Annotated in this window: 61 protein-coding genes, 1 tRNA gene and 7 pseudogenes; 38 read left to right on the top strand and 31 right to left on the bottom strand. The window is 58.2% G+C overall.

Going from position 1 to position 52,703, the window contains the following annotated elements; genetic code table 11:
• Positions 1-632: 632 nt before the first annotated feature.
• Positions 633-1,595, bottom strand: coding sequence for a bifunctional GNAT family N-acetyltransferase/nucleoside diphosphate kinase regulator (locus Q8O96_RS29655; RefSeq protein WP_305950007.1), 963 nt, complete (start codon positions 1,593-1,595; stop codon positions 633-635).
• Positions 1,596-1,949: 354 nt separating this feature from the next.
• Between Q8O96_RS29655 and Q8O96_RS29650 the strand changes: the two genes are divergently transcribed.
• A complete protein-coding gene (locus Q8O96_RS29650; protein WP_305949974.1) occupies positions 1,950-2,297 on the top strand; it encodes a hypothetical protein in 348 nt (115 codons plus the stop codon).
• A 24-nt stretch (positions 2,298-2,321) separates the two neighbouring features.
• Here the strand turns inward: Q8O96_RS29650 and Q8O96_RS29645 are convergent, their stop codons facing one another.
• The gene (locus Q8O96_RS29645) at positions 2,322-2,663 is read right to left on the bottom strand and encodes a hypothetical protein (protein WP_305949973.1); all 342 of its coding nucleotides are present in this window, start codon (positions 2,661-2,663) and stop codon (positions 2,322-2,324) included.
• Positions 2,664-2,928: 265 nt separating this feature from the next.
• On the opposite strand from Q8O96_RS29645, the gene Q8O96_RS29640 reads away from it, so the two are divergent.
• From Q8O96_RS29640 to Q8O96_RS29630, 3 genes and pseudogenes are all read left to right on the top strand, one after another.
• Complete coding sequence (locus Q8O96_RS29640; protein ID WP_102863139.1) at positions 2,929-3,288, top strand: hypothetical protein; 360 nt, start codon at positions 2,929-2,931, stop codon at positions 3,286-3,288.
• Positions 3,289-3,490: 202 nt separating this feature from the next.
• Complete coding sequence (locus tag Q8O96_RS29635; protein WP_102863140.1) at positions 3,491-3,883, top strand: VOC family protein; 393 nt, start codon at positions 3,491-3,493, stop codon at positions 3,881-3,883.
• Between the two features lie 82 nt (positions 3,884-3,965).
• Positions 3,966-4,196, top strand: a pseudogene (locus tag Q8O96_RS29630) (IS5/IS1182 family transposase); the annotation flags it as partial.
• Between the two features lie 80 nt (positions 4,197-4,276).
• Here Q8O96_RS29630 and Q8O96_RS29625 read toward each other — a convergent pair.
• From Q8O96_RS29625 to Q8O96_RS29615, 3 genes are read right to left on the bottom strand one after another with little or no spacing between them, the layout of a single operon-like run.
• On the bottom strand, positions 4,277-5,320 hold the full coding sequence (locus Q8O96_RS29625) for a hypothetical protein (RefSeq protein ID WP_207166011.1): 1,044 nt from the start codon (positions 5,318-5,320) through the stop codon (positions 4,277-4,279).
• A gap of 36 nt (positions 5,321-5,356) precedes the next feature.
• Complete coding sequence (locus tag Q8O96_RS29620) at positions 5,357-5,743, bottom strand: hypothetical protein (protein ID WP_102863142.1); 387 nt, start codon at positions 5,741-5,743, stop codon at positions 5,357-5,359.
• 11 nt (positions 5,744-5,754) lie between these two features.
• A complete protein-coding gene (locus tag Q8O96_RS29615) occupies positions 5,755-6,315 on the bottom strand; it encodes a hypothetical protein (RefSeq protein ID WP_102863143.1) in 561 nt (186 codons plus the stop codon).
• Between the two features lie 162 nt (positions 6,316-6,477).
• On the opposite strand from Q8O96_RS29615, the gene Q8O96_RS29610 reads away from it, so the two are divergent.
• On the top strand, positions 6,478-6,957 hold the full coding sequence (locus Q8O96_RS29610; protein WP_305949972.1) for a hypothetical protein: 480 nt from the start codon (positions 6,478-6,480) through the stop codon (positions 6,955-6,957).
• A 464-nt stretch (positions 6,958-7,421) separates the two neighbouring features.
• Here Q8O96_RS29610 and Q8O96_RS29605 read toward each other — a convergent pair whose 3' ends face one another.
• Positions 7,422-7,667: a hypothetical protein gene (locus tag Q8O96_RS29605; protein ID WP_250330675.1), complete on the bottom strand. Its 246-nt coding sequence runs from the start codon at positions 7,665-7,667 to the stop codon at positions 7,422-7,424.
• Between the two features lie 199 nt (positions 7,668-7,866).
• Between Q8O96_RS29605 and Q8O96_RS29600 the strand changes: the two genes are divergently transcribed.
• The 3 genes and pseudogenes from Q8O96_RS29600 to Q8O96_RS29590 all read left to right on the top strand — a co-directional run bounded on the left by Q8O96_RS29600 (position 7,867) and on the right by Q8O96_RS29590 (position 9,255).
• Positions 7,867-8,370, top strand: coding sequence for a hypothetical protein (locus tag Q8O96_RS29600; protein ID WP_305949971.1), 504 nt, complete (start codon positions 7,867-7,869; stop codon positions 8,368-8,370).
• A gap of 75 nt (positions 8,371-8,445) precedes the next feature.
• Positions 8,446-8,679 (top strand): YceK/YidQ family lipoprotein, encoded by a 234-nt coding sequence (locus Q8O96_RS29595; RefSeq protein ID WP_102863147.1) that lies wholly within the window; start codon positions 8,446-8,448, stop codon positions 8,677-8,679.
• Between the two features lie 122 nt (positions 8,680-8,801).
• Positions 8,802-9,255: pseudogene (locus Q8O96_RS29590) on the top strand (anti-virulence regulator CigR family protein).
• Positions 9,256-9,325: 70 nt separating this feature from the next.
• On the opposite strand, the gene fabF reads toward Q8O96_RS29590, so the two are convergent.
• The gene (gene fabF / locus Q8O96_RS29585; RefSeq protein ID WP_115580262.1) at positions 9,326-10,594 is read right to left on the bottom strand and encodes a beta-ketoacyl-ACP synthase II; all 1,269 of its coding nucleotides are present in this window, start codon (positions 10,592-10,594) and stop codon (positions 9,326-9,328) included.
• 115 nt (positions 10,595-10,709) lie between these two features.
• Between fabF and Q8O96_RS29580 the strand changes: the two genes are divergently transcribed.
• Positions 10,710-11,195, top strand: coding sequence for a helix-turn-helix domain-containing protein (locus Q8O96_RS29580; RefSeq protein WP_102882575.1), 486 nt, complete (start codon positions 10,710-10,712; stop codon positions 11,193-11,195).
• Here the strand turns inward: Q8O96_RS29580 and Q8O96_RS29575 are convergent.
• The 4 genes from Q8O96_RS29575 to Q8O96_RS29560 all read right to left on the bottom strand — a co-directional run bounded on the left by Q8O96_RS29575 (position 11,182) and on the right by Q8O96_RS29560 (position 14,319).
• The gene (locus tag Q8O96_RS29575; RefSeq protein ID WP_305949970.1) at positions 11,182-12,087 is read right to left on the bottom strand and encodes a hypothetical protein; all 906 of its coding nucleotides are present in this window, start codon (positions 12,085-12,087) and stop codon (positions 11,182-11,184) included. The two genes, Q8O96_RS29580 and Q8O96_RS29575, sit on opposite strands and share 14 nt — an antisense overlap.
• A gap of 190 nt (positions 12,088-12,277) precedes the next feature.
• Positions 12,278-12,991 carry an HAD family hydrolase gene (locus Q8O96_RS29570; protein ID WP_102863152.1) on the bottom strand — a complete coding sequence of 238 codons (714 nt, stop codon included), beginning with the start codon at positions 12,989-12,991 and terminating at the stop codon, positions 12,278-12,280.
• 105 nt (positions 12,992-13,096) lie between these two features.
• Positions 13,097-13,630, bottom strand: a complete 534-nt coding sequence (locus Q8O96_RS29565) for a hypothetical protein (RefSeq protein ID WP_305949969.1) — start codon at positions 13,628-13,630, stop codon at positions 13,097-13,099.
• Between the two features lie 56 nt (positions 13,631-13,686).
• On the bottom strand, positions 13,687-14,319 hold the full coding sequence (locus Q8O96_RS29560) for a TetR/AcrR family transcriptional regulator (protein WP_305949968.1): 633 nt from the start codon (positions 14,317-14,319) through the stop codon (positions 13,687-13,689).
• A 93-nt stretch (positions 14,320-14,412) separates the two neighbouring features.
• Between Q8O96_RS29560 and Q8O96_RS29555 the strand changes: the two genes are divergently transcribed.
• The gene (locus tag Q8O96_RS29555; RefSeq protein WP_305949967.1) at positions 14,413-15,021 is read left to right on the top strand and encodes an NAD(P)H-dependent oxidoreductase; all 609 of its coding nucleotides are present in this window, start codon (positions 14,413-14,415) and stop codon (positions 15,019-15,021) included.
• Positions 15,022-15,595: 574 nt separating this feature from the next.
• Here the strand turns inward: Q8O96_RS29555 and Q8O96_RS29550 are convergent.
• A complete protein-coding gene (locus Q8O96_RS29550) occupies positions 15,596-16,084 on the bottom strand; it encodes an ATP-binding protein (RefSeq protein WP_305949966.1) in 489 nt (162 codons plus the stop codon).
• Positions 16,085-16,451: 367 nt separating this feature from the next.
• Here Q8O96_RS29550 and Q8O96_RS29545 point away from each other — a divergent pair, with 367 nt between their 5' ends.
• The 3 genes from Q8O96_RS29545 to Q8O96_RS29535 all read left to right on the top strand — a co-directional run bounded on the left by Q8O96_RS29545 (position 16,452) and on the right by Q8O96_RS29535 (position 17,656).
• The gene (locus Q8O96_RS29545; protein ID WP_102863157.1) at positions 16,452-16,715 is read left to right on the top strand and encodes a DUF1652 domain-containing protein; all 264 of its coding nucleotides are present in this window, start codon (positions 16,452-16,454) and stop codon (positions 16,713-16,715) included.
• Positions 16,716-16,995: 280 nt separating this feature from the next.
• Positions 16,996-17,202, top strand: coding sequence for a hypothetical protein (locus tag Q8O96_RS29540; protein ID WP_207166005.1), 207 nt, complete (start codon positions 16,996-16,998; stop codon positions 17,200-17,202).
• Positions 17,203-17,569: 367 nt separating this feature from the next.
• Positions 17,570-17,656: transfer RNA gene (locus tag Q8O96_RS29535), tRNA-Leu, on the top strand.
• Between the two features lie 80 nt (positions 17,657-17,736).
• Here Q8O96_RS29535 and Q8O96_RS29530 read toward each other — a convergent pair.
• Positions 17,737-18,129: pseudogene (locus tag Q8O96_RS29530) on the bottom strand (tyrosine-type recombinase/integrase); the annotation flags it as partial.
• A gap of 467 nt (positions 18,130-18,596) precedes the next feature.
• Between Q8O96_RS29530 and Q8O96_RS29525 the strand changes: the two are divergent.
• Positions 18,597-18,914 (top strand): hypothetical protein, encoded by a 318-nt coding sequence (locus tag Q8O96_RS29525; protein ID WP_102863229.1) that lies wholly within the window; start codon positions 18,597-18,599, stop codon positions 18,912-18,914.
• 125 nt (positions 18,915-19,039) lie between these two features.
• Here Q8O96_RS29525 and Q8O96_RS29520 read toward each other — a convergent pair.
• Positions 19,040-19,365: pseudogene (locus Q8O96_RS29520) on the bottom strand (hypothetical protein); the annotation flags it as partial.
• Positions 19,366-19,404: 39 nt separating this feature from the next.
• On the opposite strand from Q8O96_RS29520, the pseudogene Q8O96_RS29515 reads away from it, so the two are divergent.
• From Q8O96_RS29515 to Q8O96_RS29500, 4 genes and pseudogenes are all read left to right on the top strand, one after another.
• A pseudogene (locus Q8O96_RS29515) lies at positions 19,405-19,719 on the top strand (hypothetical protein); the annotation flags it as partial.
• A 175-nt stretch (positions 19,720-19,894) separates the two neighbouring features.
• Positions 19,895-20,191, top strand: a complete 297-nt coding sequence (locus Q8O96_RS29510; protein WP_305949965.1) for a hypothetical protein — start codon at positions 19,895-19,897, stop codon at positions 20,189-20,191.
• 92 nt (positions 20,192-20,283) lie between these two features.
• Positions 20,284-20,935, top strand: a pseudogene (locus tag Q8O96_RS29505) (hypothetical protein).
• A pseudogene (locus Q8O96_RS29500) lies at positions 20,932-21,311 on the top strand (phage tail terminator-like protein). The pseudogenes Q8O96_RS29505 and Q8O96_RS29500 overlap by 4 nt, the downstream one beginning before the upstream one ends.
• A gap of 90 nt (positions 21,312-21,401) precedes the next feature.
• On the opposite strand, the gene Q8O96_RS29495 reads toward Q8O96_RS29500, so the two are convergent.
• Positions 21,402-22,181, bottom strand: coding sequence for an SGNH/GDSL hydrolase family protein (locus tag Q8O96_RS29495; protein ID WP_371826214.1), 780 nt, complete (start codon positions 22,179-22,181; stop codon positions 21,402-21,404).
• On the opposite strand from Q8O96_RS29495, the gene Q8O96_RS29490 reads away from it, so the two are divergent.
• From Q8O96_RS29490 to Q8O96_RS29475, 4 genes are all read left to right on the top strand, one after another.
• Entirely contained in the window at positions 22,150-22,566 is a 417-nt protein-coding gene (locus tag Q8O96_RS29490) for a hypothetical protein (protein WP_305949963.1), read from the top strand. The two genes, Q8O96_RS29495 and Q8O96_RS29490, sit on opposite strands and share 32 nt — an antisense overlap.
• Before the next feature lie 174 nt (positions 22,567-22,740).
• Complete coding sequence (locus Q8O96_RS29485) at positions 22,741-23,112, top strand: hypothetical protein (RefSeq protein WP_305949962.1); 372 nt, start codon at positions 22,741-22,743, stop codon at positions 23,110-23,112.
• 251 nt (positions 23,113-23,363) lie between these two features.
• A complete protein-coding gene (locus tag Q8O96_RS29480) occupies positions 23,364-23,771 on the top strand; it encodes a thioesterase family protein (RefSeq protein ID WP_207166003.1) in 408 nt (135 codons plus the stop codon).
• 353 nt (positions 23,772-24,124) lie between these two features.
• Entirely contained in the window at positions 24,125-24,508 is a 384-nt protein-coding gene (locus tag Q8O96_RS29475) for a c-type cytochrome (RefSeq protein ID WP_102863236.1), read from the top strand.
• A 280-nt stretch (positions 24,509-24,788) separates the two neighbouring features.
• On the opposite strand, the gene Q8O96_RS29470 is transcribed toward Q8O96_RS29475, so the two are convergent.
• Positions 24,789-25,319: a GNAT family N-acetyltransferase gene (locus tag Q8O96_RS29470; protein ID WP_207166001.1), complete on the bottom strand. Its 531-nt coding sequence runs from the start codon at positions 25,317-25,319 to the stop codon at positions 24,789-24,791.
• A gap of 978 nt (positions 25,320-26,297) precedes the next feature.
• Between Q8O96_RS29470 and Q8O96_RS29460 the strand changes: the two genes are divergently transcribed.
• Positions 26,298-27,029 carry an ABC transporter substrate-binding protein gene (locus tag Q8O96_RS29460; protein WP_305949961.1) on the top strand — a complete coding sequence of 244 codons (732 nt, stop codon included), beginning with the start codon at positions 26,298-26,300 and terminating at the stop codon, positions 27,027-27,029.
• A gap of 132 nt (positions 27,030-27,161) precedes the next feature.
• Here the strand turns inward: Q8O96_RS29460 and mddA are convergent, their stop codons facing one another.
• The gene (gene mddA, locus Q8O96_RS29455; protein WP_102863239.1) at positions 27,162-27,935 is read right to left on the bottom strand and encodes a methanethiol S-methyltransferase; all 774 of its coding nucleotides are present in this window, start codon (positions 27,933-27,935) and stop codon (positions 27,162-27,164) included.
• A 112-nt stretch (positions 27,936-28,047) separates the two neighbouring features.
• A complete protein-coding gene (locus Q8O96_RS29450; protein ID WP_305949960.1) occupies positions 28,048-28,983 on the bottom strand; it encodes a hypothetical protein in 936 nt (311 codons plus the stop codon).
• A 343-nt stretch (positions 28,984-29,326) separates the two neighbouring features.
• Here Q8O96_RS29450 and Q8O96_RS29445 point away from each other — a divergent pair, with 343 nt between their 5' ends.
• The 5 genes from Q8O96_RS29445 to Q8O96_RS29425 all read left to right on the top strand — a co-directional run bounded on the left by Q8O96_RS29445 (position 29,327) and on the right by Q8O96_RS29425 (position 31,770).
• Positions 29,327-29,521, top strand: coding sequence for a hypothetical protein (locus Q8O96_RS29445; RefSeq protein ID WP_205413474.1), 195 nt, complete (start codon positions 29,327-29,329; stop codon positions 29,519-29,521).
• A gap of 29 nt (positions 29,522-29,550) precedes the next feature.
• Positions 29,551-30,327 (top strand): APH(3') family aminoglycoside O-phosphotransferase, encoded by a 777-nt coding sequence (locus tag Q8O96_RS29440; RefSeq protein WP_250330663.1) that lies wholly within the window; start codon positions 29,551-29,553, stop codon positions 30,325-30,327.
• 198 nt (positions 30,328-30,525) lie between these two features.
• Positions 30,526-30,918 carry an MliC family protein gene (locus Q8O96_RS29435; RefSeq protein ID WP_102863243.1) on the top strand — a complete coding sequence of 131 codons (393 nt, stop codon included), beginning with the start codon at positions 30,526-30,528 and terminating at the stop codon, positions 30,916-30,918.
• A gap of 228 nt (positions 30,919-31,146) precedes the next feature.
• Complete coding sequence (locus Q8O96_RS29430; protein ID WP_162884058.1) at positions 31,147-31,305, top strand: hypothetical protein; 159 nt, start codon at positions 31,147-31,149, stop codon at positions 31,303-31,305.
• A gap of 144 nt (positions 31,306-31,449) precedes the next feature.
• Entirely contained in the window at positions 31,450-31,770 is a 321-nt protein-coding gene (locus tag Q8O96_RS29425) for a YbjQ family protein (RefSeq protein WP_305949959.1), read from the top strand.
• 34 nt (positions 31,771-31,804) lie between these two features.
• Here Q8O96_RS29425 and Q8O96_RS29420 read toward each other — a convergent pair whose 3' ends face one another.
• Positions 31,805-32,197 (bottom strand): VOC family protein, encoded by a 393-nt coding sequence (locus Q8O96_RS29420; protein ID WP_102863245.1) that lies wholly within the window; start codon positions 32,195-32,197, stop codon positions 31,805-31,807.
• An 88-nt stretch (positions 32,198-32,285) separates the two neighbouring features.
• Positions 32,286-33,926 (bottom strand): ABC-F family ATP-binding cassette domain-containing protein, encoded by a 1,641-nt coding sequence (locus Q8O96_RS29415; RefSeq protein WP_102863574.1) that lies wholly within the window; start codon positions 33,924-33,926, stop codon positions 32,286-32,288.
• Between the two features lie 404 nt (positions 33,927-34,330).
• On the opposite strand from Q8O96_RS29415, the gene Q8O96_RS29410 reads away from it, so the two are divergent.
• Complete coding sequence (locus Q8O96_RS29410; RefSeq protein WP_305949958.1) at positions 34,331-35,086, top strand: carbonic anhydrase; 756 nt, start codon at positions 34,331-34,333, stop codon at positions 35,084-35,086.
• A 195-nt stretch (positions 35,087-35,281) separates the two neighbouring features.
• Here Q8O96_RS29410 and modC read toward each other — a convergent pair whose 3' ends face one another.
• From modC to Q8O96_RS29365, 9 genes are all read right to left on the bottom strand, one after another.
• The gene (gene modC / locus Q8O96_RS29405) at positions 35,282-36,364 is read right to left on the bottom strand and encodes a molybdenum ABC transporter ATP-binding protein (protein ID WP_207165993.1); all 1,083 of its coding nucleotides are present in this window, start codon (positions 36,362-36,364) and stop codon (positions 35,282-35,284) included.
• Between the two features lie 4 nt (positions 36,365-36,368).
• Positions 36,369-37,049 carry a molybdate ABC transporter permease subunit gene (modB, locus tag Q8O96_RS29400; protein WP_102863247.1) on the bottom strand — a complete coding sequence of 227 codons (681 nt, stop codon included), beginning with the start codon at positions 37,047-37,049 and terminating at the stop codon, positions 36,369-36,371.
• Complete coding sequence (modA, locus tag Q8O96_RS29395; RefSeq protein ID WP_305949957.1) at positions 37,050-37,817, bottom strand: molybdate ABC transporter substrate-binding protein; 768 nt, start codon at positions 37,815-37,817, stop codon at positions 37,050-37,052.
• Positions 37,818-38,028: 211 nt separating this feature from the next.
• Positions 38,029-39,093: a nitronate monooxygenase family protein gene (locus Q8O96_RS29390; protein WP_305949956.1), complete on the bottom strand. Its 1,065-nt coding sequence runs from the start codon at positions 39,091-39,093 to the stop codon at positions 38,029-38,031.
• A gap of 167 nt (positions 39,094-39,260) precedes the next feature.
• Complete coding sequence (gene ada, locus Q8O96_RS29385; protein WP_102863250.1) at positions 39,261-40,334, bottom strand: bifunctional DNA-binding transcriptional regulator/O6-methylguanine-DNA methyltransferase Ada; 1,074 nt, start codon at positions 40,332-40,334, stop codon at positions 39,261-39,263.
• A gap of 31 nt (positions 40,335-40,365) precedes the next feature.
• Positions 40,366-41,100 carry a DNA oxidative demethylase AlkB gene (alkB, locus tag Q8O96_RS29380; RefSeq protein ID WP_102863251.1) on the bottom strand — a complete coding sequence of 245 codons (735 nt, stop codon included), beginning with the start codon at positions 41,098-41,100 and terminating at the stop codon, positions 40,366-40,368.
• On the bottom strand, positions 41,090-41,806 hold the full coding sequence (locus Q8O96_RS29375; RefSeq protein ID WP_305949955.1) for a 2OG-Fe(II) oxygenase: 717 nt from the start codon (positions 41,804-41,806) through the stop codon (positions 41,090-41,092). The genes alkB and Q8O96_RS29375 overlap by 11 nt, the downstream gene beginning before the upstream one ends.
• A gap of 103 nt (positions 41,807-41,909) precedes the next feature.
• Positions 41,910-42,080: a hypothetical protein gene (locus tag Q8O96_RS29370; RefSeq protein ID WP_162884057.1), complete on the bottom strand. Its 171-nt coding sequence runs from the start codon at positions 42,078-42,080 to the stop codon at positions 41,910-41,912.
• A 32-nt stretch (positions 42,081-42,112) separates the two neighbouring features.
• Positions 42,113-42,415, bottom strand: a complete 303-nt coding sequence (locus tag Q8O96_RS29365) for a DUF1883 domain-containing protein (protein WP_011061687.1) — start codon at positions 42,413-42,415, stop codon at positions 42,113-42,115.
• 209 nt (positions 42,416-42,624) lie between these two features.
• Between Q8O96_RS29365 and Q8O96_RS29360 the strand changes: the two genes are divergently transcribed.
• The 4 genes from Q8O96_RS29360 to Q8O96_RS29345 all read left to right on the top strand — a co-directional run bounded on the left by Q8O96_RS29360 (position 42,625) and on the right by Q8O96_RS29345 (position 45,000).
• Positions 42,625-42,975: a hypothetical protein gene (locus Q8O96_RS29360; RefSeq protein ID WP_102863253.1), complete on the top strand. Its 351-nt coding sequence runs from the start codon at positions 42,625-42,627 to the stop codon at positions 42,973-42,975.
• A 157-nt stretch (positions 42,976-43,132) separates the two neighbouring features.
• Positions 43,133-43,783 (top strand): cytochrome c, encoded by a 651-nt coding sequence (locus tag Q8O96_RS29355; protein ID WP_305949954.1) that lies wholly within the window; start codon positions 43,133-43,135, stop codon positions 43,781-43,783.
• 65 nt (positions 43,784-43,848) lie between these two features.
• Positions 43,849-44,700 carry a c-type cytochrome gene (locus Q8O96_RS29350; RefSeq protein ID WP_371826213.1) on the top strand — a complete coding sequence of 284 codons (852 nt, stop codon included), beginning with the start codon at positions 43,849-43,851 and terminating at the stop codon, positions 44,698-44,700.
• A gap of 69 nt (positions 44,701-44,769) precedes the next feature.
• Positions 44,770-45,000: a hypothetical protein gene (locus tag Q8O96_RS29345; protein WP_102863256.1), complete on the top strand. Its 231-nt coding sequence runs from the start codon at positions 44,770-44,772 to the stop codon at positions 44,998-45,000.
• 15 nt (positions 45,001-45,015) lie between these two features.
• Here the strand turns inward: Q8O96_RS29345 and Q8O96_RS29340 are convergent, their stop codons facing one another.
• On the bottom strand, positions 45,016-45,297 hold the full coding sequence (locus Q8O96_RS29340; protein ID WP_102863257.1) for a hypothetical protein: 282 nt from the start codon (positions 45,295-45,297) through the stop codon (positions 45,016-45,018).
• A gap of 464 nt (positions 45,298-45,761) precedes the next feature.
• Here Q8O96_RS29340 and galU point away from each other — a divergent pair, with 464 nt between their 5' ends.
• Positions 45,762-46,601 carry a UTP--glucose-1-phosphate uridylyltransferase GalU gene (gene galU, locus Q8O96_RS29335; protein ID WP_007935647.1) on the top strand — a complete coding sequence of 280 codons (840 nt, stop codon included), beginning with the start codon at positions 45,762-45,764 and terminating at the stop codon, positions 46,599-46,601.
• 131 nt (positions 46,602-46,732) lie between these two features.
• The gene (gorA, locus tag Q8O96_RS29330; protein ID WP_102882609.1) at positions 46,733-48,091 is read left to right on the top strand and encodes a glutathione-disulfide reductase; all 1,359 of its coding nucleotides are present in this window, start codon (positions 46,733-46,735) and stop codon (positions 48,089-48,091) included.
• On the opposite strand, the gene Q8O96_RS29325 is transcribed toward gorA, so the two are convergent.
• Entirely contained in the window at positions 48,092-49,099 is a 1,008-nt protein-coding gene (locus Q8O96_RS29325; protein ID WP_305949952.1) for a DNA-binding protein, read from the bottom strand.
• Positions 49,100-49,279: 180 nt separating this feature from the next.
• On the opposite strand from Q8O96_RS29325, the gene Q8O96_RS29320 reads away from it, so the two are divergent.
• The 3 genes from Q8O96_RS29320 to ahpF all read left to right on the top strand — a co-directional run bounded on the left by Q8O96_RS29320 (position 49,280) and on the right by ahpF (position 52,632).
• Positions 49,280-50,218 (top strand): site-specific integrase, encoded by a 939-nt coding sequence (locus tag Q8O96_RS29320; protein WP_305949951.1) that lies wholly within the window; start codon positions 49,280-49,282, stop codon positions 50,216-50,218.
• 151 nt (positions 50,219-50,369) lie between these two features.
• On the top strand, positions 50,370-50,933 hold the full coding sequence (ahpC, locus tag Q8O96_RS29315) for an alkyl hydroperoxide reductase subunit C (RefSeq protein WP_011061677.1): 564 nt from the start codon (positions 50,370-50,372) through the stop codon (positions 50,931-50,933).
• A 133-nt stretch (positions 50,934-51,066) separates the two neighbouring features.
• Complete coding sequence (gene ahpF, locus Q8O96_RS29310) at positions 51,067-52,632, top strand: alkyl hydroperoxide reductase subunit F (RefSeq protein ID WP_102863261.1); 1,566 nt, start codon at positions 51,067-51,069, stop codon at positions 52,630-52,632.
• Positions 52,633-52,703: the final 71 nt, after the last annotated feature.

Below are 52,703 nucleotides of genomic sequence, written 5' to 3'. Positions count from 1 at the left end.
CTACGGGGTTTTTTATTGCCCGCTTGAAAGTGCTGGCGTACCAAAACTTTCCTATTTCGTCGGGCTCGCGATGTCTCGGACGCGAACGTAAATCTTCTTCGTAGTCTCCTGTTTAGAGTGTCCGAGAAACCGGCTTGCATCGCCTAGATCGAGAATTTTAAGCGCTTACGCAAACATCTCGACACATGCAAAGGCCCTGAAGGCATGAGAGTTTGTGGCTTGGCTGGTGCCGGCAGAGCCAGATGCCTGCGACCCTTATTCAGCCCCCCAAAAAAACGAAGAAAGGTCGCAGTGTGATCACTGTCGGCGGCGGTGCTTTCGGTGTTGGGAGGAGGCCGCAAGCATTAAATTAGTCAGTTTCCTATTTGCTCTTAAATGCTGCAGGCGCCGCCCTCCGTGACCGGTGGTGGCAATTTGATTTGGGTTGGGGGATTACGGGAATCCGTCGATTTAGAGAATTCAAATTGTCGTAGGAGTCGGCTAGATCCGTTCTGCCGACTCCTGCTTTCGCAACGGGCTCCGCGCCCACCCTTGACCCTACAACGAGCCGCTCAGGCACAGAACGCGAGGCGCCGTCCTTTGGGTTGGGGAGTCCTCGCCTCTGATGGGTGAACACCGAGCGAAAGGCGCAATTATAGGTGGAAATCGCCCGCAGCCTCCGGCTGGTAAAGCACTTTCCTGATCTCAATCCGGCGGGTCCGATCAGAAATCCGCCAGTCGATGGTGTCCCCCTCCTGATAGCCAAGGATGGCGGCGCCTATATCGGAATACACGGAATGCTTCCCTGCGTTGCTGTCCGCGTCTTCCGGGTAGACCAAGGCTACTTCGATCTCTTCGTCGTCCAGTTGCAGCAGGGCCCTGGAGTTCATCGTGACGACATTGCGCGCCACCTGCTGCGGCTTGACGACAATGGCTCGCTCAAGCTCATGTTCGAGTTCAAAAACGGCCGGGCCTTGCTCGAGCGCGATCAGGCTCTCGAGCCTGGCCTTGTCGATTTCGGTGATGTAGATCTCAGTGGAGTCGGCAAGGGTACCTTCGCGCAATAACTGGAGATAGCGCCCCGCCGTCATGGAAAATGATGTCAATGTCGGCGTTTCGCTTTCAAGCAGAAAGCCGCTGCGCTGAAAGGCTTTCAGCGAGCGCGTGTTATCCGGGTGAATCTTGGCGATGAGCTTCTCGGCCCGCATGTCGAGGAAGGCCAGTTTCATGCCTTCGCGGATGGTGCGAGCGCCAAGGTTTCGGCCCCATTTGTCGCTGTCTCCGATGACCAGAACTATCTCGCAATTGGAGCCGGTCTTGATCAGACGGACAAAGCCCACCGGCGCGTCATGCCGGTCATAGGCCATGAAGAATCGGCCGCCCCGGTTGAACAGATGGGTCAGGATCGGCAATTGAGTTCGATCGATGACTTGCTCGATGGAGCGAGAGACATCGCGTGAATCGCTCAGATAGCAGGTAACGCGCTCATCCTCCAACCAATCCATCAACGTCAGCGCGTGCGCCCGAGTAATTTCAGGGCACAGCGAAATAAAAGGCTTGTTCATCTTAACCACACTTACTTGTAAAGGATGGAAGCCCGCCATGGCTATGGTCATTACGGTTTGTCGGCAGCCGGCCATTTTAAGATATACCGCGAGTAATGGCGAACATCCCGGCGAGTTCGAGTAAATCATCGTTTTGCCGAGCACGAGCACGAGCACAAGCACGAACCAGTCAAGCGCTCAAGCCTCGATGAAGCCGATTACATTCAGAATGATCAGCGCTGTATCGTTCTGCCCCTTGATGCGGTACCACACCAGCTGAGACACCTTTCTGGTGGAAGTCGGCAAAAAAATGAAGTTCGGCGAAGAGAGGACTCGTCAGCTCTGGAAGGCCTGCATGGCTTGGATTGACGGTGTTCTGGAGGTTTGTCGAGAGGCCGCGTAGTTCCTTTCAATTATGATCTTTGAGTGGAGTTTTCTATCAAGGGAGGGAAGGGGAATGTCCAGTTCAGGAGGGTCATCAGCCAAGTATCGAAGGCAAACTTTTGGTGCAGCCTCGGTAGGCCGGGCCAAGCCACGAGCGGCAAAGCTCTTGGCTCCGTCACCATCACCCGCGGCGACGTGAGCCGCTATCAGTTCCGCCTGGCTGCGTTTCAGCGCAGCACCGCCGATGTGCGCCTGGGGATGCCCGGCCTGGCCGATCTATTCTTTGAACGTATGTTTCTTCTTGGCTGCAATAAAATCTTGAAAGCTTTTAATAAAGCCTTGTCTTATGCCAGGCAATATTTTTTAGAATCAGAAAGTAAAGATAGATAGGTGTTGTGTCACCTGTGCCTGCCTCTATCCAGCGCTCTTCAGTTTCAAAGCAAAAAGAACACAGCGTATGAGAAACGCAAAGTTTCCATCTGATTGACGGTGCTGTTTCTTTACCGCCCAGAGTTCTAGTGTAAGCTTTCTTCGGAGATCTCCATCGCTTTCTATACGCTCTCGCAGGATACTATCTTCGATATATGGAATCAGCACCTTCAACTTAGAATCAGAAATGGTAGCAAGTACACCACCGTCAATCAGGCTGAGCAAGTAGCGAGCGTACTGACGTGTCATTTCGCCGAAAGACACGCTCGCTTCAAGTAACGCCTCTTCAAGGCAATCAAACTCTTGAACCTCCAGGCTATCAATCATTATACCGCTCCAGCTTTTACTCTCATCGCGCAGCAGCAATCGGCCTAAAGCGGCCTGAGCAGATTCGGGAAGGGGTTCGAATCTCTATTTTCGCGACCCTGGTTGCATTTGGCGAACTGGTTGTTGGCTAGGGAGGTGAGGTTGTGGGGCAAAAATGGAGTAATCCATACGCCAAACTGAATCGCCCCTGCGCATCGTGCAGCTCGGGCACCGTCGATGTTGGTTAGAATGGCGTGTTGAAGTCTATTGCTCGCAAGGGAATCCAATGAGCACTGAAAAGCCAGAGCTTTTGTTCATACTTCAAAGGTTTCTAGATAATGTTTATGAGAAGGCTTCGAAAAGCCAGAGTGTTTTACTCAAAAGGAATCATGGCCACTACACATACGCGGATGAAATACTCTTCGTCTACGTGACGATCTTCCCTAAAGAGGTTGAGCTTGTTTTTGAGAGCAAGCAGGTAAGTTGCGGAGTTTTTAGTATCGCTTTGGATATGTGCATGTCCAGTGGAGAAGTACTGGCTGGCGACCTGCTGTCTCTGAATGGGAGATGCGAGGAGATCAGCGCGGCATTGGCGTTGCAAGAAGACTGGGTGTTGGCCCTGTTGTTAAAGTGCTTGGGCAACTGAGTCTTTTTCAGGAGCGTGGACAACGCAGGCGTTCCGGTTTACCGGTTCGCGAGCGCGGAGTTTATGCAGTGACCGCTACTGGCCCAGAGTGTGTAAAAACCGCTTCCAAGACCGGCGGAGTTTGTTTCAGGAGAGGAGTTGAAAACAGCCTGGAAACTCTTGGTATGGTGCGAGACGGTTTCCTCTCATTAGGACAAAAAAAATGATTTCACATGTATTCATCGGAGTGAATGACTTCAATCGAGCACTTGTGTTTTACCAAGGGGTCATGCAGGTGCTCGGACTTGATCTCAAGTTCACAGACCTTGAACGCCCATGGGCGGGCTGGAAACACCCCGACACTGCACGCCCTCTTTTCGTGGTGGGCAAGCCGTTCGACGGCGAATCTGCGGCGCTAGGCAATGGGCAAATGATTGCTCTGCTGGCACCTAATCGACAGCGCGTAGACAACGCCCATGCCCTGGCGTTGGCATTGGATGGAACATGTGAAGGCGCTCCGGGCTTGCGACCCGAATACCACCCGAATTTTTATGGGGCGTATTTTCGAGACCCTGAAGGAAACAAGCTTTGCGTCTGTTGTCACGATCCGGAGTAGGTCAAGTGTGGGATCTATTTTTGGCCTGAAATCGTGAACAAAACATTGTCGAGAACCCCGGCGCCTGGAGCGAGAGGCTCAACGCAATTTCACCAGCGCCAAACTGAAGCGGCGAATGGAAGAAATTGAATCGAGCATCAACCGTTACCTGACGGCACTTGATGCTGCCGATCGGCAAGAACCAACAGTCTCCGAGCCCAGCGCCGTGCGGCTGGAAGAGAAAATCGTCAAGTTGAAGACGCAAATGAAAGAGCTTCAAGCAATTGAAGTTCAGCTCAACGAATCGCCGGACCTGAAAGCAGCCGTTCATGACTGACCCCTTTTGAGCATTGAAAGCCCCTAAGAAATCAGTTCCGCAATCAAAATCCTGCCCCGCATACCCCCGGACTTGCCTTACTTGGACAGCGACAACGGCACCCCCCAGATGGGATCTTCCATGCCTTGTTTGCCCAGCGGCGTGATCTGCATGGGCTGGAGCCTGGACAGCAGTTGCCGGTGCTTCTCGCTCAGGTTGCGCTGCTCGATGAGGTGCTGCGAAAAGCTCATGGGTGCCGGCCAGGTGTAGACGGTCAGGTTGTCGAGCGGACACTCGATTTTTTTCGGATCGATCGCTCGGCACTTCGACTGCTGGTACTTGTAGCCAGGGGTCTTTAGATGCATGCGCGGGGCCAGCAGCAATTGCCCGCCCTGGATGGTGAAACTGGCGAGCGCCTTGTCGACCGGCAGGCGCGCCTGGACCTTGATCGCGGGAATGTCGCGAGAGTCGGTCTGTTGGTAGTAACCGGCCGGGGAGCCCGCTGTCGTCTGGGTATATTGCTGTTCACCCCAGCTCACGCAGGCACCCGAGGCCCTGACTACAGCGGTACAGACACGCTCGGTCTTGGTCTCGCTGCCATAGGTAGCGTCCTTCCAGACCTCTTCCCTGTAGTACTCGCGATACAGTTCAGGGGACAGGTAGGCGGTCCCGTTGGCGCCACGGCCCGAACCGGGTGGACCGCTGCGGGCGTCGACCTGGTCAAGCAAACCGCGGAGCTGGTAGTCATCGCCGCCGGTCAGCAAGTATTTGCCGGGTGGCAGGATATGCACCTCGAAGGCCTTGAACAGGTAGGTTTCGCCAGGCGGTCTCTGCAGCGCGTTGGTCTGGAACTTGCGGCCGAAGGTCACCTTCGGATCTTTCTCGTATTCCCAGATCACCGTTGGCGTCCATTGCGTCATGGTCAGCGCATCGCTCAGCGACTTGTGCGGCATCACGTCCGCCACCAGCACTACCGCCATGTTTGCCTTGAGTGCTGCGTCCACTTGGTCCAACAGCTGCGCGTAGCGCGGATCGTCCATGCTGCCGTAGGCACCCGAGTCGAGATCGGAGACGCAGCCGCAGAGAGATAGGGAGAGAAGCAACGCCGTGGGAAGGGCAAAACGCAGTCGGAACAGTCTCATGTATCAGTCCTTGAACTATCTATGTCGGGCCAGCCACTAAGGCGCCAAGGCCACGCCCGTGCAGCGGCCACGAATGGAGAAGTCCTTGATCTGTCTGGCCTTGTCGACAGTCATGGAGAGGGTGCAGCCGCTCGTGTGAGTGACATCGTCCCAGTAGTTGGTGTGGACCATCACGCCGCCCTGCATCTCGCTGGAGCTGCCGACCACTTCCTTTTTCACGTAGGAAGTGTCGCGGTACCACTGCATTTGCACCTCGCTGCGGTCGGGCGAGGGCTGCATGCGTCCGGGCGGGCCGAAGAAGTCGATGGCTTCCTTGGCATCGCGTCCCTTCCATTGCTGGCCGGCCCTGTATTCCGGGAGGGTGGGAATGCAGCCGCTCAGCAAAGGCAACAGCAGGCCGAGGGCAAGTAGGTGCCGGGTCATGACGGCCTCCTTCATTGCGCGCTGTTGCCGAGCATTGCGTCCAGGCTCTGCACGGCCTCGCTGTTGGCCTGGATGCCGTACAGTTGCTGGAACATGGCCTGGACGGTCTCGACCATGCGGCCGGCGGCCATTTTGCCCATTGGCAGCATCTGGTTGTTCTCGCGGTTGCCTGCTGCGCAGACGAAGGCGAAGGTGCGCTGCAGCCAGTAGTCTTTCGGGGCGATCCAGCCCTGGGCAGTGGTCACGTCCTTCATGGCGTGGTCGAAGCGGCGCATGGCGCGGGCGCTGTCGAAGCGCACTTTGCGCTCCTTGCACTTGTACTGGATCTCGTAGGCCGCCAGCACGGGCATCGCCGGGTCTTCGAAGATCTGCATGATCATGGCCGACTGCACCCCCTGGGGCTTTTGCAGGATGCCGGCGGCATCGGCGACGAATACCTCGTTGTGGTAACGCTCGCCCTTGCCGTAGACGATCCAGTATTCACCTTGAGGCGTGGCGAGTGCCGTGCCGCTGGTACACAGCAGGATGAGTGATAGCGGCAACCATCTGGCGCGGGGGAATGGAATCGCCATGATATTTCCTTCCTTGATGGGGCTTGTCCGTGGCCGCATGGGACCGTCCAGAAGAAGGAATATAGGTCTGGCCGGCAGTAGCGGTCGATTAGGGCGGATGTGCTAATGGCGCATTGCCGTTATCGATCGGGTCAACGAAACCTGTGAGTGGCGGTCGTCTGCATGATCAGAACCTTGGGCATGCACAGGTGCGGTGTTAAAGTGCCGCCACTGAAAAGGGAGAGCGGGATGCGGGGCCAGATACTGGATATCTCGACAGAGGTCGAATCGTTGCTCCTGCAGCTGGGGGCATCAGGCCGAGGTCTGCATGAAAAACTGAGTTCCATTGAGGGAATGATCAGCCCGCCAATGGCGAAAAAGATCCGCTGGATTGCGAGCGTGCGCAACAAGGCGGTTCATGAGCGTGTTGTCGAGGTGGATCTTGCAGACTTCAGCAAGGGCGGGGTGCAAGTAGTCGCTTATCTGAAGCAGCTTGTTGCTTCGATCACACCTAAGCAGACCAAGCACAAAGAACCGCAAGGTTCGCCTGAGCCAGGCAAGTCCTGGGCCGAGAAGGATGGTTGGGAGAAGACCAAGACGGTCGGTACCTATATGGCGGCCGGCGCAGCTGTGGTCGCTTGGTTGTTCATGTCCTCCAAATGAGTCTTCACGATTGCTTATGGCCCGGTTCTCTTGCCGGGCTTTTTCGTTTCCGGCGGCCTGATGCTGGAAACTGTGGTTCTGGAAAGACGCGGTATTGCTGAGTATTGGGCGTTGTGTCACTGAGTGCTGCGTTGCCTGGCAATCACATCTCAATAGTTGGCATGGTGCTTTTGCCGCAACTTATCAGTTGCCCCGCCGTGACCTGTAGTCCACTTGTTGGTTTTGCCGCGTACCCGGCAAAGAAGCCGACGGACACCAATGCAATGTAGAGGACGGTTTTTCTCAGGGCCATGCTGGCACTCGCTCACTGTTTGATAGGGAAATGTCCAGCACTGATCCTCATTGACGGAAAAGGTTCCAGGTGAACGATGTTGCGCGTGCTTCACTAGGGACGATGCAAGTTTGGCCATTGGCGGTGATTCGGCCCCGGGCTCAACTTGCCACGGGGTGGCAAGTTGCACTATTCAGCAAAGGCTATCGGCTGGAGAGGGTATGGAAAGGGGTGGAAGGCCCACGTCGCGAATGGCCGCGGCGAGTTTGTCCTGATAGATCGTCAGAATGGAGTAATCCAGCTTTTGGGTGATGTTGGCGCCGTCTGCGCAATTGGCCAGGAGTTCATCCAGGGCGCCGGCCACCAGGTCTGCGGTGACTTGCAGGACATTCAATCCAAAGCGGTTATCGACAATGACCAGATTCGTTAAGTCGTACATACAGCCCCTATGGTCACTGTGCTTATGAGTAGTGGCTATGAGCCATGATTATTTTAACTAAACGGCAGGTGCGCTGTCATCGGGAGAAGATGGGCGGTGTCGCGGGCTGATAGGCGTTTGCGCTTCTGAATTTTCAGCACGCCTGTGGCAGCCCTGTGTACCATTGCTGCCCGCGAAAAAAGCACCAGAGGCAATCTGCATGCTGATATTGAAAAAGGGCGACAACCAGGGCTTGAGGGTAGGGCCGCGCTGGCCGTCCGCAAAGGTGTTGATGGAGCGCGAAGTCTTTGTGCAACTGCTCAAGGTCCAGTCCAGCCTGCCGCGTTCGGTGCAGTTGTTGGTGACCCGGGGCTACGAGCGCAAGAGCAGTTACCTGGGGTTTTTCAGGACGCTGTCACGCTGGCTGGGGATCAGGTTGTTCTGCCTGTGTTATCCAGGGCGTAAAGAGGAGCTGGAGGATATCTTCGGTTCCAATGGCCATGATGTGGATGGCACTCATATCGATGTGTCCATTGTCTTCAATGGCAAGCGCCTGCGCTTTTTACCACTGGGGGTGTTTACCCCGCCGGCGCGCCAGCAACAGTTGCAAGGGCGGTACTCGGCTGTCGTTGATGAGGTCAAGATCCTGTTGAAGCGTCACGGTTTCGAGATTCATCGCAATCACACGGAAAGCCTGCAGATTCATTGCGACTACAAGGCCTGATAGCCAGGAACCGCCGTCCTGGGCTCGGCTGCCGAGTCCATAGCGCTCATGTCCTGAACGTAATAAGGAAGTTATGTGTTGCGAAGTCTGTTGTTGCTGGTGTTGAGCTTTGTCTTGAGTGGATGCACGGCCCTGATGACTCGCACTACTCCCATGAGTTGCCCCTATATCGGCGTGCGCATGGATTGGGCATTGGCTAAGGAGAACAACGGTGTGCTCTGGCCTTTTCTGGCGTTGGATGCTCCATTCTCCGGCGTGGTGGATACGCTGATGTTTCCCTTCGAGTATCAGTACAGCTGCACGCTTTGATCTTGAGCTGGCCGATGACCTGCCGCTCACTCATGGCGGCCTTTAAGTGTCTGACCTTCGATCACTGACAGAGACGACCGTCTACAGTTAAGTGTGACCTTGGCTTCCCAAAGAGAACCGACATGCTCAAGTCTCGCTCGTTGATCGCTGTTCTTGCCGGCGTGCTCTTGGCTGGCGCTTCCCCTCTGGCGTTGGCCGACCCCGGAAATGGCAAGGGGCAGGGGCATTCCAAACACAGTTCTCAGGGTGACCAGGGGGGGGCATGGCAAGGGGAAGAAGTCAGACGCCGATGACTGGAGTCATGGCCCCAGTGTCGATCGCGGCAGTGTCCTGGGCATATTGGGTGGGCACCGTGACTACTGGAGCCCGGGACCGGCGCTGCCTCCAGGCATTCAGAAAAACCTGGCTCGGGGCAAACCTCTGCCCCCGGGAATTGCCAAGAAGCTGGACCACCGGCTGTTGGGGCAGCTTCCTCGCTATGACGGTTATGAATGGCGGCAGGCCGGAACCGACCTGATTCTGGTGGCTATCGCCAGCGGGATCATCTACGAAGTGCTCAATGACGTCCTCAACTGATTGGCGGGCCTGTTGAGGTTTCAGCCTGTCGTGGCTGAAATCTCAACATCGAGTCCGTCTTCTCGAAGCGTTATTGCCAGCGCTTGAACAGCACGCTGGCATTGACCCCACCAAAGCCGAAACCATTGGACAGTGCGTATTCCATGGCCATTTTGCGTGCCTGGTTGCGCACCAGGTCAAGGCCCTCGGCGGTGCTGTCCGGGTTGTCCAGATTGAGGGTTGCGGGCGCGATCTGGTCACGCAGGGCGAGGATGGCAAAGATCGCCTCGATGCCGCCGGCGGCACCCAGCAGATGCCCGGTGGCGGACTTGGTGGCGCTGATGGCCAGGCCGCTGCCGGTGCCGAATACAGTCCTGATGGCAGCCAGTTCGCCCTTGTCGCCCACTGGCGTGGAGGTGGCATGGGCATTCAGGTGCTGGACCTGAGAGGCTTGCACGCCGGCCTGGCGCAAGGCTTGCTGCATGGCACGCCGGGCGCCGTCGCCATCTTCCGGCCCCGCGGTCATGTGGTAGGCGTCGGCGCTGGTGCCATAGCCCACCAGCTCCGCGATGGGCTGTGCGCCCCGAGCCAGGGCATGTTCCAGCTCTTCGATGACCAGCAGTCCGGCGCCTTCACCCATGACAAAGCCATCCCGTGCCTGATCGAAGGGGCGTGAAGCCCGTTCCGGGGTGTCGTTGTACTCGCTGGACAGCGCGCGGGCTGCGGCGAAGCCTCCCAGGCTGACCCGATGGATCGCCGCCTCAGCTCCACCACAGACGGCGATGTCGATTTCACCGGCGCGGATCATCCGCGCGGCGTCGCCAATGGCCTGGACTCCGGCAGCACAGGCAGTGACTGGCGCTCCCAATGGTCCCTTGAGGCCGTGGCGGATCGAAACGTGACCTGCCGCCATGTTGCTCAGGAATGACGGAATGGTGAACGGTGACAGGCGCCGCGGGCCCTTGCTGTCAGTGGTTCGCACGGCATCGGCGATGGCCGGGAAGCCGCCTACACCAGAGGCAATGATGGTGGCTGTACGTTCCTGGGCCTGGGGACTATCGGGTTTCCAGTTGGCCTGGGCCAGGGCTTCTTCGGCCGCCGCCAGGGCGAAGAGGATGAAACGGTCCATCTTGCGCTGTTCCTTGGGGGCCAGCAGCCGATCCGGGTCGAAGCCGGCCTGGGGATCCTCGAGCACGTCGGGCACCTGGCCGCCAATGGTGGTGGGCAGATCCTGGATAAACTCTTGCGGCAATTGACGGATTCCGGATTGTCCCGCCAGCAGGCGCTGCCAGACCTGCTCGACCCCACAACCCAGTGGAGTGATTGCGCCCATACCGGTGACTACGATGCGTTTACTCATGCGGGTCCTGCTCCTTAGTTGGTTTGCGTGGGGAACAACGAAACGTGGACGATACTATCATCATGAAAGTAACATCCGAATCCACAAATACTGAGGTGCATCGCAGGAGCCAGCCATGCAACGAAAAAGTCTGATCGACGCTGAATGTCCCATTGCCCGCAGCCTGGAGCGGGTCGGCGAATGGTGGAGCATCTTGATCATGCGCGACGCGCTGCATGGCCTGAGGCGCTTCGACGAATTCTCCCGCAGCCTGGAGATCGCCCCGAACATGCTGACCCGACGCTTGAACTCACTGGTGGAGGCGGGGCTGTTGGAGCGCCAGGCCTACAGCGAGCGCCCCTTGCGCTATCAATATGTGCCTACAGCCAAGGGCGAGGATTTCCGTGTCGTACTCATGGCCTTTGTAGCTTGGGGCAATCGCCACTACGCGCCCGAGGGCGAAAGCGTGCAACTGGTTGAGCGTGAGAGCGGACGACCTGTGCAGCCAGTGATGGTGGATGTTGCCGATGGTCATCTGGTGCCGTTGCAGGCGTGCACGGTACAGGCGGGACCTGCTGCCAGCGTCGGCATGCGTCAGCGACTGATGGCTATGGTGGAGTGAGTCCGGTTTGGGGCTGGCTCCGTGGAGCGGCTGCGCTGCCGGGCGGCTCGCTCTGGACGGTGGGTCCCAGGAGAAGGACGGAAGGATTGAGGTTACTGGGGATCAATTTCCCTACCACGTAGCCGCTGTGGCTGATCAGGGCCAGCAACAGCAGTGTGTTATGCAGTTTCGGCAACACCTCCAGCACCCAACTGCCTGAGCCCAGGCTATGGCCGACGGCGGCGCCATAGACAAACACCACCACCATGGTGATCAGCAGCATCTGCAGGCGTGGCAGGTCGACGATGACGCCATTGGTCACGTCCTCGCCGCGAATCAGGTCGGCCAATCGCGCATCCTTCGGGTCACTCTTCATCAGTACCTGGCCTTTGGCTGACGGCAAGGCGACCAGGCTCTGGCTGTCGAGCAACTGCTGGCCGGTGGTTGCCAGAGCGTTGGTGTCTGCAGGCTGCTCGGCCTTGCGGTTCAAGGCCATGGGGGCTGTGACGAAGCTGGCCAGGCTGAAGCCCATCAACGCGATCAGGTTGTAGTCCAGGTCCACCATCAGCGCCGTAGTGGCGTTTCCCCGGACAATGTTGCCGATGTACACCGTATACAGAGTGGCCAGTACCAGCAGTGTCCACAGGGTCATTTGCAGGCGTGACAGCGAATACCGGTTGCGCTCGTCAATCAGCACCCCAAGTACCCGTCCGCGAATTCGCAGACCGGCGAGGACGAACAAGGCGAACAGGCCGGCCAGGCAACTGGCCCAGGCGCCCAGGCGTGGCCAATCGAATGCAGGTGCAACTGTCAGGTACGAGGGAGGGGTGGGGTGACTCAGAAGTAGGGCGGCGGGTGCGCCGGTCGCGAGCAACACGGCCAGCGTACGCAGCAGATAGCCATTGGTTTTCATCGTGGCAGGCCCTCTCCTTGTGTGGGCGGCTGTTTTTCCTTGGTCTGCGAGGCCGCTCTTGTCTCCAGGCTGCTTGACGTCGCGGGCGCCCTCCGGCTCATGGCCGCAGGGGCGCCTGCTGTTGGGTATAGCGAATCTTTTTCCTGGCCGTTTGCCGTTGGTCGGGTGTTGTGTAGGGGGGCGGCGGGTGTCAGCGAGCGCCAAGCCCGCGGCGCCAGGCCGGGTGGAAGTGTCGCCAGTGCGCGTCCTGTGCCGCCGCCAGGAGTTCGCGGTCACCCCGGGTATCGCCCCAGGCCCTGAGTCGATATTGGTTCAATGGGCCGTAGACACTTTCCAGGCGCAGTACCTTGTTTTCGCAACGGCAATTGTGGCCGGCGATGCGGCCGGTCAGCACGCCATCGACCACCTCCAGTTCGGTTCCGATCAGGCTGATGCCCAAGCGTGTGGCGAAAGGCTGCAGCACCAGGGCCGGCGACGCCGAGCACAGGGTCACCAGCGCTCCGGAACGCAGTTCCCCGGCTACGGCTTGCAGCCCACTCGGGCGCATCAGTCGGGTCCAGGATTTCAGGCAGAAGGCTTCGGCCTGTTGCTGGAGCCACGCCGCCTCGATGCCCTTGAGAAAGGTGCTGATCAATTGCGCCTTGAGTCGGTCGCGGTCAACGCGACGAGTCAGGTAACCCAGACTGGGTAGCGCCAGCTTGAGTATCCGTTGGTTGAACCCGCGTTGCCCGAAGGCAAACTTCAGAAAGGGCACAAAACTGTCGTGGCGAGTGAGGGTTCCGTCGAAGTCGAATACCGAAAGCACTGGGTTGGCATCGGCGTTGAGTCCAACGGTGTCCGGGGGTAGCGGCTGTGTTTCAGCCTCAGCGCTCAGGGGCGGCAGGGTCTTAGGGGGGGGCGACATAGCTGTTCTCGGTGGTTGCAGCCGCTTGATTCGCGGCCGGTATTGCCAGTAATGGATGCAGTTTACGCGCTCCAGCCTTTAGCCGCGGGCCGGATAGCCGGAGGATCAGAGGCGCAGCATGGGCAAAGGTTTCCAGGGGCGGATCAGCAGTTGCTTGAAAGACAGCTGAACCAGGCGCAGATGAAAGCCTGCATCAGGAAAGGCTGAAAATACCCGGCGGCGATCGTCTCGCGAGAGGCCGAAATTCAACATTCCCAGCGACACATCTATCCAGTCGGCTCGGCGAAAACTTTCCACCAGGCTGCCTGGGGGTGGGGCGGCGGTGATCTTGTGGTGCTGTTCGATCATTGCCAGCACTTCGGCTTTCCACTCGGACCTGTCTATTTCATCCAGGTGGTTTTCAGCCAGGCGCAGCGATGGCGGTAGGTAGTCGAACGTCTTGGCGGTCCAGATGCCCAGGTCGTGGAAGGCGCCAGCTATGGCCAGTTTCTGCAACTGCTGGGCATCGGCATTGATGAGCAGGTTGCAGAAGTTGATGACCCGGTACACGTGGTTGCGATAGCCGGTGAAGTCCTTGCCCAACTCTTGGCGATAGCGTTCCAGCAATTGATCCAGCGGTTCCAATCGTGTCAGCAACATTGCTTTTCCCTTGCAGGACTGGCGCTGGGGCCGGTCATTGATATCCGGGCAGTGGCTCATTGGGTTGCAGAGGTGCTGGCGCGTGCTCTTTCAACCATGGCCACGATGGTGGCGCAGAGTTCTTCCTGGGCTTGTGCGGGAGTGATTTCTCCCAGCGCCGCCGCGTGGGAAACCGCTTCGGCCGCACCCAGCATGGCGCGCAGCCCGGCCCTTGCGATCACGGCTCCGGCGGCGAAGGGTTCCAGAGCATGGCGGCATTTCTCTAGGAATATTGCCTGGTACTCGCGCTTGATGATCTCAAGCTCCGGCGAACTGGCCAGGGCGGCAATCACCCCGGGGATTTCGCGGCCCTGCAGCAGCACGCAGTCGACGTAGGACGTGGCAATGACTGCCGCGCGGGCGGCAAGGGTCGGTTCGCTGGTTTGCAGGGCCTGTTCCATCAGCAGCGTCTGGCGCTGGTCGAAGTCCTGATACAGCGCCGCCAGGAGCACCGCTCGAGTGCCGAAATGGTCGTAGACCACCGGCTTGGTGACGCCGGCCTGTTCCGCCAGATATCCCAGGGTGAGCGCCTCGGTGCCGTGCTCACGGACAATCTGCCAGGCTACGGCCATCAGTTGTTGCAGGCGTTGCTCCCGCGACAGGCGCCGTCGCGGCGATGAAGTGGAATCGGTTTTCTGACTGCTTGACATGGCTATATACCAAAAGTAACTTATCGGCAGTAACTTACTAAAAGTATATAAAGCTCAATCCCCCAGCGCAATCCGTCCGCAGGAGTACTCGCCATGCATGCACTTATTGTTGTCGCCCATCATGATCCCAAGTCTCTCACCCATAGCCTTGCGGCGCAGATTGCCGAGGGGCTGGGGGGCGGTTCCGGGCATTCATTCGAGATTGCCGATCTCTGGGCTGAAGGGTTCGAACCACGCTTCGGTGCTGCCGATATTGCTGTGCATCGTACCCAGGTGCTTCCTCCCGCCGATGTGCTCGCCGAACAGGCACGGATCGACCGCGCCGATGCTCTGGTGCTGGTCTATCCGGTTTATTGGTGGTCCATGCCGGCGCTGCTCAAGGGCTGGATTGATCGCGTGTTCTCCAATGGCTGGGCCTTCGATTTTCGCGCGGACGCCAAGCTGGAGAAGAAGCTAGGGCGTCTGAGCGTGCACCTGATAGGCGTTGCCGGGGCCGACGTTGGCACTTATGAGCGACATGGTTATCTCGGCGCGATGCAGACCCAGATCGACCATGGAATCTTCGACTACTGCGGCGCCAGGGTACTGACCTCGCAACTGATGTTTGACTCGGAGAGCGGCGATGTGGCGCCTTGCCTGGAGCGGACACGAGCGCTAGGGCAGGCACTGTTCAGTACCACCGCAGTCGTCGAGTCGGCGTGAGAAGGGGGCTGGAACCGTTTTCAACGCAGTATCACTTTCGTACAAAGCCTAGCCCCAGCAACACCAGGCAAAGGTGGACAGGCACAGCATCAGGGGCAGGGCGTCGAGAAAGTCATTCATACCCACACATTCCATTCAGGCAAGTGCCGGCAATTTAAGGTGAGCAACGTTGTCTGTCTGTTGCGATTCTGTGAATTTTCAGCGCATTTTCGTTTAACGGTGGACGGACTCTCGCACTGCGGTGATGGGCAATTCAGGCGCATCATCTTGGTGCCTAAAAAGGTGCGAGAAGGCGTGACATGAAACTAAAGTACTCAAAAAAAGTGTGGATATTTAATGACTTAGGTGATTTTATTTGCGTTTTTTTCTTCAAAATATCTTGTTACAGAATGTACTGTTCCGTTACTATAGCTCCGCGTTCACCTACCACGGTTTATGCATTTTTAGCCCCAAGTGTCCATCAGCTACTTGGGCTTTTTTTTGCCTGAAATTTGTCTCCGCCGCCTTTCTCGACGCACCCTTCCTACGCAAGCTTCAGAAGCCGGCCCGGCATCGCGGGCGACAATCCCGCAATTCAATGCTCCAGGATGTACAGTCCTTCTTCAGTCTGTGGAAGCTCGAAGTAACGGCAGATCAGCTCGAATTGTTCCTTGCTGGTACTAAAGGGGTGATCTCCCTGGCTGTTACGTTCCCGCAGTCTTCTCAGGCAGACATCCTCATCGACATTCAACAGGTGCAGTCGATGCTCGACCTGTGCTTGATCTGCCAAGGCTAGCAACCAGGCGCGTTGGGCCAAAGTATTGGCGGGGAAGTCCAGTACGACATTGTTGCCACCACGCAACAGACTGATCAGCAAAGGCTCCAGCGCGTTTTTCAGGCGCTGGGCATGCAGCGCATAGTCAGCAACTGAATGAATAAGGCCCGGATACAACTGCGCCAGCCATTGGTCCTCACAGATCAACACGCTGTCGGGAGCTTGGGCCAGTCGCTTGGCCAGTGTGGATTTACCCGAGGCGATCTTGCCGCACAGCAGGTGTAGAACAGCAGGGGGTGAGTGGCTCATGTTTGTCTCCTGGGGTTTGCGCTTCAGAAGACGGGTGATAAAACCCGCCTCCGAGGCGGGATGATTAGGGGTTGAACGACCGCTAGCCCACCTTGCTGATGCAGGCGGTCATAATCGCGGCGGGGCGGGACTGAAGATTCAGGTTCATAGGTTTGAAACTTACACAACTGACGGAAAAAAGCACAGCGCAGAATAACGCTGGAGAAGCAGGTAGACCCAGGCGATCAGTGCGTGGCCTGGCGCAGAATCTGCGCAGTAGAACTGAGAGGTAGTTAGCATTTGTTGTGTGTTTTTTCGATACAAAGGATAAGGCGCTGACCTATTCTGAATGGGAAAAATCCACAAAATTCCACACAGGCGATAAGCCATGCTCTCCACCAGCGAGCTTTGCCACATCTTGGAGTCCGGCTTTCTCCCGCTTTCCTGCGTCTGCAGCGTGCATCCCAGCGGCTCCCTGACGATCAAGATCTACGATGCCGATTCAGGCCGGGTGGATTTATTGTTAACCGGAGTCTCGACTGCCGAGCTCACCAGTGTGCGCGACATCTCCAACCTGATCGGCGAGTTGCGTACTGAGCTGCGGGCAGGGCGCAGAGGCTTTGCCGGTGGTTTTACCAACTACGCTGGTTAACACCCCCCGGTTGTCATTGGTGACAGTTGAACATGTCATTCCGAACGCATAGTTTTGTGGCGTTCGCCCGGTATCTATGACTCTTTACCGGTTCATGGATGGCGAGGTCATGTGTACTGGGCGAACTCCGTTGGCTATCGATGTGCTTATATCCAGCCCAGGGCCTGTAGTATCCCATCGCAGCGTCAGTATCTGGTCAATGAACCGGGACGCGGCATGCCATGACTTTTGACTCTTCGATCTGTCCTTGCGGATTGACTCGATATCAAGGACGACCTCCATGAACATAGGCAATACGCCTCCCGCCAATTACACCTACGCACAACTGTCAAAGGTGCTGGAAAACAACCGCACAGCGACCCAGGTCAAGGGCCCCGAGGCGCCAGTGGAACAGGCGTTTTCGACTCACCTGGAAACCGAGTTGGCCGTCCCCCAGGACGACCCGCTCAAACTCAAACTATCGTTGAATTTTCTGGCTGAGGCTTGAGACCTGCCAAGGGCCCGCTTCGTGCTGAACGCATTGCATGGTTTGGCTGGCGCCCCTCTCGAATGAACTTGTGGCTGGTGATAAGTCTTTATAAATCAGTTGGTTGGATAAAATCTCCGTGTTAGTCTTGGCGCCGCTTAACAAGTCGACGCGATGTTTGATGAGCCTATCCAGGATGATCAGACCGCCGCTGTAGGCTGCTGATTTACTGTGTTTTTTTACACAGGGCTCAGAGTGAAGGGAGAGGTTTTTTTGCCTGCTTCGACCTTGCTTCACAAGGACTGGATGTATATATTCCACACCCTGCTTTAAGCACTGGCCGGCCTGATGCCGATTGACTGTTCCAGTGCCGCGTGATCGCGCTACCGCCCGAATGGCGAAACTGGTAGACGCATGGGACTTAAAATCCCCCGCTCGTAAGGGCGTGCCGGTTCGATTCCGGCTTCGGGCACCATCTATTTCAAGGGCTTGCACGGTTTTTTTGAGTGAGCCTTATCCTTAACTGCTCCGCAATTTCAAATACTGCTCCGCAATTCACTTTGTTGGCGAGACCTTCTTACCTATCCGATTGCGAATGTAGTGCTCGGTCATGACGACAGTTGTGTGCCCAAGCTGGTCGCGTGCCTGCAGAATATCTCCGCTAGCTTCGAACTTTTCCATGCCTGCTTTTGCGCGCAGATCCCTCATTTGAAAATCAGCCTTTTTAACCCCGGCCGCCTCTCGAGCAAGGTCGAATCTTCTTCGTTGCATTGCCACCGTCAATGGTGTGCCATCTTCCAAAACGATCAGCCGCGTCGAGCGGAATTGGCGGGAGTCCTTCCTCGCCATTATTCGATCAAGAACAATCTTCAGTTCGCCAGTGATTTCGATGCGGCGCTTTGCCTTGGTCTTTCCTTGTTGAACAGCTAAGCGGCCATCGCGGATATCCACGCCGCACGTAGCGGCAGAAGGTGGTTACTCGGCCTGCAGCCGGTAGTAGGTGGTGCACCGGCACCTTGGACAGATCATGTCGCTGACGCCTGAGCCGTACTTCTTGGTTGGCACTTTTAGCCGCTCGCTTTCCATGTCCTTGTTCTTGCAGCGGCAGCACTGAACTTTTATGACGGACATGCGCGTCTCCCGCCCGCCATCGCCGGCAGGCTTTCCGATTGTTGAGGGTGTTGTTTCAGATGGTGCTGATTTGCCCTGGCGTCGCGCCTGGCTGTGGTTTGCAGCGTTCGCCCGGCTTAGTCCTTCATTTCAAGTCCAGGGCTCTCGGGTCTGGCGGACTCTTCTTGACCAGTCCTGTCGGAGTGTGACCCGTCCGCTGAGTTTTACGACTCAGCTGGCTTGGGCCGTGACGGTTTTGTTGAACTTAGGTAACTTGGCATTTTCCCTTCACGGATGACGGACTCATGCCAAGAACGAATCGTATTGCAAAAAATGCCCTGAGCATCTCGCTGCTGGGCCTACTAGTCACTAGCACATTGGCCTTGGCAGAAACTCAAAAGGTGACCGATCTATTAAGCAGTGGCTATGAGATCAAAGCCGCCTACCAGTCGCCAGCAAGAGTTGGCACGGTTCACTTTCTAATCTTGCAAAAAGGCTCGTCTGCGTTCCAATGTATGAGCTACGGCTCCGAATTAAGGCCGAAATTCTTCGACTATTCCAACACCTACTCTTGCGCAAAAGTTCAGGATCTGATTCCGGTCCAGCCTAACCTCGGGCAATGAACCAAAAGTGCATTTACGGTTATGGGTAACGCTGGATTTGGTCTAGGCCGCGCAGGTTCGGCAACGTCATTCATGGCCTTGGTCCCGTGTAGATCCGGTAGAGCATGTAGAGGGCGGGGAGGACATGGCTGCACCTCCCGACGCGCCCAGTAGCAGACCGGGCCGTCGTCGGTGTCATGGATAGCCAAGCAGAACCAGCCTTCGCCTTCAGGCTTGCCCGGCTCCCAGTAGCCGCAGTGCGGCTCGTCGGACTGGAAGTAGCGATCTGCACCTCTTCCGGTGCGTCTGTCTCCAGGCTGATCATGACGAGCTTCAGGCCCTGCTGTGCGACCCAAGCCTTGCACTTTTCGCCGTCGCCCTCGTCGAAATCCGGCAACTCGGGGTGCTGGAACATTCCGTATTCGTCGCGAACGACCGGTGCTGCTTGGATCAGTTTGATTTCTTCAGGCATGACTTCGTCTTTGGCCGCCATAGCGGCTGACTTTGAAGGGGGAGGGAGGTAACCATCCGCGACATCAAGCCTGCCGAGTACGATCCTGATACCGACTCGGCCGGCCCTGACACCATCATCGAGCAGACGGCCAAGGGCATTCTGCTCGACTTCACAGGCCTGGAGTTCCAGAACAACAGCCTCATCAAGCAGGGCGACAAGAAGCTCAAGGTCGACGCCCAGGGGCTGGAGTGGGCGCCGGATCTGCTGAACAAGGTGGTCATACAAGGCCGCACCTGGTACATCGTTCCGCCGCTGAAAGAGATCAACCCGGCAGGTACGCCGATTCTGTACGAGCTGCAGGTGCGTTCATGAGCCGGCCCGAATGATGACGGCAGTTAAGATAAACCCTGGAGTTGCCTGTAAGGCGTAGGCTTCGAAAGGTGGCTTTCGCACTACCTGTATTGATGGGTGGGCAACGACTCGATGCCGTAACGGCGTTGTGCTTTTATCTTCCGGCTGTGAGTAAAGTATATGGATATGCGCGGTATTGTATTTGCTGTTGGCGCGGCTGTTTTCTTTTCAGTCGCTGCACATGCAGACACTGATGATCAAAAAAGAGATCGTTGATCGCTGCAAGTCACAGATGGATAAGTACGGATCAGTGATGGTGAAAGCCTGCGTTGACCAAGATCTAGAAGCGGTCACTGGCCTTAAGCAAATCCCAGATGAGCATAAGAATACCGTTGCACGCTGCATGAAGCAGATGCGTAAGTACGGATACAGTATGGTGAAAGAATGCGTCGATCAGGACCTTGAGGCGGCGAAAGCCTTAGGTGAGTACTGAGTCACTATTCTCTTATGCGATGACCTCCACTATTCGAAAGCCCGCCTCCAAGCGGGCTTTTTTACGACTGATGATCAGGGAGGTGTTCAGCCATGTCTTCGCGTTACGCGGGCAGGAACGGCAGCTTCGCCGAGAACATCCGCCAGTTCGCCGAGCAGGCCCAGGCCGGCATTGACGCTACCGTTCGCGAGATCGTGATCGAGATTGGCAGCAGCGTGATTCGCATGTCACCAGTGGGAACCCCAGAGATCTGGACGGCCAACGTGGCGCACCGTGCGGCCAATACGCGGACAGCCGACGACTACGACTTCAAGGTCTCGGTGCGCAACACGCTGATCAACCTGGACGAAAGCAACTTTACCAAGTCTGGCAAGCTGCGACATGAAGTACGCTAAGCCCCTGACCAAGACCGAGCGTGACCAGAACTTCAGCGTCAGCGGCCTGGTCGCCGGCAAGGACTATGTCGGCGGCCGCTTCCGGGGGAATTGGCAGTCCTCGATCGATACACCCGCCGACGGTACGCTGGATCAGGTCGATCCTTCTGGAGGTGTGACCCTGGCCAAGCTGCGGCTGCAGGTCGGGCAGCTGACAGCAAGCCAGACAGCCTACATCGTGAACAACTTGCCTTATGCGGTGCCGCTTGAATACGGGCATTCAAAGCACGGCCCCGGAGGCATGGTCCGGATCACGTTGGCCAGGTTCCAGCAGATCGTCGACGAAACCATCAGGAACAACCAGGTATGAGCCATAACGTGGTCGCCACTAGCTACCAGGCCCGGGTTATTGCCAGGGCGAAAGCCAGAGTTCCACCGGTGAAAGTGGTCGTCGAGAACGAAGCCTGCACGCTGCCGACGGACACTGCGAGCAACACCCTGGGTGGCATCACCGGATGTACAGCGGCGTCTTCCAGGCCAGCGTAGTAGTGCCATCTGGCAAGTATCGCGGTCCGGCCGGCGGTCTGGCTGACGAGATCAGCGCTCTGTTTTCGCTGTATGAGCGGAACGAGAAGGCCGGCCTGACGGTGGTGACCATGATGCCACCAGACCAGGGCCCCGGCATTCAGGGAGACACCAACTACTCCGTGCCCGTGTCCTTCCAGTACCGCGCCGACACCAACTGATCGTCATCACACTAGAATCGCACGCATGCAGATTGAGTGATCAGGGTTACACGATGGATGATGCAACAAAAGCGCGCTTGCAGTGGCTGACTACCAGCCCTTTGCTTTGATGAAGTCGTAAACAGTACTGGCAACGATCTTGTTTCCAGCATCATTCAGGTGAAGGCCGTCAATCAGCAGCGATGGCGGGATCTTGCCGGAGTTGAACGCGACCATGTCGTCAGATGATGCAGGATTGTAGCTACCTACAAGAGTCGCTCTTATATCAATCCAGTGCTCTGGGTATTTTTCGGAAAGTTGCTTGTTGAGTTCGACTATTTGCTTAAACTCGGCGCTCTCGGATGATTCAAAGATTGCATCAGTAACCCCCATGACAACAAAGTGGTCGTTGTCTTTCAGCGAGTTAATCATGAGTTCAATGTTTTCAACTATGGTCTCGTTTGAGAGTTTGCTGAGGATGTCATTCCGACCTGACCAGATTACGACGACGCTGCTTGTCCAGTCGGCCTGATCGATGATGAAGGGGGTATTAGGGCTTGTGGCGACTGGATCGCCTGACTTCGCGCGTTTGAATTTGGTTGTCCCGGCCAGGTCTGGTGCTTGCTCATTCCAGTCGACGGACAGCGTGCCCGGCACGCCCGCCAGCGAGCCCGAATACTTCAGCTTCCCGTAGTTCGACTTGCTGGACAGATTTGAGTGGGTCGTTGACTCAATGGCAACCTCGCCTGATGCGGGGATGACCCCACCTGCTACGGTCATCAGCGGTGGTTTCGCGCCGAACTTCGAAGCTATCTGGGTGGATGTCATTCCCTCGATACCGTTGTTTGTGACGGCCCTGATGTCCAAATTCTTAAGCGCCAGGGTTTGCAATATTTTGGGGTATGGTGCTGAAACTCCTTTTGCAGTACCGGACGTCAGCGAGTCACCCCAGCAGCTGATTATGGCTCTAGGATTTTTGTACTTAAGTACTCCCGGGATGGATATGAGCGAAAGGACTACAAACAGGATGATCGCAGTATTTCTCACAGGAAGAGTTTTGCCTTTAGTGTTGGATAAGGGAATGCAGGTTAACCTGTCCTCGATTGGAGCATTGTCTCAGGTTCCGAAGAGATTTTCTCGTTCGGCAGGACGCCAGAGGAAGAGGGATGATCAGTTTCAGCACATGAGCCAGCGCCGGAAAAATAGTACAGCAGGCAGTACATCGGAAGTCGTGCTTTTGAGGTTGGCCCAGCAAAGTCGGGTGTTTTTTGCCTGAATTAGACTCCGGCTTCGGGCACCATCTAAAATCAAGGGTTTACGAGCGAAAGCCGGTGTAGATGCCTGTACCTTTCCGCTCAGAAGTTATCCAATGGCCCGCAATTCGCTTTGTGGGTGAGACCTTCTTGTCTTTACGGTTGCGAATGTACTGCTCGGTCATCATTACGGTGGTATGCCCAAGTTGATCGTTGGCCTGCATGATATTGCCGCTCGACTCCACCTTGTCTGTGCCAGCAATGGCGCGCAAATCACGCATCTGGAAGTCGGGTTTTTCAACTCCTGCGGCCTCTCTGGTCATATCAAACGCGCCTGCGTAACATCGCCGCCGTCATGGCGTGCCAGCTTCTGCCACGGTCAGCCGCATCGAGTGGAGCTGGTGGGATTTCTTCCTTGCCATTATTCGATCAAGAACAATCTTCAGCTCGTCAGTGATTTCAACATGGCGTTTAGCCTTGGTCTTTCCTTGCTGAACAGTCTGACGGCCACGCACGACACCTTCAAAGTGGAGCATTCCCTTGAGCTGACGCTTGCTGAAGCCACGTAGCGCCGCGCCAGCGCGGCATACGCTCATTGTTACCCCAGACACGTCCATCGGCGGCGACCCAGCCGGTCACGGTCTAGATGCTCGCGGCTTCTGGGGATTGCTGCATCACGACTTTTTTCAGAAATGACTTCGTCCTTGGCCGCTATACCGTCTATGCAGTGGAGAAGGGAGGGAGGTATCGTGTCCTTGGGCAAACAGCAGCTGCGAGTTGGTTGTTATAACTTCGTCACTCAATATTAAGGATTGATCTTGTGCCGAACTCAGTGATTATCAAGAGGAAGGTATTGTTCGGCGACTGTGATCCGGAGGGGATTGTCTATACACCTAGGTTTTCGTACTTTGTGGTTGAGGCCGTTCATGATGCACTTACAGTTTGGCTGTCCGGACCCGGATTAAGAACGCTGCTAGGTTTTAATTTACTGCCTCCAGCAAGGGCCTTCTCGCTGGAGTTTCTTCATCCGGTCACTTGGGATGATGAGCTTTCAATTAAGGTAAGTGTTTCCAGTGTTGGGCTTCACTCGTTCGCATTTTTAGTCGAGGGCAGTTTGACGCCAGATGTTATGGCGTTTACTTCTAGCCTTACACACGTTTGCGTCTCACCGATTACCAGAGAAGTTATTGAAGTTCCTTTGCAACTGCGGGCGTTACTCCAGCCATGAGCGTTATAGTCGATTGGACGAGACAGAGTGGGCGTGGCGCGTGCGGGCTTAACCTTTTTCCAGCTCACCCAGTTTCCTGGCGTGCGGTGCGTCACCACTGAATTGCGTGCTGCTGATGACGTCGGCCAGTTCTAGAGGGGATTGTTCTGTTAAATCAACGAGCTGATATCAGGCTAGTGCTCGGGCATGTCAAACGAAATACCCTTTGGTCTGAAGTTTACTTCTCGGGGGGAAGCGTCTTGCTAATGAATGATCTCGGTCTAGATGTTCTCGAGAGAGTTGAATGTTGTAGAGGTATGACCGGGGTTTTCCTTCGATTCAGATCTGGTTTTTCCAATAAGGCCACATAAAAAATGAAAGCAAAAGTATTACTCATCGTTTCGCTAGGGGTTATGTCGTTGATTCAAGCATCTCTATCTTTCGCGGATAATGCCAATGGAAAAAATCTCTATTTACAGCGATGCGCTATGTGTCACGGAGCAGATATCAAGGGGACGGGGCCGTTGGCAAATAAAAGCAACCCGCCCACGCCTGATCTAACGACATCCGCATTTAAAAAGCGCCTAAATGATTATCCAGGCGTTATTGTTTCATCAGTCATACTGCGACCCAATGGCGACTTGATTCCAAGAACTTTACGGGAGAATGGTGTAAAGCTATCGCCATTCTCTTGGCGGGTTAATGATTTTCGCGATTTAAATCAATATATGAGTGGTGTGATTTTAAAAAGCCGATGATTTTTAGAAGAGGCGCGTGTACAGAGTTATAAGGGGGCGTGGCATCCTTCATTGCCAGTGACTGATCATGTACAAGTGCATGAGATACTCGGGTGTGCAAGGCTCACAGATCTATGGTGAGCGCTCTGCTGGAGTCAAGGGCTCACGAGCAACCGAGATTGATTTGCGAGAAGTCCAGGTTCGCGGTGAGCTTGAAATAGACTGGAAGTGTATTGGTGGTGCATAGCTGAATGCTCCTGTCTGTGAAATGCAAAGCCCGGCCAAATGCCGGGCTTTTGTATTAATCAAGGCGACTCGGCTTCTCTATTTTGTAGAGCAGGTACTCTTGAGTGCGATCAGTGAGTTGTCTGATGGCGCGATGGGAGAGGTGCCCGCCGATTTTTTCCATGGCGCGTTGAGAGCGAACGTTCTGGCTGTCAACGTGAAACCAAACAGTGTCCACCCATTGAAATGCATGGGTCAGCATTAAATGTTTCAACTCTCTATTGGTTCCGCCTCCCCAACGATCACGAGCCAGGAAGGTGTACCCGATCGTCACTTCTCGTTTCTTCTCATCGAACTCGTAATAACGAGAGGAGCCGATCACTTGGTTATGGCTGCGATCGATAACGATAAGCGCGCCTTTTGAAGCAAGTGCCTCGTTAAACCAATGGTGAAATACGTGCTCCTGATAGCGCGTTGGGCTTGGATGTTGAGCCCAGATCAGAGGGTCGGATGCCACACGGTACAGCGCTTCGAAGTCATCATTTTCCAGTGGGCGCAGTTCAAGCGTTTCACCAATAGTTGAGGGGGCGAGTGGCAGTAGTTGCATCATTCTTTCCTTTGGGCTCAGGAGTGGGCTTGTCTGTTCACTGTCACGTAGGTGGCGTTATCGATTGGACTATCTTCGAAAGGTCTTAGCCTATCCGATAGGAGTGATGACTGCGGGTTCGCTTCGTCTCTGGCGCGACAATGCACCACACTGGCGCAACCGACGTGACTGGTCTTTTCTGTTTCGGGTCCTTTGGCGTGCTCGCTGACCGATCTGGTGGCAGGCGCGTGAGGGACGGGTGTTTGGGGCCCGGTTCTTGAACCTACGGTTTGCGAGTGCCCCTAAGTGTTTGCTCGTGCCCTCGATAGTGGGCATGGATTGCTCGTCTACTGACCAGGAGGTTACAAATGAAGAAAGTCATGTTGGCTGTGCTGCTGCTCTGTGGTTTTTCCCTGACTGCCCAGGCTGCGTGCCCGGTATTTGGCCCATCCAAGGACCCGTGCAGCGGTCCGGTGTTTGGTCCTTCTACTTGCGAATGCCCTTAGTGCAGGTCATCTGGCAGGTCCGGTTGAATCCGGACCTGCTTTCTGAAATTGGCACTGTCCGCTCTCAAGCAGGCTATTAAGCGTGCCCCCTTGGAACCCGCCCTGAGCGGGTTCTTTATTGCCTTGAGAAAAGATCGGCAGGGGAGCCAACCGAGTACGGTAGACGGTATGTGCTGTTTACCGCACTCAAACGGCGCGGTTCTGATTAAATGAGGCTGGTTTTTACAGGAGCTTCTTTGTTATGGAAAATCTGTTCAGGCAACCATTGTTCGTAGTTGGCATGACCCTGCTCGCTGTGGGAATGGGCACCTCTAACCCCGGTTTTTGGATACCCGGGAGCGTTTTTATGATGATCGGTTGGTCGCAACGGCGAAAGGGTTGAGGCGGCTGTTCTCATAGTGCAAAGACAGTGATGCGCGAGTCCGAGTCCATCAGTTAGCTGTTGCCGGTCACCGGTCCTGCTTTTTTCTGAACCTCATTCACGGAGCAAAACATGAGTGCTATCAACCAAGCGGTCCTGGACGATCTGGCACCGCAAGGCGTGCTGCGGGCCGCGATTAATTTTGGCAACCCAGTCCTGGCGCAAAAAGGTAGTGATGGTTCGCCGCAAGGTGTGTCGGTCGCCTTGGCAGGCGCTCTGGCTGAAGAGCTCGGCGTAAGTTTGCAGATGGCCACTTTCGATGCTGCCGGCAAGGTCTTTGCGGCGTTGGAGGAGGGCATCTGGGATGTCGCTTTTCTGGCTATCGAGCCAGTGCGTGAGGAGCAGATCGCCTTCAGCGAGCCTTACGTCATCATTGAGGGCACCTATCTGGTGGCGGCGGATTCACCTTTCCAGGCGGTCGAGGATCTTGACCAGCCAGGCCTGCGGTTGGCAGTGGGCAAAGGTGCGGCCTACGACCTGTTTCTGTCTCGTACGTTGAAACATGCTCAGCTTGAACGGGCGGAAACTTCGGCGGGTGCGGTCGAGCTTTATCTTCAACAGCATCTGGATGCGGCGGCCGGCGTGCGCCAACCCCTGGAGCAGATGGCGGCCAACACTGCGGGTTATCGTGTACTGGAGGGTGCGTTTACGGCTATTCGTCAGGCCATGGCAGTGCCGCGGCAGCGGGAAGCAGGCGCGACCTATGTCAGGGACTTCATCAAGCGCAAGAAGGCCGACGGATTCGTCAAGGCCGCACTGGCCCGGAGCGGGCAGACCGATGTGACTGTCGCGCCTCTTCAATAGCGACGTATTGGTCATATCAGGTCCATGTCGACGGCAGGTGCGTTTCTCTTGAAGGACCTGTGGGGGAGGGGAGTGACTGTTGGAGACGTCCTCCCAATCAGGATTTCAAGAGCGTTCAACCTTCTTCGCAACTCAGGTTTTTTTGCGTGAAGGCAGCAGCATGCCAACCTGCTGTTTATAAGCCAGGTATTGCTTGCCAAAGACTCTGGCCATGTCTTTCTCTTCGAGATGGGTTCCCACGAATATGTAAGCGGTGCAGGTCAGTGCGAACACGAGGTGTCCGACAGTCATCTCAGGCGTTGCCCAGAAGGTTATGAGAAAGCCCAGGTACATGGGGTGGCGAACAACCTTGTAGAGAAAGGGCGTGATGAAGTTGAGGGGCTCCGGCTGGGTTTTGTAGATGCCACGGTAAGCCTGTTTCAAACCAAATAACTCAAGATGGCTTATCAGAAAGGTTGCCATTAGCGCAAGCCCCCATCCCGCCCAGTACAAGCCGTTCAGCAACCCTCTGAAACCCTCGGCCTGAACGGTCCAGACCACGGCCGGGATGGGTTGCCACAGGATGAACAAGAGGATCAGCATCAGGCTGCTGCATAGAACATAAGTCGCTCGCTCTATGGGGGCGGGAATGATCCTGGTTATTTTTTTCTTGAAGCCTTCGCGGGCCATGACGCTGTGCTGGACCGCGAACAGGGTGATAAGGGCGATATCTATAACTGTTGCAACCAGCCCATGGCGATATACCCCTGAGTCAATGTTTTTTGGTACCAACAACGAACCGAGAAAACCAATCAAGTAGAGAAAGGTCAGGAGAAAAATCACGTAGCTGCAGAGGCTGTAGAGCAGATAAAGCAGGTTTTTGGCAGTGTTTCCGGTTGTTTTTTTCAGTTTGTAGTCCGCGTTCATGAACGATTCCTTTCGGTCATGGCGGAGACTGCAAACTTGCGCCCAGAGTGGAAACTCAATTAATCGACGCTTAAACCTAGCACTGATTGTCGCTTGCTGTTCCTTGGCTGTTTCAGCGTTGTCCCGGATCCGGCTGCACTAGATGCCGCCAGGGAAATACTTGCCGGGCAAAATGCTTTACGTAGCCGCCTCCAGTGGCCTGGATCACCATGAACTGCAATGCAGGGCGCAGTTGTTGCAGGCTCTCGAGCTGTTCCAGGCTCAGGCAGGTGTTGCGCAGGCGCAGCGCCCTCAAAGGGTCGCAGGCAGTACTGGCGAATAGTTGTTCATAGTCGGCGAAGGAGGTGACGGACTGTTCTTCGCGCTGATCCGCCCAGTTGTTCTGCAGCGCGCTGGATTCGGTGAAGTCCAGGTTGCTCAGCCGCGGCAGATTGTCCGAGCTGGCCAGGTTGGCAATGAAGTGCTGGGTGTCCCAATGGCCGCCAATACGCAGGTGGGTAAGGTGCGGCAGATGGACCTGGAAGAAGCTCGAGTCGGGGGCATTTGGCAGGGTCAATTCGCTCAGATGCGGCGCCTTGGCGACAAAGCGGGCGATCTCTCCTGCTTCCTCCATCAGCATGCCGGCTTTCTGGATCAGCGAGGCATTGTGATCCTGGGGCTCGCTGGGGCGAACCGACAGCGACCTGAGAATGGGAAAGTTCACGTCGCTGTCCAACAAGGGCGTGAACTCCCATTCGCGGGTGCCGTTTGACCCTTGGTCCGGGCCAGAAAAGGCCAGGGAACTGAGGGTGTCGGCCACTGCCTGGTCGGCGAGGCATTCCAGGGTCCAGGCAAAGGGCTCTTCCCACAGGTCGCCATGAAACTCCAGATGCAGGCCACCACGCATTGGGGCCAGGGCCAGGTAGTTGTAGTCACTGACCCACAGCGGCCCCGTCAGGTCTTCGGGGTGGTCGTCGCGCTCGGCTGCCTGGTCCCGGGTGAAGCCATGGATGCGTTGCTGCAGGTCCAGCAGGCGCTGGTAACCCGGCGAGGACAAAGGGGTAGGCATGGCTGGAATCCGCTGTTGGGTGGGGCCGGGCTGAGCCGCTGGCGAGGGGCGTCGATGATAAGTCCTGTCGCCTACCTGAGTCTTGGTCCGGCACAGTGCCCTACACATTTTTCAACAAATTGACCATGTCCCCGGGGGGGCAGGGAGCACTAGGATCGCCCTTTCATGCACGGGTCTTGTGGACCTTTAGGAGTTTTACCCCATGCCACAAGGGCTATTGCCTCATTCAACCACTGGATTGCTGGCCAGCTCGCTGCAGGGCCAGGGCGTTGCCCGGCAGTTGCACCGCGAGCTTGAAGACTGGGCGGCCGGGTAGGGCGCGCGCTGGCTGCGGTTGAGCGTGGTGTTCGAGAACGTCCGGGCCGAGGGTTTCTGGAGAGCCTGTGGCTATGTCGAGGCCCGTACCCGTGACGGGATAGAGCTGGGCCAGTTACGGCACAGGGTGCGCATCATGATCAAGCCGCTGTCCTCGGACTCCCTTGAAGACTACTTGACCCTGATGCCCCGCGATCGGGTCGAGCCCCCGGTATCGGTCTGATAAAAATGGTAGGAAACAGTGTGACCCCCATGACATTGAAACTGCCTGAGGCCATCGCGCGCTTCATTGGTGATGCGCAGCTAGTCCCGGACACCGTGGGTGAGTCGCCTTGCCGTGTGTATAGCTTCCTTCGCGGCAACGAGCGCTTCTTCCTCAAGTTCTCGGCGGCTCTCTATGCCCCCACCACCTACAGCGTCTTGCGGGAGGCTCGTGTACTTGATTGGCTGGACGGGCGCCTCAAGGTTCCCGAACTGGTGCTGGTGGAGTCGGGGGGTGAAGGCGAGTTTATGATTACCCGCTCTGTGCCGGGTGTTCCATTGTCCTCTTGCATAGCCGCCGGCCAACCGGCACTGCCGCTGTTTCGCGAGGCGCTGCATCAAATGCAGTCAGTGGCGGTGGACGAGTGTCCATTCGATGCCGGAGTCTCGATGCGCCTCGCCGAGCTGGATTACCTGATGGCCCAGGGACTGTGCGCTGCGGAATATGACCTGGCCCAATGGCCTGGGTTGGCCGGCCCCGAGGCCCTGCGGACGCATCTGCAGCGTACCCGGCCCATTGAAGACCTGGTTTTTTCCCATGGTGATCTGGGGGACAGCAACATCTTCATCGATGGTCGCGATGAGCTGTATTTCATCGATCTGGGGCGGGGCGGGTTGGCCGACCGCTGGCTGGACATCGCCTTTATCCAGCGCGATCTCCGCGAAGTGCTTTGCGAGGCGGACGCGGCTGAGTTTCTCCAAGGCTTGGGACTCCCGGACAATCCTTCAAGGCGGATCTTCTTTGAACAGTTGGACGAGCTGTTCTAGCTGATGGGATCAGGCACCTGTAACGGCGACGTGCAGGGTGGGACGATGCATCAATATCTGGTTCCGCAAGCTTCAGCCCTGCACACGAGCCCTCTGCTCTGGAGCGGTCGGCAGGACCGGACGAAGGCCTCTCGGGCATGAACTAAAATCGCTATCACCAGTCCCATGGGGCATCTTTGACCATTCGGGGGAAATACCGTGAAAACTCGTCTCGCAACGCTCTGCGCCGCAGCTCTGGCTTCGGCCCTGCCGATTTTGACCGAGGCTGCCCAGGCGCAGGCGCCCGCCCCTGAGCCGACCTATCAGAGCCAGGTGGCGCGCTATCAGTGCGAGGGTAATGTCCGCATCGATGCGGCCTACCTGAATATCGACAATGGCACCTCGTTTGCCACGCTCTACTACAAGGAGCAATTGATTCCCATGCACATTGCTCGCTCGGCTTCCGGCGCGCTGTATGTGGCAGACGATGAACAGAACAGCTTTCGCTGGCACACCAAGGGCAAGCTGGGCGTGTTGTCGTTCCTGGAGGCAGATCACACCGCCAAGGAGCAGCAACTGCTCAAGGACTGCCAGGAGATTGATCCGCAGTAACAGCTCCCCCGCAGAGGGGCTTGAGGCAAAAAAAAAGCCCGCGCGAGCGCGCGGGCGAACTGTAGTTGCTTGAATGAGCGAAGCAACTATACACAGACGGAGTTAGCGTCTGGGTGAAAGAAGTTTCATCTTGCTCAGGGTGTGTTTTGTCGGCAAAAACGAGCCGTTGCCGGATCTGTTCTAACCTGAAATGGCGAGTCAAAAATCCCTTCAGGAAGAGAGGTGGGCATGGCAACACAACAGCAACGCCCTTATGAGCAGGAGCGCAGTGACGAGGCGGCGCAGTACCAGGTCGAGCACAAGGAGCCGCCACCGCAAACCTGGAAACACCCGGACGATGGCAAGAGCCTGTCGGAACTGGACGAAGAACGTCCCTTGAAGCCCTGATCCCAAGCCCCGCTCCAGAGCGGGGCTGTTGTGTGTGGCGACGCCATTGTTGCCCATGACCGACCCTCACCGTCGCTCTGATACCATCGCCAGCCTTAATGTCCCGGGAGCTCGGGACGGAATGTCTGTTCAAGGGAGAAATACATGATTGTCACCACCACCGCCCATATCGAAGGTCGGGAAATTGCCGCGTATCTGGACATCGTCAGTGCTGAATCCGTCCAGGGTATCAACGTGGTCCGCGATCTCTTTGCCAGCATGCGCGACTTCTTTGGTGGTCGCTCTCAGACCTTGGAGCGCGCCTTGAAGGAAGCGCGGATCCAGGCCACCAGTGAAATCAAGGAGCGGGCCCGTCAGTTCAATGCCGACGCAGTGGTCGGCGTGGATTTCGAGATCAGCATGCCTTCTGGGCGTGGCGGCATGGTGGTGGTGTTTGCCACCGGGACCGCCGTCAAGCTCAAGTAACGTTCTGCCCGACTTCCTCCCGTACTCCCTGGACTCAAGCACCCACTGGGGTGCAGAGCTCCACCAGGGTGCCATCCGGACAACGCACGTAGGACACCGTCTGCCCCCAGGGTTTGCTGCTGGGGGCCGCAAGTTCCTGGGCGCCCTGTTCCAGGGCTCGGGCATGGGCTGCATGGACGTCGTCGGTTACCAGTCCCAGTTCCATGCCCAGAGGGTGCGGCGAGGAATGGGCGGCGACGTGGCCAGCCTTGAAGTTCAGTTCTGCCAGGTCGTGATCGGCGAAGGCCAGGGTGGTGCTACCGGTTTCCAGTTCGCCGTAGGTGCCGGACTCATGGAGAAACCGCCGCTTGAAGCCGAAAGCCTGCTCAAAGAAGGCCAGGGAATCTTCGACCTTGGGCACATAGATGATGGTGTAGCCGAACTGCATGGCGTGACGCTCCTTGTCTATGGATAAGAGGACGCGAATCTAGCATGGGCACGCGCCTGTCCGCGGTTTTTTGCGATAAGGCACTGTGTTATTGGCGACGCTCCAGTAACTCCCAGCCCCGTGGGGACCATTGCAGCTCATGGGTCGGTGCCAGGGCCTGGAGGAAGTCCTGATCGTGGGACGCCACTACCAGTGCCCCGGGGTAGTCCCGCAGGGCTTGTTCAAAGGCCTGTACCGATTCCAGGTCCAGGTGATTGGTTGGCTCGTCGAGCAGCAGCAAGCGCGCCGGGCTGCCCCCCCACAATGCCAGCGCCAACGCCGCTTTCAGCCGCTCTCCGCCGCTCAACAGGGCGCAGGGTTGCTGCACCCGCCGAGCATCCAGTTGCAGGCGTGCCAGGCAGGTGCGCAAGGCACTTTCCTCCAGTGGTGTAGCGGCATTGGCCAGTTGCTCCAGCAATGAGGTGCCGGGGGCCAGTTGCAGCAGGTGCTGGTCCAGATAGGCGCTGTTCACCGTCACCCGGCAGTCGCCGCTCAGGGGTTGCAATTGACCGGCGAGCATCTTCAGCAATGTGGATTTACCGCAACCGTTGGGGCCGATCAGGGCAATGCGTGCCGGGCCGCTGATGTTGCAGGTGAGATAGGACGCCGGCGACCGGCGGTCCAGCCAGGGCAATTGCGCCTGCTGCAGGTTGAGCACTGGCTGGCCTGCCTGCAGGGTGGTATCGGGCAGGGTCAGCAGGGTCGGTTGTTGCGCGGTAACCCGGGCATAGGCACTGCGTACTTGCTCATCAAGGGCGCTCTTGTGCCCCTGATGGCTGTGACGCACCTGACCCATGATGTCCCGGGCGGCGCCGAGTATCTTGGCTCGCTCGAAGCTGGAGATGTTGGCGGTCTTGGCGTATTTACGCGATGTAGCGGCGTGGCGCTGGATGGTGTCGTGCTCGCGTTGCAGACGCTTGTGTTCACGGCTGCGCTGGGTGCGGGCATGTTCCAGTGCCGCCTGGGCGGCATCGTCATGGGCCTGACGCTGAGCCTGGTACAGCGCGTAGTTGCCGCCGTAGACCTGGGCTCCCTGGGGACTGAGCTCAACGATGCGTTGTACCTGCATCAGCAACTGGCGGTCATGGCTGACCAGGATCAAGCCGCCGCGCCAGTGGCGCAGTTGCGCCATCAGCCAGCAGCGTCCGGCACGGTCCAGGTGGTTGCTGGGCTCGTCGAGCAACAGCAGGTCGGCGTCGCTGAGCAGAGCACCGACCAGCACCACTCGGGCCAGTTGCCCGCCGCTCAGGCTCGCCGCCGGATGATCCGGTTCCAGGTGTTGCAAGCCGGCCTCATCCAGAGCCTGACGCAGGCGCTCGGCCAGGTCCCAGCGGTCATCCACCCGCAGCAGGTCTTCCGGGTCGGCGTTACCGGCTGCCAGGCGCTGCAGGGCCCTCAGGGCATCAGCGACGCCTGCGACCTGGGCCACCGTCTGCTGCGGAGCAGGCAGCGGGTCCTGGGGGACATAGGCGAGGCTGGCGGCGCAATTGAGGCTGCCGGAAGAGGGCTGCAGTTCTCCGGCGATCAGGCGCAGCAACAGGGATTTACCCATGCCATTACGCCCGACTATGGCCGTGGGCAGGCGATCGAAGCTGAGGGTCAGGGCATCGAGCAAGGTTTCGCCATTGGCGAATTGATAAGTCAGCTGGTTCAGTGAAACCAGCGCAGGCAGCCGGGTGACGTGAGTCATCAGCACCTCCGGAAAATGTGTTAGCAGGCCAATGAGCACTTGCAGGGCTCATTGCGAAGACATTTTGGGAAGGCTTAGTTGTTCACGTCGGCAATCGTCCAGGGACGGGAAAGAAGGTGCGTAGCCTAACCGCGGAATTATCTGGCTGACAAGCCCGCTGATTCGCCGACGGGAACTTTGATATGGATTGCGCCGTTTGCTCCAGGTCCCGCAGAAGGCTCCTCAGCCCTGGAGCGAGACTGGGAATTATCAATGTGAAAGTTTTTTTATTCTTTGTTGTTATTGTTTTAATTGCGGTTTTTTGATCTTTGGATTGTTTGGGTTTTGTTGGGTTTACTCAGTTTGAGGTGCGAACTTTAATCCAGGTGGTGGATCTCCGGAATTTATTGTTCGAGGTGGCTGATATGCAAAACAACGTTACTAATAATTGTGAAGAATGCTCATCCAGTAGTAGACGTACGGTGTTGAAAACAGCGCTGGGTTTGACTGCTGTCAGTATTGTCGTAGGGGTGGGGTTGGGTATATCAAGTTTTTCCTATGCCGCGTCCTTGAGCAAGGAACAGCGCGATAACATGACGCCGGATCAAGTCATTGCCGGTATGAAGGAAGGCAATCTGCGCTTTCGCAATGGAAAAATGGATCAACACGACTATCTGGCACAGAAAAGAGCCAGTGCGAGCGGGCAGTTTCCGGCGGCGGTGATCCTCAGTTGCATTGATTCACGAGCGCCGGCGGAGATCATTCTGGATGCCGGGATTGGCGATACCTTCAATGCCCGTATCGCCGGGAATGTCGCCAACAGTGACCTGATCGGCAGTCTGGAGTTCGCCTGTGCGGCCGCCGGGGCCAAAGTCATTCTGGTGATGGGGCATACTGCATGTGGTGCCATCAAAGGTGCTATCGACAATGTCGAATTGGGTAGCCTGACCGGGCTGCTGAACAAGATCAAACCGGCCATCGGTGCAACTAAGTACGCTGGAGAACGCAGCAGTAAGAACGATGAGTTTGTGGATGCAGTGGCCAAGACCAACGTGCAGAACACCATCAATGAAATTCGCCAGGAAAGTTCCATGCTGAGCCAGTTGGAAAAAGAAGGGAAAATAAAAATAGTCGGTGCCATGTATCACTTGAACGGCGGAGTGGTTGAATTTACTACCTGAACTATTTCCCTCTGAAATAGTGTTGTCATTTGTCGTAGTTGCTCGATGGATCGAGACTCCCGGGCAACTACGATGAAGTAATCGAACCCGTTCTAGTGTAGAGACCTCTTTTTTATATCCAGGCGCGTTTCAACGTGAAGTTCAGGCGATCGGTACCGGTTCGGCGCGCATGCCAGAGGGCTGGCTTGCCCGGTGTCATGCCAGTACCGCCACCGCCTTGATCTGCGCCCAGAGTTGTTGACCGGGGTGCAGGTCGAGCTGATCCCGGGAGTAGCGGGTGATGCGGGCCAGCAGCGGGGTGCCGGCCGCGTCCAGGCGTACCAGGACGTGGGCGGCGTTATCTGCGGGAATCTCGTCGCTGACGGTCACCGGCAGGCGATTGAGAATGCTGCTGTGTTCGCTGGCCTGCAGGCTCAGGCTGACGTCCCGAGCCTGGACCTTGAAACGCAGGGACTTGCCCAGCGCCAGGGGCTGGTGGGCCACGCGCACCCGTAATTGACTGTCGGGCAGTTGCAGGGTCAGCAGTTGGTAGGTCGCGTCATAGTCGCTGACCCGGCCTTCCACCACGACCCCGGCGTCATCCCCCAGAGCCAGGGGCAGATCCAGTCGTGCCAGGGTTTGCCCGATGGGACCGCTGGCCAGTGCGCGGCCGTCACTGAGCAGCACGATATGGTCGGCCAGCCGCGCCACTTCATCCTGGGAGTGGCTGACGTACAGCACCGGGATATCCAGCTCGTCGTGCAGCCGCTCCAGATAGGGCAGGATTTCACCTTTGCGTTTCGAGTCCAGGGCCGCCAGGGGTTCGTCCATCAGCAGCAGCCGTGGGCTGGTGAGCAGGGCTCGAGCGATGCCGATGCGCTGGCGTTCGCCGCCCGAGAGGTTCTGCGGGTGGCGCTGGAGCAGATGGCCGATGCCCAGCAACTCGGTGGCCTGGGCCATGTCCACCCGGCGCTGCTGCCGGGGAATGCGGCGCAGGCCGAACTCCAGGTTGGCCTGGACCGACAGATGGGGAAACAGGCTGGCCTCCTGGAATACATAACCCAAGGAGCGCTTGTGGGGCGGGATGAACAGCTGGCGCTGGCTGTCCTGCCAGATTTCATCGTTGATCTGGATCCGCCCACGTCCGGCCTTTTCCAGGCCGGCAATGCAGCGCAGGCAAGTGGTCTTGCCCGAGCCCGAATGGCCATAGAGCGCGGTGACGCCGCGCCCCGGCAGTTGCAGGTCGAGGTCCAGGGCAAAGTCGTGGTAGTCCAGGTTCAGCTTGACGTGAATGCTCATCGACTCAGCTCCAGCCAGCACGGGTCTTGCGGCTGGAGTACAGCGCCAGCAGCACCAGGAACGAGAACACCAGCATGGCGCCGGCCAGCCAGTGGGCCTGGGCGTACTCCATGGCCTCGACGTGATCGTAGATCTGCACCGAGACCACCCGGGTCTTGTCAGGAATGTTGCCGCCGATCATCAGCACCACGCCGAACTCGCCGACGGTGTGGGCAAAGCCGAGAATCGAGGCGGTGATGAAGCCCGGCCGGGCCAGAGGCAGGATCACCGAGAAGAAAGTGTCCCAGGGATTGGCGCGCAGGGTGGCGGCCACTTCCAGAGGGCGGCTGCCAATGGCAGAAAAGGCGTTTTGCAGCGGTTGCACTACAAAGGGCATGGAATAGATCACTGAGCCCAGCACCAGGCCGCTGAAACTGAAGGTCAGGGTGCCCAGCCCCAAGGACTGGGTGAACTGGCCGAAGAAGCCGTTGGGCCCGAGGGCCAGCAGCAGATAGAAACCTATCACCGTGGGTGGCAACACCAGGGGCAATGCCACCACGGCGCCGATCGGCCCGCGCAACCAGGAGCGGGTACGCGACAGCCATAACGCAATCGGAGTACCGATGACCAGCAGGATGAGGGTCGTCAGGGACGCCAGTTTAAGGGTCAGCCAGATGGCGGAAAAATCGGCACTCGAAAGGCTCATTTACAGTTGATAACCGTAGGATTTGATGACGGCGGCGGCTTTGGGCCCCTTGAGGTAGTCAACCAGCGCCTTGGCGGCCGGGTTGTCCTTGCCCTTGTTGAGGATCACCGCATCCTGCTTGATTGGATCATGCATCTGGGCCGGGACTATCCAGGCTGAGCCGCTGGTGACTTTGCCGTCTTTATAGATCTGCGACAAGGCGACAAAACCCAGTTCGGCGTTGCCGGTGGAGACGAACTGATAGGCCTGGGTGATGTTCTGGCCCTCGACGATCTTGGCCTTGACCTTGTCGGTCAGGCCCAGCTTGGCCAGCACCTGGGTCGCGGCCAGGCCGTAAGGCGCCGCCTTGGGGTTGGCAATGGACAGGTGCTGGTACTGATTGTCCTTGAGCACCTGGCCTTGGCTGTCGACGTAGCCGTCCTTGGCCGACCACAGGGCCAGGGTGCCGATGGCGTAGGTGAAGCGCGAGCCCTTGACGATGTCGCCCTCGCTTTCGAGTTTCTGCGGGGTGCTGTCGTCGGCAGAGAGGAAGACCTCGAAAGGCGCGCCGTTCTTGATCTGGGCATAGAACTGCCCGGTGGCACCGTAGGCGGCCACCAGCTTGTGGCCTGTGTCTTTTTCGAAGTCGACGGCGATGGCCTGGATCGGTGCGGTGAAGTTGGCAGCGACCGCCACCTGGACTTCAGCGGCCTGGGCCGAGCCGAAGGCGAAGAGGGCGAGCAGGCTAGCGAGGCAAGTCGGGGCAAAACCTGAAGCACTAAGGTTCATCGAACAGCTCCGTTGGAGAGAAGGGCGCGTTGGGCAGCGAATGCTCGGAGGGAATCTGCACCCAGGGCAGCGAGTGTCGCTGTATAGCGAAATATATAGCGAATTCTCGATCAGCGGAACTGTGCCGCAGGCCTCGCTGGCAAAGGGTTGCAACCGGCACATCAACCGGTGCGGCAACCAGCACCGCGACCGTGGTCGCGGCGCCGGCCGGTCAGCGCCGCTTGAGCTGCGCCAGGGCCTGTTCGGCCAGACGCAGGGTCAGCTCGTAGGCAGGCAGCTCCACTCCCAGGCGCAGGGCCTGGCCGGACCAGAGATTGGCGAAGTCGGCATCGTTCTTGGCCTTCAGCGGCAGCAAGGCTCCGCCAGCGCGGGGAAACGCTGGCGCCAGGGAACTGATGGGGCCGATTTCGCGCATCACCCGGTTGACGATGCCTCTAGCGGGGCGACCGGTGAACAGGTTGGTCAGTGCGGTCTGGCTTTCCTTGGCGGTACGCAGGGCCTGGTGATGGGCGGCGCTGATGTTGGCTTCTGGAGTGAACAGGTAGGCAGTGCCCAGCTGGACTGCCGAGGCGCCCAGAGCCATTGCCGCGACAATGCCCCGGGCGTCGCCGATGCCACCGGCGGCGATCACCGGCACCTTCAGTGCATCGACGATCTGCGGCACCAGGGCCATGGTGCCCACCTGGGTGTTGAGGTCGTCGCTGAGGAAGATTGCCCGGTGGCCACCGGCTTCGTAGCCCATGGCAATCACCGCGTCGCAGCCGCGCGCTTCGAGCCATAGAGCTTCGTCCACGGTGCTGGCCGAAGAGAGCACCCTGGCCCCGGTGGCCTTGACCCGGGCCAGCAGCGTCGGCTCTGGCAATCCGAAGTGAAAACTCACCACCTCGGGCCGCAGCTCTTCCACCAACTGGCAACCCGCTTCGTCGAAGGGCGCCCGATTGCTGACCGGCGTCGGTGCATCGAAGTCGGCGCCCAGTTCGCGGTAGTAGGGTTGCAGGGCGTTCTTCCAGCGGCTCTCCTGCGCGCTGTCCACGGCCTGTACCTGATGGCAGAAGAAGTTCAGGTTCAGCGGCTGCCGAGTGGCTGAGCGAATGACCTGCACTTCCTGGCGGATCTGTTCCGGGGTGAGCATGGCGCATGGCAACGAGCCCAGACCGCCGGCCCGGGACACGGCAATCACCATGGCGGAGCCGTTGGCGCCCGCCATGGGGGCTTGAATGATGGGCAGGTCGATGCCCAGCAGATCGAGGAGGCGACTATCGGTCCATTGGCTCATGTGCATGGTTCTCCGGCGGCAGGATTGGACGAGGCAGCCGGTGGTTTTTAGCAGGAGAGGGGCGTCCTCGGCCAGCTGACTTTTCCCGGGGGCTCTCAAGATCGGGCATTTGCCACGGACTTTGAGGTCTATACCAGCGCCGATTCGCTGGCGATCTACATCGGGATTCAGGCCTCGGACAGCGTTTCGCGTTCCAGCAACTGACGCTTGCGCTCCACGCCCCAGCGGTAGCCGGAAAGACTGCCGTCGCTACGCACCACCCGGTGGCAGGGGATCGCCACCGCCAGGGTGTTGGCCGCGCAGGCCTGGGCCACTGCGCGCATGGCCTTGGGGGCACCGATACGCTGGGCGATCTCGGCGTAGCTGGCGGTGCTGCCGACGGGAATGCTTTGCAGGGCCTGCCACACTCGTTCCTGGAATGCGGTGCCGCGCAGGTCCAGGGGCAGGTCCAGGCCGATGGCCGGCGCCTCGACAAAGCCCACGACCTGGGCGACCAGGCGTTCGAAATCTGCGTCGGCACCGATCAGGTTGGCGCGGGGAAACTTGTCCTGCAGTTCCTCCACCAACGGGGTGGGGTCGTCTCCGAGGAGGATGGCGCAGACGCCCCGGTGACTCTGGGCCACCAGGATCGCGCCCAGGGAGCACTGGCCCACGGCGAAGCGGATATCGGTGTTGGGCCCGCCGGCGCGGTAGTCACTGGGTTTCATGCCCAGCAACTGATCTGCAGCTTCATAGAAACGGCTGTTGGAGTTGAAGCCGGCGTCGTACAGGGCGGTGGTCACCGTGTGCCCGCTTTGCAGATGGCTGCGGACTTTGCGCGAGCGTTGCGCATTGGCGTAGCCCCGCGGTGTTAGTCCGGTGGCGGCCTTGAATACCCGGTGAAAGTGGTAACTGCTGACGCCCGCATGCTGCGCCAGTTGCTCCAGGCTGGGGGCCGACTCGGCGGCCTCGATCTGCCGACAAGCCGCGGCCACCAGTGCCGCATGGTGCGCGGCCACCTGGGTCTGGTCGCTGGCCTGACGCTTGCTCGGACGATAACCCGCCGCCTCGGCCTCTTGGGCGCTGTCGAAGAACTCGACGTTTTCCGCCTTTGGCAGGCGCGACAGGCTGCTGGGGCGGCAGTACACCCCGGTGGTCCGGACGGCATAGACGAACGTCGCATCGGCGCGGGCGTCGCGTTTGAGCACGGCTTGCCAGCGTGGGTCCTGTTCAATCTGTTGTTTGCGTGTCAGGGCATTCATGGTCGGTGCTCGGCGCGGAGTGGCGGCCAGATTAACGGCCCGGTGCCTGATCGGCACTCCGGGGCTTGCGGTTGAACTCTACCTCTGAGCCGGCACGGCGAAAGGTCAGGTTGATCCGTTGCTGGCCGAGCAGGGGATGGCTGCCGTCCTTGAGGGGCAGCACCCCGTGATAGCGCAGGCGATCGACGCCGCCCCAGACCACCACGTCGCCGTGCAGCAATGGCACCCGCTGGCTTTTGTCGCCGCGCTGCTGGCCGCCGAAAAGGAACATTGCCGGCAGACCCAGGGACAGGGAGACGATGGGGGCGCTGAAGTCGCGCTCGTTCTTGTCCTGGTGCAGGGACATCTTCGCGCCGGGCCGGTAGCAGTTGATCAGGCATGAGTCGGGGTTGAAGCCTTTGAAGCCGGCGGTTTCGGCTGCCGTCTGCGCCAACTGGCGGAACACCTCGGGCATTGCCGGCCAGGGACGCAGGCTTTGCGGATCAATAGGGCTGTAGCGATAGCCTTTGCTGTCGCTGGTCCAGCCCAACTGGCCGCAACTGCTCAAGCCGACGGACATGGTAAAGCCGCCGGGCGTGATCATGTGGCGAAACGGCGCCGCGGCCAGCACTTCCTCAAGTTGTGGCAGTAGCCCTTCGATCCACGGCAGGGCGAAGCCGCGCAGGACGCGGGACTGGGGGCCAAGCACCTCGATGCGTGCCGGCTGTTGCAGATCGCTTTCATCGAAAAGCCCGAGGCTGCCGGGCGGCTCATGGCTACAAGGCATCGTGAAAAATCACTCCAAGGGTGTGGCGCTGGCCGCTGTGCACGCGACTGACGCCATGGCGCAGGGTGACTCGATAGTACCCGCGGGAACCTTTTACCGGCCGATGATGCACGGCGAATATCACCCCATCACCTTGCTTCAGACCAATGACCTGTGGCCGTGACTGCATACGCGGACGCTGCTCGGTGAGCACCAGTTCGCCGCCAGTGAACTCCGTTCCAGGCTGGGACAGGAGGAAGGCCGCTTGCAAGGGAAATACGTGCTCGCCATACAGATCCTGATGCAGGCAGTTGTAGTCCTCGGGGCCGTACTGCAGCAACAGCGCAGTGGGGCGCTGCTGTCCCGCGCTCTGGCAACGCTGGATGAATGCCGAATGTTCTGCCGGGTAGCGGATGTCGATATTCAGGCTCTGGTTCCAACGATTGGCCTGGTCCACCAGATACGAATACAGCTGCTGGCGCAACTCGGCGACCGGTTCCGGCAAGGGGTAACGGAAGTACTGGTACTGGCCACGGCCGAATCCATGGCGGGCCATTATCACTTTCGAGCGAAACAGCGCAGGGTGTTTGTACAGATCCCTCAGGGACTGGCATTGGCCGGCACTCAGCAGGCCTTCGAGGCGGGCGCAGCCGTCTTGGTCGAGGGCCTGCTCAATACGGGCCCAGTCCAGTTGTTGCAGGCGATCCTGGAGCGAGGAAACAGGCATGGCGGGAGTGTCCTGGGTGCAAGAGATTTCCTCCAGTCTGGGGCTCAGGCACCCCATGCACACTCCGCTGCTTGCGCTTGAATCGGTCTTGGGCAAAGACGGCCTACAAGGCCTTGCTGACACTGACGTCGCTGATGACGTCGTCGGACTGGCCATGCAGGGCTTCCAGGGCGGCCCGGGCTTCTTCCTGGGTACCGTTTTCAAGCTGAGCAAATTCGAAGCGGCGCTCACCATTGAGCTTGTATTTGATGACGTATTTGGTGGTCTGAGGCACGGGGTTACCTGTTGTCGCGAGGAGGTTGGGGCTTAGCGCAGTTTCGAGCTGGAGCGACGAATGATGCGGATCGAGTGAGTCAGGTTCGGCTTGCGGGTCACGCTGATGGGGCGCCGATTGACGGTGTCGATGGTGATGTTCCAGAAGCCGGTGCTGGGGGCGGTGATCTTGGCGGGGAACTTGTCGAAGGCTCCGCCGTGATAGGTGTGACGACCGCCATTCTTGAAGCTGCGGAAGTTGGCGTCGCTCATCAGGCGAATGTTGCAGACCTGGGAGCATTCGATGACGACGATATCGTCTTCGTTCAGGTGCTCGCGCTGGTGGATGAATTTCATGGGCGCCTCCAGAAGGGCTATATCTACAAAAACAAAACGTTGGCGTGGGCGATGGCGCAGTTTATCAGGCCCAAAGGGTTATTATTCGGCCCCGGCCTCGGGCTTTGACAATTTAAAACAGTTATTTGGATTTTTATCGGCGATAAAGCCGTGCCTCTGGAGAAAAGCAGCGCCTGTGCTGTCGGATGGATTTTTATTGGAGATTTTATATGAAGCGCTGGGTGTGGGTTCTGGCCATGGCCATCAGCGGTTGTGCCTCCGTCTCGGATATCAACCAGACGCCGCCGACCCTGAGTGTCATCTCTGGCAAGAAGCCCCAGGAGTACGCCAATTGCCTGTCTGGGAAGCTCTCCGGCAGCCGTGGCGCACTGCAGGTTGAGCCGCGCAAGGAAGGTTACCGGGTGATCGTCCCGCAGAGCCTGTCGGCGGCTCCGGCGGCGGTGTTCTACATCGATGAGCGCTCTGGCGGCAGCAGCATCAAGCTGCATGAGCAAATGTCCAACAACCCCCTGCGGCCACAGGACGTGCGCAAGGCGGGGGAGGCCTGCATCTCCGGCTGACCCCAAGCCCAGGGCCGCGCCAGGGCCCGAAACGGCTCTCGTGAGCAGCATCAGATACCCGCACCAATTTCGCATTGTCGCTATGGATCGATTGCCCTACTATTTGTGTGCTTATGCCCGCTGGGTCTAAGCATATAACTAGAATAATGGAGTCCATATGATCCCACTGGATCGAATGCTATTGAGTGGCCTGATGCTGCTGATTGCGCAATCTGCACACGCCGTGGATGGGCAGAAAGTCTTCACCCAAGGCGGCACTCAGCCTGGGGCAACAGCTTGTCTGGCCTGTCATGGAGCGGACGCGATGGGCCTGGCCCCCGCCGGGTTCCCGCGTCTTGCCGGCTTGCCGGCGGGCTATCTGGCCAAGCAGTTGCGTGACTTTCGCAGCGGTGCACGCAGCAGTCCGGTCATGCAGCCTCTGGCCAAGGCGTTGAGCGAAGACGAAATCACCGCCGTGACCGCCACCCTCGCGGCCATGCCCGGGCCGAAAACCCAAGCGATCGGCCGTAGCCAGGCCGCCAGCGGTGTCGGTGAACGCCTGGCCTTGCGGGGCGCCTGGGAGCGGCAGGTTCCCGAATGCGTCAGTTGTCACGGGCCTGGTGGTGTCGGTGTCGGTGTGGCTTTTCCGCCCCTGGCCGGGCAACCGGCCGGCTACCTGGTGGCGCAACTCAATGCCTGGCGCGATGGCAGTCGGCACAACGACCCCAACGACCTGATGGGGCATGTCGCCAAGTCCTTGAGTGCCGAAGAAGTCACCGCAGTGGCGGACTACTTTGCCAGCTTGCAACCTCAGGAGGCGCGGCCATGAAACTATTGATTGCCGGGCCGTTGATGGCATTGCTTGCCGTTCAAGTTCAGGCCGCCTCCATCGCCATGGAGGATCAGTCGCAGATACCGGCGCCAAGCGCTCCCGCTCATACCCAGTACTTCCAGCCGCCGGCCGAGGGCGAGTTACCGGACAATGCCTACGGCAAGCTGGTGCGCGAAGGTCATGCCTTGTTTGTCGACACCAAGCGCCTGGCGCCGCAGTACGTGGGCAACGGGCTCAATTGCAGCAACTGTCACCTTGACCAGGGCCGCCTGGCCAACTCCGCGCCGCTTTGGGGCGCCTATCCGATGTATCCCGCCTACCGCAAGAAGAACGACAAGGTGAACACCTTTGCCGAACGCTTGCAGGGCTGCTTCCAGTTCAGCATGAATGGTGGCAAGCCGCCGGCGGCGGACAGTCCGGAGATTACTGCGCTGTCGGTCTATGCCTACTGGCTGGCGAGCAAGGCGCCCCTGGGCGTGGAGCTGCCTGGAAGGGGGTATCCGGATGTGGCCCAGCCTGCCAAGGGCTATGACCTGAAGCGGGGCGCGGCGGTGTATCAGGCGCAATGCGCGGTCTGCCATGGCGAGCAAGGTCAGGGCCAGAAGGCTGGCGCGGACTATGTGATGCCGCCGCTTTGGGGCAAGGATTCCTACAACTGGGGCGCGGGGATGCATCGGATCAATACGGCGGCGTCCTTTATCAAGCACAACATGCCCCTGGGCAAGGGCGGCAGCCTGAGCGACCAGCAGGCCTGGGATGTGGCAGCCTTCGTCAACAGCCACGAGCGGCCCCAGGACCCGCGCCTGGTGGAGGGCTCCATCGAGAAGACCCGAATCAAGTTTCACGCCAATGACGGGGTAAATTTGTACGGTCAGACAGTAGAGGGCGTGCTGATAGGCCAGGGCATCCGATAAACTATCCCCTATCGTCAACGATGCCGCCCGGGTTCAAGCCTTGGCGGCATCGTCTTTTTGGGAGAAAGCATGAAGCGGGAACACGTCAGGGAAAAGCATGCAGAGGGCTTGATCTCTGCCACTCACGTGATTCAGAACCCGGCCAACTCCGGGGAATGGATTGTGTTTTTCAAGAAGAGTGCCGGACGCAGCTACTTTCTGGTGGATGAGAGCGACGAGGTGGAATCCTTTTCCCGTCTTGACGATCTGATCGAAACCATTCGCGGCCTGGGCATCAAGTTTGCCGAGATTCACATGTAGTGGGGCGTTTGCCCGCTATTTGCAGACGACTATCACGCTGCGGCTTTTGTAGTTGCCAACGTCGACTCCCAGGGTCTTGTCGCTTTCCTTGGGGGCGGGTGTGCCTTCGGTGCTGACGATCTGATAGCCCGTGCCGGCGCAGGACGCTTCGGCTTTTTCATAGCAGCTGGCCCAGGAGCCGGCTTCCCCGGAGCAGTCGATGCTCAGGCCTTGTTCGCCATTGGTCAGATAGGTGTTGGAAGCCGTGGCGCATCCGGTCAGAGCCAGTACAGCGGTGACTGCGAGAAGTCTGTTCATGGGGGGATTTCGTTGTCTGGGAGGGGGATGTGTTGGGAGGCGGGTATCGATGTGGCGATGCTATAGCTAATAGCCATTTCGGTACAGCGCATCACCTTAGTCCGCAGGCATTGCCGAAAAGTGCCGCATCTGGATATAGCAGCTCTTGTGTCGGGAATCCAAGGGCTATTTCGTTGCCGTCGACGGTGCCATCAGTGTTGCGTGGAAAATGCAATTGTCTGTGCCTTTGCGGGCTCGCATGGGAAGCATCTCGATCTGGCTGGTCAAGGCTCCAGGTGGCGGTTTACAAGCCCTGTGAGGTGATGAAGGTTTACGCCGTGCGCTATCTGGAGGATGCTGCGGAACTATCTGGCGCTTTATTTCTCTATGATGGCAGCGGTTAGCCAGCGCGGGGCATTGTAAGGTGCACGCGGCCTGATTAGACTGCGCCGAAACTCGTACGCACAGCCTTTTTAAGGACTCATATGATCAAGAAATGCTTGTTCCCAGCAGCCGGTTACGGTACTCGCTTCCTGCCAGCGACTAAAGCCATGCCTAAAGAAATGCTGCCGGTGGTGAACAAGCCACTGATCCAGTACGGCGTTGAAGAAGCGCTGGATGCTGGACTGACTGAAATCTCCATCGTGACCGGCCGTGGCAAACGCGCCCTCGAAGACCACTTCGACATCAGTTACGAGTTGGAAAACCAGATCAAGGGCACCGATAAGGAAAAGTACCTGGTTGGTATCCGCAAACTGCTGGATGAGTGCTCGTTCTCCTACACTCGCCAGACCGAAATGAAAGGCCTGGGCCACGCGATTCTGACCGGTCGCCCGCTGATCGGTGATGAACCCTTCGCCGTGGTACTGGCAGACGACCTGTGCGTCAACCTCGAAGGCGACGGCGTGCTGACCCAGATGGTCAAGCTGTACAAACAGTTCCGCTGCTCGATCGTGGCCATCCAGGAAGTCGACCCGCAGGAAACCAACAAGTACGGTGTGATCGCCGGCGAGATGATTCGCGATGACATCTATCGCGTTCACAGCATGGTCGAGAAGCCAAAGCCGGAAGACGCCCCGTCGAACCTGGCGATCATCGGTCGTTACATCCTGACGCCGGACATCTTCGATCTGATCGAGCAGACCGAGCCGGGCAAGGGGGGTGAAATCCAGATCACCGATGCCCTGATGAAGCAGGCGCAGAACGGTTGTGTAATGGCCTACAAGTTCAAGGGCACGCGTTTTGACTGCGGTGGCGCCGAGGGTTACATCGACGCGACCAACTTCTGCTTCGAGAACTTCTACAAGACCGGCAAGGCGTACTGATAGTCGCCTCGCGGGGTTGTCGGAAAAAGCCACCTTCGGGTGGCTTTTTCATTGCCCGCCCTTATGTAAAGCCACGGCGCTGACCCGATCGCCATCTGCGGTTATGCTGTCAGTCTGCCTGGGAGAGTGAAATGGCCTACGATTTTGATCTTTATGTAATTGGTGCCGGTTCCGGCGGTGTACGTTGCGCACGCTTTGCTGCGGGTTTCGGGGCGAAAGTCGCGGTGGCCGAGAGCCGCTATCTGGGCGGTACCTGTGTCAACGTCGGCTGCGTGCCCAAAAAACTCCTGGTGTACGGAGCCCACTTCGCCGAAGACTTCGAGCAGGCCTCGGGTTTTGGCTGGTCACTGGGCGAGGCGAACTTTGATTGGGCGACTTTGATCGCCAACAAGGATCGCGAAATCAATCGCCTTAATGGCATCTACCGTAATCTGCTGGTCAACAGTGGCGTGACCCTGCACGAAGGCCATGCCAAGTTGATCGATCCTCATCAGGTGGAGGTCAATGGCCAGCGCTACAGTGCCAGGCACATCCTGATTGCCACAGGCGGCTGGCCGCAGATTCCGGATATTCCCGGTCGCGAGCATGCCATCAGTTCCAATGAGGCGTTCTTCCTCAAAGCTTTGCCAAAGCGTGTCCTGGTGGTGGGCGGTGGTTACATTGCGGTGGAGTTTGCCGGGATCTTCCACGGCCTGGGTGCCGATACCCAGTTGCTGTATCGCGGTGATCTGTTCCTGCGTGGCTTTGATGGCGCGGTGCGCAAGCATTTGCAGGAAGAGCTGACCAAGCGCGGCCTGGGACTGCAATTCAATGCGGATATCGAACGCATCGACAAGCAGGCCGATGGCAGTCTGGAGGTCACCCTCAAGGACGGTCGCAAGCTAGCAACAGATTGCGTGTTCTACGCCACTGGGCGTCGGCCGATGCTCGACAACCTGGGGCTGGAGAATACCGGTGTCAAACTCGATAAGCGCGGCTTTATCGAGGTCGACGACCAGTACCAGAGCAGCGAGCCGTCGATCCTGGCCATTGGCGATGTAATTGGTCGCGTACAACTGACACCTGTGGCCCTGGCAGAAGGCATGGCCGTGGCTCGGCGTCTGTTCAAGCCGGAACAGTATCGCCCGGTGGATTATCGGATGATTCCGACGGCGGTCTTCAGCTTGCCGAATATCGGCACCGTTGGCTTGACCGAAGAGCAGGCGCGCGAGGCGGGGCACAAGGTGCAGATCTTCGAAAGCCGTTTCCGGCCGATGAAGCTGACGCTGACCGACTGCCAGGAGCGCACCCTGATGAAGCTGGTGGTGGATGCCGAGAGCGACAGGGTGCTGGGGTGCCACATGGTTGGACCTGATGCCGGGGAAATTGTCCAGGGCCTGGCGATTGCCCTGAAGGCGGGAGCCACCAAGCGCGACTTCGACGAAACCATCGGCGTGCATCCGACGGCTGCCGAAGAGTTCGTTACCCTGCGTACCCCTGTCGCGGACTGATCACGCGTCTGCAGGCGTGTCTGGCTGCGCCTTGGTTGCCGCAGCCAGGCGCAGCGCCTCAAGGCCGGCCTCGGCCTTGGCGGCGCGCAACTCCATCTCCTTGCTCAATCGAGTCTGGCTGTCGGCTCTTTCCTTGAGTGCCTGAATCTCCTCCGAGGCTACGCGCAAGCGTTCCTGGAGCAGGGCGACGGCGCTGTCCTGACGCGCCAGCTGCTCGCTGAGCAGTGCTTGCGATACGGTGCTCTTGCTCGCGGCGTCCTGGGCCAGCTTAAGCTCCTTGTGGGTGGCTCGCTGCTCGCTGAGCAGACGTTCATTGTCACGATGCAGTTGGGTGATTTCATCCTGGCGCACCAGTGCGCTCTGCTGAGCCTGGCGCAGCTCCATTTGCACCTGTTGGATCTGGCCTTCGTGGCGACGCTGTTCCTGTTCGCGTTGTTCCTTGCTGGCGACGCGATAGTGCTCCAGGGCGTCCCGGGCATGCAGGTGCTTTTCTTCCAGGGAGCGGATCTGTTGCTCCTTGTCTTCCAGGCGCAGATGGCAATCCTTCAAGGCTTGATTGAGTTCGGCGTTGCGGGTCTGTTCGCTCTGCAGCATGGAGCGGGTGTCTTGCAGGGCGGCACTTTCCCCGGCCAGGGCGCTGGCCTGGATTTGTAGCTGCTGTTGCAGTTGCTCTTGGGTCTGCCGCGCTTGCTCCAATTGCTGCTCGAAGGCCCGCTTCTGTTGTTCGGAGTGGGCGAGGGCCTGTTCCAAAGGTTCCTGGGCCTGCTCCTGCAGGCGTTGAGCCAGTCGTCCCACCAGTTCGCTCAACTCTTCATCCAGCGGCATCGGGCCCGCATCTCGGCGGCTGGTGCCGTCATCCAGCTCCTTCAAATAGCGGTGGATGGTGGTTTTCGAGCCGGTATTGCCCATTTCTATGCGTACTGCATCGATGCTGGGGTGTTCGCCGCGGGCAAGAATCGCCTGACGCGCTTTCTTCACCACCGCCTTGTTTATGCCTCCGCGAGCCATGGCTCCTCCAACGATTTGATACTGTGATACATGGTATGTAATTGATGGTTATTGTACAGATGGATGAAGCTGCTAGATAGAGAAAATATGACCTGGGATATTGTAGTATTACCCAGTGTCACGGGGCATGCGGCGCTTCTTTGTCTTTTGTGGCCGTACATCTGCCGGGGTTGAATTGTCATGAGTGAACTGGATCGTTACCTGCAAGCCGCTACCCGCGATAACACCCGTCGCAGTTATCGGGCAGCGATCGAGCATTTCGAGGTGCAGTGGGGCGGATTCCTGCCGACGACGGCGGAGAGCGTGGCGCGTTATCTCGCGGCCTACGCCGGGGAGTTGTCGATCAACACCCTGAAGTTGCGCCTTTCTGCCCTGGCTCAATGGCACAACAGCCAGGGCTTTGCCGATCCGACCAAGGCGCCGGTGGTACGCCAAGTGTTCAAGGGCATTCGTGCATTGCATCCAGTGCGTGAGAAACAAGCCGAGCCCTTGCAGTTACGGCACCTGGAGCAGGTGATTGGCTGGCTTGACGAGGAGGGCACAGCCGCTGCCGCCGAAGGCCGTCAGGCCGACCTGTTGCGAGCACGCCGCGACCGGGCGCTGATCCTGCTGGGGTTCTGGCGGGGTTTTCGCAGTGATGAACTGTGTCGCTTGCAGATCGAGCATGTGCAGGCTGTGGCCGGTTCCGGCATCAGCCTCTATCTGCCGCGCAGCAAGGGTGATCGCGACAACCTGGGGCGCACTTTTCACACGCCGGCGCTGCAGCGCTTATGCCCGGTGCAGGCCTATGTCGACTGGATCAACAGCGCCGCGCTGGTGCGTGGTCCGGTGTTTCGCAGCATCGACCGCTGGGGCCACCTGAGCGAACAGGGGTTGCACGCCAATAGCGTGATTCCGTTACTGCGCCAGGCCCTGGAGCGCGCCGGCATTGATGCCGAGCATTACACCAGCCACTCCCTGCGCCGTGGTTTTGCCACCTGGGCCCATCGCAACGGGTGGGACCTCAAGTCCCTGATGAGCTATGTGGGCTGGAAGGACCTGAAGTCCGCCATGCGCTACGTGGAGGCCAGCCCGTTCATGGGCATGGCGCTGATTGATCCGCAGCCGGTCCGTCGGTAATCAAAGGTTTCTTCTATTAATACTGTCGGCTGATAGTCAAAGCCAATCGATAGCATCAGGTTTGCCAATGAGCCAAGCGGCAAGTCATTGGTTAGGATTCTCCCCATCAAGTTTTCACCCAATGTTTTCAACCACTGATGGAGAGTCAACGATGCCTATCATCAACAGCCAAGTTAAACCGTTCAAAGCTACCGCATTCAAAAACGGCGCATTCGTCGAAGTGTCGGACGCTGATCTGAAAGGCAAATGGTCTGTCGTGTTCTTCTACCCGGCTGACTTCACCTTCGTTTGCCCAACCGAGCTGGAAGACCTGGCCGACAACTACGCCGAATTCCAGAAACTGGGCGTTGAGATCTACAGCGTTTCCACCGACACCCACTTTGCTCACGCTGCCTGGCACAACACTTCGCCAGCCATCGGCAAAATCCAGTACACCATGATCGGCGACCCGACCCTGGCCATCTCCCGCAACTTCGACGTGCTGATCGAAGAAGCCGGTCTGGCTGACCGCGGTACCTTCGTGATCAACCCGGAAGGCCAGATCAAGATCGTTGAAATCAACGATGGCGGCGTAGGCCGTGACGCTTCCGAGCTGCTGCGCAAGATCAAGGCCGCTCAGTACGTTGCCGCTCACCCAGGCGAAGTCTGCCCAGCCAAGTGGAAAGAAGGCGAGGCCACTCTGGCTCCGTCCCTGGACCTGGTTGGCAAGATCTAAGTCCATGCATTACCCAAGGGCGGTGATCCGCACTTAAGTCAGCTGCACCGCCCCTAAAACGCCCGGGCGAGATTCGCTCGGGCGTTTTTTTTTACCGAACCATCTCTTTATTCAGAACATGGAAATCGCCCGTATGTTGGACGCCAATCTTAAAGCTCAGTTGAAGTCATACCTGGAACGGGTCACCCAGCCGATCGAGATCGTCGCCTCCCTCGACGACGGTGCGAAATCCCAGGAAATGCTCGCGTTACTCAAAGACATTGTCAGTCTTTCCAACCAGATTACGTTGCTCGACAACGGTACCGATGGGCGCAAGCCGTCGTTCACGTTGAATCGCCCGGGAGGCGATATCAGCCTGCGTTTCGCCGGTATTCCGATGGGCCACGAATTCACTTCCCTGGTGCTGGCCCTGCTGCAAGTGGGCGGCCATCCGTCGAAAGCCAGTGCTGAAGTGATCGAGCAGATTCGCTCGCTCAAAGGCGAGTTCAACTTCGAAACCTACTTCTCGCTGTCCTGCCAGAACTGCCCGGACGTGGTCCAGGCCTTGAACCTGATGGCGGTCCTCAACCCGAACATCCGTCATGTGGCGATCGACGGCGCGCTGTTCCAGGCCGAAGTCGATGAGCGCAAGGTCATGGCGGTGCCCAGTGTCTACCTCAATGGCGTGAACTTCGGTCAGGGCCGCATGGGGCTGGAAGAGATCCTCGCCAAGCTCGACAGCGGTGCGGTAGAGAAGCAAGCGCAGAAGCTCAACGCCAAAGAGGCCTTTGATGTGCTGGTGGTCGGCGGCGGTCCCGCCGGTGCTTCGGCAGCCATCTACGCCGCTCGTAAAGGCATTCGTACCGGGGTCGCGGCCGAGCGCTTCGGCGGCCAGGTACTGGACACCATGGCCATCGAGAACTTTGTTTCGGTGAAAGAGACCGAAGGGCCAAAACTGGCCGCGGCACTGGAAGAGCACGTCAAGCAATACGACGTCGACATCATGAACCTGCAGCGAGCCAGTGCCCTGGTGCCGGCCAAGGAAGTGGGCGGCCTGCATGAGATTCAGTTTGAAAGCGGCGCCAGCTTGAAGGCCAAGTCGGTGATCCTGGCGACAGGTGCCCGTTGGCGTGAAATGGGTGTGCCGGGTGAGCAGGAGTACAAGGCCAAGGGCGTGTGTTTCTGCCCGCACTGCGATGGTCCGCTGTTCAAAGGCAAACGGGTGGCGGTGATTGGTGGCGGTAACTCCGGCGTCGAAGCGGCTATCGACCTGGCGGGTATCGTCAGCCATGTCACCTTGCTGGAGTTCGACAGCAAGCTGCGGGCCGATGCCGTGTTGCAGCGCAAGCTGTACAGCCTGCCCAACGTCAAGGTCATCACCAGTGCCCTGACCAGTGAAGTGAAGGGTGATGGGCAGAAGGTCACCGGCCTGGCCTACAAGGATCGCGATTCGGGTGAATTCCACACGGTGGACCTGGAAGGCATCTTTGTGCAGATCGGCCTGCTGCCCAACACCGACTGGCTCAAGGGCTCGGTAGAACTGTCGCCTCGTGGCGAGATCATCGTCGATGCCCGTGGCGAGACTTCGCTGCCCGGCGTATTTGCTGCCGGAGACGTGACCACCGTGCCCTACAAGCAGATCGTGATTGCGGTGGGTGAGGGCGCCAAGGCTTCCCTCAGTGCATTCGATCACTTGATCCGCACATCAGCACCGGCTTGATCGGCCGCTGAACAAACAAAACCCCATGAGCCTGGCTCATGGGGTTTTTTTATGGCTGCCTGGGTCGGCGC

The sequence above is a fragment of the Pseudomonas sp. LPH60 genome (assembly GCF_030718165.1).
GTDB lineage: Bacteria > Pseudomonadota > Gammaproteobacteria > Pseudomonadales > Pseudomonadaceae > Aquipseudomonas > Aquipseudomonas danubii.
Note: the sequence above shows the minus strand (reverse complement) of the source record. Positions and strands in the feature narration are given on the sequence as shown.

Excerpts from the sequence above, each read along its gene's own strand:
- Q8O96_RS29655 (WP_305950007.1), bottom strand. The coding sequence starts at position 1,595 with ATGACCATAGCCATGGCGGGCTTCCATCCTTTACAAGTAAGTGTGGTT.
- Q8O96_RS29645 (WP_305949973.1), bottom strand. The coding sequence starts at position 2,663 with ATGATTGATAGCCTGGAGGTTCAAGAGTTTGATTGCCTTGAAGAGGCG.
- Q8O96_RS29640 (WP_102863139.1), top strand. The coding sequence starts at position 2,929 with ATGAGCACTGAAAAGCCAGAGCTTTTGTTCATACTTCAAAGGTTTCTA.
- Q8O96_RS29635 (WP_102863140.1), top strand. The coding sequence starts at position 3,491 with ATGATTTCACATGTATTCATCGGAGTGAATGACTTCAATCGAGCACTT.
- Q8O96_RS29625 (WP_207166011.1), bottom strand. The coding sequence starts at position 5,320 with ATGAGACTGTTCCGACTGCGTTTTGCCCTTCCCACGGCGTTGCTTCTC.
- Q8O96_RS29620 (WP_102863142.1), bottom strand. The coding sequence starts at position 5,743 with ATGACCCGGCACCTACTTGCCCTCGGCCTGCTGTTGCCTTTGCTGAGC.
- Q8O96_RS29615 (WP_102863143.1), bottom strand. The coding sequence starts at position 6,315 with ATGGCGATTCCATTCCCCCGCGCCAGATGGTTGCCGCTATCACTCATC.
- Q8O96_RS29610 (WP_305949972.1), top strand. The coding sequence starts at position 6,478 with ATGATCAGAACCTTGGGCATGCACAGGTGCGGTGTTAAAGTGCCGCCA.
- Q8O96_RS29605 (WP_250330675.1), bottom strand. The coding sequence starts at position 7,667 with ATGTACGACTTAACGAATCTGGTCATTGTCGATAACCGCTTTGGATTG.
- Q8O96_RS29600 (WP_305949971.1), top strand. The coding sequence starts at position 7,867 with ATGCTGATATTGAAAAAGGGCGACAACCAGGGCTTGAGGGTAGGGCCG.
- fabF (WP_115580262.1), bottom strand. The coding sequence starts at position 10,594 with ATGAGTAAACGCATCGTAGTCACCGGTATGGGCGCAATCACTCCACTG.
- Q8O96_RS29580 (WP_102882575.1), top strand. The coding sequence starts at position 10,710 with ATGCAACGAAAAAGTCTGATCGACGCTGAATGTCCCATTGCCCGCAGC.
- Q8O96_RS29575 (WP_305949970.1), bottom strand. The coding sequence starts at position 12,087 with ATGAAAACCAATGGCTATCTGCTGCGTACGCTGGCCGTGTTGCTCGCG.
- Q8O96_RS29570 (WP_102863152.1), bottom strand. The coding sequence starts at position 12,991 with ATGTCGCCCCCCCCTAAGACCCTGCCGCCCCTGAGCGCTGAGGCTGAA.
- Q8O96_RS29565 (WP_305949969.1), bottom strand. The coding sequence starts at position 13,630 with ATGTTGCTGACACGATTGGAACCGCTGGATCAATTGCTGGAACGCTAT.
- Q8O96_RS29560 (WP_305949968.1), bottom strand. The coding sequence starts at position 14,319 with ATGTCAAGCAGTCAGAAAACCGATTCCACTTCATCGCCGCGACGGCGC.
- Q8O96_RS29555 (WP_305949967.1), top strand. The coding sequence starts at position 14,413 with ATGCATGCACTTATTGTTGTCGCCCATCATGATCCCAAGTCTCTCACC.
- Q8O96_RS29550 (WP_305949966.1), bottom strand. The coding sequence starts at position 16,084 with ATGAGCCACTCACCCCCTGCTGTTCTACACCTGCTGTGCGGCAAGATC.
- Q8O96_RS29545 (WP_102863157.1), top strand. The coding sequence starts at position 16,452 with ATGCTCTCCACCAGCGAGCTTTGCCACATCTTGGAGTCCGGCTTTCTC.
- Q8O96_RS29540 (WP_207166005.1), top strand. The coding sequence starts at position 16,996 with ATGAACATAGGCAATACGCCTCCCGCCAATTACACCTACGCACAACTG.
- Q8O96_RS29525 (WP_102863229.1), top strand. The coding sequence starts at position 18,597 with ATGCCAAGAACGAATCGTATTGCAAAAAATGCCCTGAGCATCTCGCTG.
- Q8O96_RS29490 (WP_305949963.1), top strand. The coding sequence starts at position 22,150 with ATGTCCAAATTCTTAAGCGCCAGGGTTTGCAATATTTTGGGGTATGGT.
- Q8O96_RS29485 (WP_305949962.1), top strand. The coding sequence starts at position 22,741 with ATGCCCAAGTTGATCGTTGGCCTGCATGATATTGCCGCTCGACTCCAC.
- Q8O96_RS29475 (WP_102863236.1), top strand. The coding sequence starts at position 24,125 with ATGAAAGCAAAAGTATTACTCATCGTTTCGCTAGGGGTTATGTCGTTG.
- Q8O96_RS29470 (WP_207166001.1), bottom strand. The coding sequence starts at position 25,319 with ATGCAACTACTGCCACTCGCCCCCTCAACTATTGGTGAAACGCTTGAA.
- Q8O96_RS29460 (WP_305949961.1), top strand. The coding sequence starts at position 26,298 with ATGAGTGCTATCAACCAAGCGGTCCTGGACGATCTGGCACCGCAAGGC.
- mddA (WP_102863239.1), bottom strand. The coding sequence starts at position 27,935 with ATGAACGCGGACTACAAACTGAAAAAAACAACCGGAAACACTGCCAAA.
- Q8O96_RS29450 (WP_305949960.1), bottom strand. The coding sequence starts at position 28,983 with ATGCCTACCCCTTTGTCCTCGCCGGGTTACCAGCGCCTGCTGGACCTG.
- Q8O96_RS29440 (WP_250330663.1), top strand. The coding sequence starts at position 29,551 with ATGACATTGAAACTGCCTGAGGCCATCGCGCGCTTCATTGGTGATGCG.
- Q8O96_RS29430 (WP_162884058.1), top strand. The coding sequence starts at position 31,147 with ATGGCAACACAACAGCAACGCCCTTATGAGCAGGAGCGCAGTGACGAG.
- Q8O96_RS29425 (WP_305949959.1), top strand. The coding sequence starts at position 31,450 with ATGATTGTCACCACCACCGCCCATATCGAAGGTCGGGAAATTGCCGCG.
- Q8O96_RS29420 (WP_102863245.1), bottom strand. The coding sequence starts at position 32,197 with ATGCAGTTCGGCTACACCATCATCTATGTGCCCAAGGTCGAAGATTCC.
- Q8O96_RS29415 (WP_102863574.1), bottom strand. The coding sequence starts at position 33,926 with ATGACTCACGTCACCCGGCTGCCTGCGCTGGTTTCACTGAACCAGCTG.
- Q8O96_RS29410 (WP_305949958.1), top strand. The coding sequence starts at position 34,331 with ATGCAAAACAACGTTACTAATAATTGTGAAGAATGCTCATCCAGTAGT.
- modC (WP_207165993.1), bottom strand. The coding sequence starts at position 36,364 with ATGAGCATTCACGTCAAGCTGAACCTGGACTACCACGACTTTGCCCTG.
- modB (WP_102863247.1), bottom strand. The coding sequence starts at position 37,049 with ATGAGCCTTTCGAGTGCCGATTTTTCCGCCATCTGGCTGACCCTTAAA.
- modA (WP_305949957.1), bottom strand. The coding sequence starts at position 37,817 with ATGAACCTTAGTGCTTCAGGTTTTGCCCCGACTTGCCTCGCTAGCCTG.
- Q8O96_RS29390 (WP_305949956.1), bottom strand. The coding sequence starts at position 39,093 with ATGAGCCAATGGACCGATAGTCGCCTCCTCGATCTGCTGGGCATCGAC.
- ada (WP_102863250.1), bottom strand. The coding sequence starts at position 40,334 with ATGAATGCCCTGACACGCAAACAACAGATTGAACAGGACCCACGCTGG.
- alkB (WP_102863251.1), bottom strand. The coding sequence starts at position 41,100 with ATGCCTTGTAGCCATGAGCCGCCCGGCAGCCTCGGGCTTTTCGATGAA.
- Q8O96_RS29375 (WP_305949955.1), bottom strand. The coding sequence starts at position 41,806 with ATGCCTGTTTCCTCGCTCCAGGATCGCCTGCAACAACTGGACTGGGCC.
- Q8O96_RS29365 (WP_011061687.1), bottom strand. The coding sequence starts at position 42,415 with ATGAAATTCATCCACCAGCGCGAGCACCTGAACGAAGACGATATCGTC.
- Q8O96_RS29360 (WP_102863253.1), top strand. The coding sequence starts at position 42,625 with ATGAAGCGCTGGGTGTGGGTTCTGGCCATGGCCATCAGCGGTTGTGCC.
- Q8O96_RS29355 (WP_305949954.1), top strand. The coding sequence starts at position 43,133 with ATGATCCCACTGGATCGAATGCTATTGAGTGGCCTGATGCTGCTGATT.
- Q8O96_RS29350 (WP_371826213.1), top strand. The coding sequence starts at position 43,849 with ATGGAGGATCAGTCGCAGATACCGGCGCCAAGCGCTCCCGCTCATACC.
- Q8O96_RS29345 (WP_102863256.1), top strand. The coding sequence starts at position 44,770 with ATGAAGCGGGAACACGTCAGGGAAAAGCATGCAGAGGGCTTGATCTCT.
- Q8O96_RS29340 (WP_102863257.1), bottom strand. The coding sequence starts at position 45,297 with ATGAACAGACTTCTCGCAGTCACCGCTGTACTGGCTCTGACCGGATGC.
- galU (WP_007935647.1), top strand. The coding sequence starts at position 45,762 with ATGATCAAGAAATGCTTGTTCCCAGCAGCCGGTTACGGTACTCGCTTC.
- gorA (WP_102882609.1), top strand. The coding sequence starts at position 46,733 with ATGGCCTACGATTTTGATCTTTATGTAATTGGTGCCGGTTCCGGCGGT.
- Q8O96_RS29325 (WP_305949952.1), bottom strand. The coding sequence starts at position 49,099 with ATGGCTCGCGGAGGCATAAACAAGGCGGTGGTGAAGAAAGCGCGTCAG.
- Q8O96_RS29320 (WP_305949951.1), top strand. The coding sequence starts at position 49,280 with ATGAGTGAACTGGATCGTTACCTGCAAGCCGCTACCCGCGATAACACC.
- ahpC (WP_011061677.1), top strand. The coding sequence starts at position 50,370 with ATGCCTATCATCAACAGCCAAGTTAAACCGTTCAAAGCTACCGCATTC.
- ahpF (WP_102863261.1), top strand. The coding sequence starts at position 51,067 with ATGTTGGACGCCAATCTTAAAGCTCAGTTGAAGTCATACCTGGAACGG.